At 70.3% G+C, this 44,321-nt stretch carries 35 protein-coding genes and 1 pseudogene; 22 read left to right on the top strand and 14 right to left on the bottom strand.

Annotation, left to right across the window (positions count from 1 at the left end; all coding sequences use genetic code 11):
• Positions 1–269: pseudogene (locus ACFWSK_RS29990) on the bottom strand (DNA primase); the annotation flags it as partial.
• 540 nt (positions 270–809) lie between these two features.
• Positions 810–1,727: a ScbA/BarX family gamma-butyrolactone biosynthesis protein gene (locus ACFWSK_RS29985; protein ID WP_383792882.1), complete on the bottom strand. Its 918-nt coding sequence runs from the start codon at positions 1,725–1,727 to the stop codon at positions 810–812.
• Positions 1,728–1,871: 144 nt separating this feature from the next.
• Here ACFWSK_RS29985 and ACFWSK_RS29980 point away from each other — a divergent pair, with 144 nt between their 5' ends.
• Complete coding sequence (locus tag ACFWSK_RS29980) at positions 1,872–2,537, top strand: ScbR family autoregulator-binding transcription factor (RefSeq protein WP_383792879.1); 666 nt, start codon at positions 1,872–1,874, stop codon at positions 2,535–2,537.
• A 140-nt stretch (positions 2,538–2,677) separates the two neighbouring features.
• Entirely contained in the window at positions 2,678–3,448 is a 771-nt protein-coding gene (locus ACFWSK_RS29975; RefSeq protein ID WP_383792876.1) for an SDR family NAD(P)-dependent oxidoreductase, read from the top strand.
• A gap of 82 nt (positions 3,449–3,530) precedes the next feature.
• On the opposite strand, the gene ACFWSK_RS29970 is transcribed toward ACFWSK_RS29975, so the two are convergent.
• Complete coding sequence (locus tag ACFWSK_RS29970) at positions 3,531–4,133, bottom strand: TetR family transcriptional regulator (RefSeq protein ID WP_383792873.1); 603 nt, start codon at positions 4,131–4,133, stop codon at positions 3,531–3,533.
• A 319-nt stretch (positions 4,134–4,452) separates the two neighbouring features.
• Here ACFWSK_RS29970 and ACFWSK_RS29965 point away from each other — a divergent pair, with 319 nt between their 5' ends.
• A complete protein-coding gene (locus ACFWSK_RS29965; RefSeq protein WP_383792870.1) occupies positions 4,453–5,646 on the top strand; it encodes an IS701 family transposase in 1,194 nt (397 codons plus the stop codon).
• A gap of 70 nt (positions 5,647–5,716) precedes the next feature.
• Here ACFWSK_RS29965 and ACFWSK_RS29960 read toward each other — a convergent pair whose 3' ends face one another.
• Together ACFWSK_RS29960 and ACFWSK_RS29955 are read right to left on the bottom strand one after the other, a co-directional pair.
• Complete coding sequence (locus ACFWSK_RS29960) at positions 5,717–6,178, bottom strand: hypothetical protein (RefSeq protein ID WP_383792867.1); 462 nt, start codon at positions 6,176–6,178, stop codon at positions 5,717–5,719.
• A 5-nt stretch (positions 6,179–6,183) separates the two neighbouring features.
• Positions 6,184–6,747: a hypothetical protein gene (locus tag ACFWSK_RS29955; RefSeq protein WP_383792864.1), complete on the bottom strand. Its 564-nt coding sequence runs from the start codon at positions 6,745–6,747 to the stop codon at positions 6,184–6,186.
• Positions 6,748–6,895: 148 nt separating this feature from the next.
• Here ACFWSK_RS29955 and ACFWSK_RS29950 point away from each other — a divergent pair, with 148 nt between their 5' ends.
• From ACFWSK_RS29950 to ACFWSK_RS29915, 8 genes are all read left to right on the top strand, one after another.
• Positions 6,896–7,339, top strand: a complete 444-nt coding sequence (locus tag ACFWSK_RS29950; RefSeq protein WP_383792861.1) for a winged helix-turn-helix transcriptional regulator — start codon at positions 6,896–6,898, stop codon at positions 7,337–7,339.
• A 181-nt stretch (positions 7,340–7,520) separates the two neighbouring features.
• Complete coding sequence (locus ACFWSK_RS29945) at positions 7,521–8,501, top strand: DUF1702 family protein (protein ID WP_383792857.1); 981 nt, start codon at positions 7,521–7,523, stop codon at positions 8,499–8,501.
• Between the two features lie 104 nt (positions 8,502–8,605).
• Positions 8,606–9,586 (top strand): DUF1702 family protein, encoded by a 981-nt coding sequence (locus ACFWSK_RS29940; RefSeq protein WP_383792891.1) that lies wholly within the window; start codon positions 8,606–8,608, stop codon positions 9,584–9,586.
• On the top strand, positions 9,583–11,511 hold the full coding sequence (locus tag ACFWSK_RS29935) for a CRTAC1 family protein (protein ID WP_383792854.1): 1,929 nt from the start codon (positions 9,583–9,585) through the stop codon (positions 11,509–11,511). The genes ACFWSK_RS29940 and ACFWSK_RS29935 overlap by 4 nt, the downstream gene beginning before the upstream one ends.
• A gap of 2 nt (positions 11,512–11,513) precedes the next feature.
• Positions 11,514–12,641: an enediyne biosynthesis protein gene (locus tag ACFWSK_RS29930; RefSeq protein ID WP_383792851.1), complete on the top strand. Its 1,128-nt coding sequence runs from the start codon at positions 11,514–11,516 to the stop codon at positions 12,639–12,641.
• The gene (locus ACFWSK_RS29925; protein ID WP_383792849.1) at positions 12,638–18,457 is read left to right on the top strand and encodes an SDR family NAD(P)-dependent oxidoreductase; all 5,820 of its coding nucleotides are present in this window, start codon (positions 12,638–12,640) and stop codon (positions 18,455–18,457) included. Before ACFWSK_RS29930 ends, ACFWSK_RS29925 begins: the two co-directional genes overlap by 4 nt.
• Before the next feature lie 211 nt (positions 18,458–18,668).
• Positions 18,669–19,217: an NADH-dependent FAD reductase SgcE6 gene (sgcE6, locus tag ACFWSK_RS29920; RefSeq protein WP_383792846.1), complete on the top strand. Its 549-nt coding sequence runs from the start codon at positions 18,669–18,671 to the stop codon at positions 19,215–19,217.
• Complete coding sequence (locus ACFWSK_RS29915) at positions 19,214–20,563, top strand: cytochrome P450 (protein ID WP_383792843.1); 1,350 nt, start codon at positions 19,214–19,216, stop codon at positions 20,561–20,563. Before sgcE6 ends, ACFWSK_RS29915 begins: the two co-directional genes overlap by 4 nt.
• Before the next feature lie 46 nt (positions 20,564–20,609).
• Here ACFWSK_RS29915 and ACFWSK_RS29910 read toward each other — a convergent pair whose 3' ends face one another.
• Positions 20,610–21,374 (bottom strand): helix-turn-helix domain-containing protein, encoded by a 765-nt coding sequence (locus ACFWSK_RS29910; protein ID WP_383792840.1) that lies wholly within the window; start codon positions 21,372–21,374, stop codon positions 20,610–20,612.
• Positions 21,375–21,399: 25 nt separating this feature from the next.
• Positions 21,400–22,458: a ParB/RepB/Spo0J family partition protein gene (locus ACFWSK_RS29905; RefSeq protein ID WP_383792837.1), complete on the bottom strand. Its 1,059-nt coding sequence runs from the start codon at positions 22,456–22,458 to the stop codon at positions 21,400–21,402.
• Positions 22,459–22,806: 348 nt separating this feature from the next.
• On the opposite strand from ACFWSK_RS29905, the gene ACFWSK_RS29900 reads away from it, so the two are divergent.
• The 4 genes from ACFWSK_RS29900 (at position 22,807) to ACFWSK_RS29885 (ending at position 26,505) form a co-directional block, all read left to right on the top strand.
• Complete coding sequence (locus ACFWSK_RS29900; RefSeq protein ID WP_383792888.1) at positions 22,807–23,337, top strand: DUF5987 family protein; 531 nt, start codon at positions 22,807–22,809, stop codon at positions 23,335–23,337.
• Complete coding sequence (locus ACFWSK_RS29895) at positions 23,334–24,989, top strand: FAD-dependent oxidoreductase (protein WP_383792835.1); 1,656 nt, start codon at positions 23,334–23,336, stop codon at positions 24,987–24,989. The genes ACFWSK_RS29900 and ACFWSK_RS29895 overlap by 4 nt, the downstream gene beginning before the upstream one ends.
• Before the next feature lie 154 nt (positions 24,990–25,143).
• The gene (locus ACFWSK_RS29890; protein WP_383792832.1) at positions 25,144–25,614 is read left to right on the top strand and encodes an acyl-CoA thioesterase; all 471 of its coding nucleotides are present in this window, start codon (positions 25,144–25,146) and stop codon (positions 25,612–25,614) included.
• Between the two features lie 87 nt (positions 25,615–25,701).
• Positions 25,702–26,505, top strand: a complete 804-nt coding sequence (locus ACFWSK_RS29885) for a TIGR03084 family metal-binding protein (protein ID WP_383792829.1) — start codon at positions 25,702–25,704, stop codon at positions 26,503–26,505.
• Between the two features lie 51 nt (positions 26,506–26,556).
• On the opposite strand, the gene ACFWSK_RS29880 is transcribed toward ACFWSK_RS29885, so the two are convergent.
• Entirely contained in the window at positions 26,557–27,540 is a 984-nt protein-coding gene (locus ACFWSK_RS29880; RefSeq protein ID WP_383792826.1) for a hypothetical protein, read from the bottom strand.
• Positions 27,541–28,070: 530 nt separating this feature from the next.
• Positions 28,071–29,306, bottom strand: a complete 1,236-nt coding sequence (locus tag ACFWSK_RS29875) for a helix-turn-helix domain-containing protein (protein ID WP_383792823.1) — start codon at positions 29,304–29,306, stop codon at positions 28,071–28,073.
• Positions 29,307–29,586: 280 nt separating this feature from the next.
• Between ACFWSK_RS29875 and ACFWSK_RS29870 the strand changes: the two genes are divergently transcribed.
• The 4 genes from ACFWSK_RS29870 (at position 29,587) to ACFWSK_RS29855 (ending at position 32,023) form a co-directional block, all read left to right on the top strand.
• The gene (locus ACFWSK_RS29870) at positions 29,587–30,204 is read left to right on the top strand and encodes a phosphopantetheine-binding protein (protein WP_383792821.1); all 618 of its coding nucleotides are present in this window, start codon (positions 29,587–29,589) and stop codon (positions 30,202–30,204) included.
• Positions 30,205–30,323: 119 nt separating this feature from the next.
• On the top strand, positions 30,324–30,485 hold the full coding sequence (locus ACFWSK_RS29865) for a hypothetical protein (protein WP_383792819.1): 162 nt from the start codon (positions 30,324–30,326) through the stop codon (positions 30,483–30,485).
• A 38-nt stretch (positions 30,486–30,523) separates the two neighbouring features.
• A complete protein-coding gene (locus ACFWSK_RS29860; protein WP_383792816.1) occupies positions 30,524–31,075 on the top strand; it encodes a carboxymuconolactone decarboxylase family protein in 552 nt (183 codons plus the stop codon).
• Between the two features lie 27 nt (positions 31,076–31,102).
• Positions 31,103–32,023: an oxidoreductase gene (locus tag ACFWSK_RS29855; RefSeq protein ID WP_383792813.1), complete on the top strand. Its 921-nt coding sequence runs from the start codon at positions 31,103–31,105 to the stop codon at positions 32,021–32,023.
• A gap of 27 nt (positions 32,024–32,050) precedes the next feature.
• On the opposite strand, the gene ACFWSK_RS29850 is transcribed toward ACFWSK_RS29855, so the two are convergent.
• Both ACFWSK_RS29850 and ACFWSK_RS29845 read right to left on the bottom strand, forming a co-directional pair.
• Positions 32,051–33,091, bottom strand: coding sequence for an alkylhydroperoxidase (locus ACFWSK_RS29850; RefSeq protein WP_383792811.1), 1,041 nt, complete (start codon positions 33,089–33,091; stop codon positions 32,051–32,053).
• A complete protein-coding gene (locus tag ACFWSK_RS29845; protein WP_383792808.1) occupies positions 33,088–33,444 on the bottom strand; it encodes a hypothetical protein in 357 nt (118 codons plus the stop codon). Before ACFWSK_RS29845 ends, ACFWSK_RS29850 begins: the two co-directional genes overlap by 4 nt.
• Before the next feature lie 299 nt (positions 33,445–33,743).
• Here ACFWSK_RS29845 and ACFWSK_RS29840 point away from each other — a divergent pair, with 299 nt between their 5' ends.
• Positions 33,744–34,925, top strand: coding sequence for an acyl-CoA dehydrogenase family protein (locus ACFWSK_RS29840; protein WP_383792806.1), 1,182 nt, complete (start codon positions 33,744–33,746; stop codon positions 34,923–34,925).
• A 202-nt stretch (positions 34,926–35,127) separates the two neighbouring features.
• Here the strand turns inward: ACFWSK_RS29840 and ACFWSK_RS29835 are convergent, their stop codons facing one another.
• From ACFWSK_RS29835 to ACFWSK_RS29825, 3 genes are all read right to left on the bottom strand, one after another.
• Entirely contained in the window at positions 35,128–36,381 is a 1,254-nt protein-coding gene (locus ACFWSK_RS29835) for a cytochrome P450 (RefSeq protein ID WP_383792803.1), read from the bottom strand.
• A gap of 55 nt (positions 36,382–36,436) precedes the next feature.
• Complete coding sequence (locus ACFWSK_RS29830; protein ID WP_383792885.1) at positions 36,437–37,438, bottom strand: methyltransferase; 1,002 nt, start codon at positions 37,436–37,438, stop codon at positions 36,437–36,439.
• A 136-nt stretch (positions 37,439–37,574) separates the two neighbouring features.
• Positions 37,575–39,689 (bottom strand): MMPL family transporter, encoded by a 2,115-nt coding sequence (locus tag ACFWSK_RS29825; protein WP_383792800.1) that lies wholly within the window; start codon positions 39,687–39,689, stop codon positions 37,575–37,577.
• A 249-nt stretch (positions 39,690–39,938) separates the two neighbouring features.
• Between ACFWSK_RS29825 and ACFWSK_RS29820 the strand changes: the two genes are divergently transcribed.
• Both ACFWSK_RS29820 and cmdF read left to right on the top strand, forming a co-directional pair.
• Complete coding sequence (locus tag ACFWSK_RS29820) at positions 39,939–42,566, top strand: amino acid adenylation domain-containing protein (protein ID WP_383792797.1); 2,628 nt, start codon at positions 39,939–39,941, stop codon at positions 42,564–42,566.
• A gap of 66 nt (positions 42,567–42,632) precedes the next feature.
• Entirely contained in the window at positions 42,633–44,252 is a 1,620-nt protein-coding gene (gene cmdF / locus ACFWSK_RS29815; protein ID WP_383792793.1) for a tyrosine 2,3-aminomutase, read from the top strand.
• Positions 44,253–44,321: the final 69 nt, after the last annotated feature.

Here is a 44,321-nt window from a genome sequence, read left to right as displayed (position 1 = left end):
CGGTGCTTACGCAGAGCCGCGTCCGAATACATCCCCCGCGGATCGGTCGTGGCGATACTCTCCGCCATCTCCCCCGCCGCCCACAACACCGTGTCATCCTCATCACTCTGCCACCGCGTGCTGTCCCACCGGTACCACCCCAGCCCCGTCACATGCCGGTAGTCCCGCGCATACAACCTCACGAACAACTTCGCATTCCCCCGATCCGTCAACGAATCAGGTAACAGCTCGGCTGTGCTGCCCGGTTCCGGTGTCGCGAGGTTGTGGATGCGCCGTGCGGACTGGCGTACGGCGGAGTGCGGGCGGCCGATCGGGGCGCTCGGGATGCTGTGCACGATCTGGAGGAGTCTGCTCTCGCGCACCGGGTCGGCACCGGTGGTCCTCCGGCCGGGGGTTCTGGGCGGTCCGGGACCGTCGGACGGCACGTCGGCGCGAGGTCCGGTTGTGCCGGCCGTCATGGTGGACGTTGTGTTCGAGGGGGGGTGACCTGCGGGGTCAAGCGCGGGTCTGGCTCCCTCAGCCACGGATTCTCCTGATCGTCGGTGAAATCGGAAGTTCTGCCGCGTTCCGGCCTACGCGCGTCGACTTCCCGCTTGCGGGTGTCCGCGAGGAATGCGCGTGGGCCTTGTTGAGGCTCGGCCGCCTGGGGCGGAGGCATGGAAGGACGTCCGCGGCGGCGCGGCGCACGGCGGGGGAGCGGAGGCAGGACAGCGAGCGGATTGCGTCCCCCGCCGTACGCGGGCCAGGGTGCGGTGGTGGGCCGGACGGGGTGACGGTCAGTGCGGGCACCCCGTCGCGCCTGCCGCCTTTCAGGCCGGTGCGGTCGTGACCAGCGCGGATACGGCCACGACGTCCCCTTGGGTGGCGATGAGTTGGATGCCGGAGGCGTCGAGTCTCTCTCCCTCGATCAGGCAGGGCTGGTCGAGTTCCACGTAGCGTTTGAAGACCGCGTCGAGGGAGAGGGTTCGGGTCGCTTTCGGTGCGCACAGGGCCGTGGCCGCCTGGTTGAAGGCCTCCAGGAGCACCATGCCCGGGACGTGGTCGTGCGGGTGGTCGAAGAGCACGGGGTGGGTGAGGTCGGGGCGCAGGAACCACAGGTTGTCCCGGGTCGTCGGGCTCAGGACGACGTCGCCGGCGTTCTCTCGGCCGACGAGGGCGGGGGAGAGGGGGCGGCCGGGGAGGAACGCCCGTGCACAGGCCTCGGCCGCGTCGGCGTAGGGGCCGCGCAACCTGCGGTAGAGAGCCTCGGGATAGGAGGTGTACCTGATCTGGGCGGTGCCCACGCGTACCCCGTCGCGTACGGCCTCGACCTCCGCCGACAGCCGGGCGCAGCCCAGGCGGCGCCGGCTCACCGAGGTGTGGGAGACGTGCAGTTCGACGGCTGCCGGTTCCGCGGTGGTCCGCAGGCCCTCGGGAGTGGCGGAGCAGCTGATGTAATCCCAGCCGAGACGGTGGTCGAGGGGTATGTGGAACTCCGTGTGGGACAGCAGAGTCAGGGCCTGTCTGATGCTCTCCGTGAGGAGCAGAGGTCTGTGCGCCTCCGGTTCCGGGGTGTAGAACGGATGGGAGAAAGGCCATTCGGCGCTGACGACGTGCTGGTTCTCCGAGACACCGCGCCACGCGGTGATGAGCACTTCCGAGGGATTCGTCTTGCGGACCAGACGGTTGGCTACGGTGGGCCGTTGCGGGTGCAGGCCGGTCGGGGCCTTGTTTTCGGCTGAACTCATCACGTGTGCACTCCCCCTGGATCATCGAAAGCTGACCGTGCTTGGGTGCCTGAACGTGCTACGGCGCCCCGTCTCGAAGTCCAGTCGGGGAGCCTTCGCTGTATCATAAGAGTTATTCTTTTTTTGTCTACCAAGACGGGATATATGACCGAGTTGCCCGAAAAGCGCCCACTGGTGCAGGAGCGCGCACGGCGGACGCGGGCCAAGCTCATCCGTGCTGCCGCTGAGGTGTTCGCCGAAAGCGGTTTCGCGGGTGCAAGCGTCTCCCGGATCACGGACCGGGCCGGCGTGACGCTCGGGTCCATGTATTTCCACTTCAAGAACAAGGAAGCGCTGGCCCGGGAGATAGTTCGCAGCCAGCCGGATATCGTCTCGCCGCCGCTTGCCGCCAAGGGCCTGCAGAGATTGATCGACATCACTCTGACCTGGGCCTATCAGATGCTCGACGAGCCGCTTCTGCTGGCCGGGGCCCGACTGGTGACGGATCAGGAACTGTTCATCTCCGCCGAGGAGAACTCGCATCAGCAGTGGACCGAGGTAGCCACGCTGGCGTTGACGGAAGCGAAGGACATGGGTCAGCTCCGCGACGGTGTGGACATCCCGGCCTTCGCACGCATGGTGGTGAGCGCCTGTACCGGAGCGCAGATGCACGCCCAGATGGAATCCGGCCGACGCGATCTGCCCCAGCGCGTCGAAGAGATCTGGCACTGCGTGCTTCCCGCGATCGCCGGCCCGGGCACGGCCGAACTGATGGTCTTCGGCGAGACGCGCGGCAGGCCGGCGGCCCGCCTGAAGGAGCGGAAGCCGTAGGGCCCAGGCTGACCCGGCGCCCCAGATTTCTGCCGATAGGCCCTGGGCGTTCACCCGGCGCCCGCTAAGGTCGTGCCAGGGGAACACAGTGATCGGCGTCACGTCCCTGTCCTCGGCGGGGGCGTGTGGGGGAGGGGTACATGAACACAGGCTCGGGCGGATTACTGCGGAACAAGAGAATCATGATCACGGGTGCCTCCAGCGGGATCGGGGCCGCCGCGGCCCGTCTCTTCGCCGCCGAAGGCGCCTCGGTCATCCTGATGGCAAGGCGCGAGAAACTCCTGTACGACCTGGTGGAGGAGATCCGCGCCGACGCGGGGCGGGCCGTCGCGGTCATTGGTGACGTCACCAGTCCCGCTGACGTCGAGCAGGTCATCTCGGTGGCGGTGGAGCGTTTCGGAGGACTGGACGCAGCCTTCAACAACGCGGGGTGGGGTTCGCGGGGAACCGATCTGCACGAGACAGAGGACTCCGCCTACGACCAGATCATGGACGTCAACGTACGCGGGGTGTGGAACTGCCTGCGCCACCAGATACCGCTCATGCTGGACCAGCGCACCGGCGGAACGATCGTGAACACCTCCAGCACCGCAGGTCTCTTCGCCACCGGAGCGCTGGCTCCTTATGTGGCCGCCAAGCACGCGGTGCTCGGGCTGACCAAGGCCGCGGCCGCCGAGTACGGGTCCAGGGGAATCAGGGTCAACGCCCTGGTGGTGGGCAGCACCCGCACCGAGTTGACGGAGGGAAGCGCCCGCAGCGGGACGAGACGGCCCGTGGCCGCGCGCGCCATCCAGCACCGCATGGCAGACCCGCTTGAAATCGCCGAGGCGGCGGCCTGGTTGTGCAGCGACCGTTCCTCCTTCGTGACCGGTGGCGCCGTGCCCGTGGACGGGGGCTGCAGTGCGGTCTGACCCACTTCCCCGACGCTGCCGTGACGGTGCACGCCGTGGCGCGCACCGTCACGGCAGGACCCCGCGGCCGAGGGCGCGGGCCTCATCCGGGGGCCGGCTCGTTTGCCGCCCCCGTCATGACCAGCTGCCAGATACGGCTCAGCAACTCAACCGAACTGTCCGGGGTCGGCAAGCCGGCGGCACGATGGCGGCGGAAGACGATCTCGGCACCGGCCACCAGGTGCACGATCAGCGCTGCCATGATCTCGGGGTGCGCCGAAGGCAGCAGATCCCCGTCCTCATAGGCCCGTTGCAGCAGTTCGTCGGCGGTGGGCAGCCAGATCTCCGTCCATGCCGAGCTGCCCGGACGCTCCCTCTCCAGTCGTAGCAGGGCTCGGACCGCGTCCTTCTGCTCGATGAGGCGGGCGAGTTCCAGAGTCAGATCGGCCAGGTGCCGCAAGGGCGCGTCGGAGAGGTCTTCGATCCGCTCGATGGCGGCCCTGACCGTGGCCCGCCCCTCGGCCTCGACGGCCTCGGCGAGGTCAGCCTTGGAGGAGAAGTGGAAGGTGACCGCACCCAGCGAGATGCCGGCCGCCTTGCTGATCTTGGCCAGCGAGGCACCCGCGTACCCGTCGAGGTCGAACTGCGCCGCGGCGGACCGCAGGAGGGTTCTTCGTGTGCGTGCCGCCCGTTCCTGTTTCACCATGTCCTCTCCGACAATCTTCGGCCGTAGGGCGCACGCTGCGCGGCACCTCGATGCCGATAGGGGGTTGCGGTGTTTCCCTCGGGCGGTCGGCGACGCCCCAGCTTGGGCGGGACCGCGACGGAGGAGCAACCACGAGTGGCTCAAGTAGGTAAAAGGCTTGGTCAAGCGAGGGTTGGAGCGTCCTTGATCTTCGCTTTCGACCAGGTTCGGCGCTCGTTCCCAACCGACGGGAGCGCTCCCCCGTCCTGTTGGAAAAAAAGATAACGTTCGCTATTCTATCGGAGCGCTCGATGGGATGCCCAGTAGAAGGGAACGAGCTATGGCGGCACACGACGTGAGCCACGCGCACTTGCCGGTCTCCGTGCTTGCCGAGCAGGTCTTCGGGCATCTGCCGAGGGCCGATCAGCGGGCCTGGGCCCAGGCGTACCTGGCAGGGCTGCTGACCACCGAGGGCAAGAAATCAGTACGTCGGATGGCCGCCACCGTCTCCGGTTCGCCCACTGCCTCCCAGTCGATGCACCAGTTCCTCAACGCCAGTCCCTGGGACTGGGCCCCGGCACGGGCCGAGCTGATGCGGTGGGTCGAGCAGCGGCTGTCCCCGCACGCCTGGGTCCTCTCGGCGGCGGTGCTCCGCAAGCGGGGCGACCACTCCTGCGGTGTGCACCGGCGCTTCGTCCCCGCCACCGGACGCTCCGTCAACTGCCAGTTGGCCGTGGGCGCGTTCCTCACCACCGGGACGGAGGCCATTCCCATGCACTGGGGGCTGCTGCTGCCCGGTTCCTGGGCCGACGACCAGACACGTCGCGCACGGGCCCGCATCCCCGACGACGCCGACCACCGCACCATCGAGCAGCACGCGCTCGACCTCGTCGACCTGCTGTGCGCAAGCACCCAGCTCAGCGCTCGGCCGGTGGTGGCCGATCTCAGCCACCACACGGGGGTGGCCTCGCTGGTGCGCGGACTCAGCCGCCGCGGCCGCGAGTTCATCGTCTCCCTGCCCGGCCGCACACCGGTGGTCCCCGTCGTCGGCGGCACGACCGCGCGCGGTGCGTACGCCTCGAAGCTCCCCGCGGCCGTGGAAGCACAGCGCCTGTTCAGCCTCAAACAGAGCGCCCAGTTCAGACCCAACGCCCATGAAGGGCTCGGCGGCGGTGCGGACCGCACCGCGGTGATGACCACACTGGTGCGGCTGCCGCAGGTACGGCTCGCCCGTCAGGCACCGCACCCCACCTACCGGGTCTTCGGTGTCCGTTCCTGCGCGGGGCCCCGCTCCCCCCGGATCTGGCTCACCAACATGACACAGCGGCGTACCGACGAGCTGATCGCGCTGGCCAGACTCCAGCACCGGGCGGGCGCCACGGTGCAGTCGCTGGAGGACGATTTCGGACTGCTCGACTTCGAGGGGCGGTCCTACCCCGGCTGGCACCATCACATGACGCTGGTCTCGGCCGCCTTCGCGTACAGCCGGCTGGAGCCGACCGGCGCCCGGCCCGCCGACCTGGCGACGGGCTGAGCGAGACGCCCCCTGTGATGCCGCACGAAGGGGAAGCCGGCACATCCGAGGGGTCCGAGTGGTACGACGCTCACGCCGTCGACGGGGCGTTTCGCCGAGGCGGCGGGGGAGGCATGAGGTGCCGGCGGGCCACGGCCGCGAGCAGGCCGTAGGCGACGACCACCAGCACGACCGTGATGATCCAGGTACGCGACCCGGTCGGATCGTAAACCCGCCCCGCGTTGCCCACGTCCACGGCCGGCGCGGTCCGTCCGGCCTCAAAGGTCTCCCGGTCGCTGCCGTACAGCTTGACGTTCCCGAGCTCCACAGTGCCGTCGACGGACCGGAACGTTCCCGACCACTCGCACGTGGTGTGCCCGGCGTGTCCGGCGCACACGAGACGGGCCGCGGTGAAGATGCCCCGCGGCCCGTCCGCGGTGGCGGCCCTGGCCGCGTTGCCCAGGTCCGGCACCGTCAGCCAGAACAGCAGGACTCCGGCCAGCAGGAGCAGCAGGGACACGAACCCGGAGGGCTTTCTGCCGCTCGTCGCCATGGGATTCAGTCCTTCGGCGCGCAGGTACACCGCGCAGCGGCGTTGTCCGGCCGGTTCGCACGGGTGTGCAGATATATCGCCACCACCATGGGCACCGTCACCAGGGCGTTGTAGAACAGGTGCAGCTCCACGCGGGGCGCGATCAGCTGGATCAGGCTCGTCGGAGCGGCCTTGCCCAGCAGGTGGGCGCCGGCGAGCACCTGCACCAGGAGCAGCAGGTGCTCCAGGTGGTGCCACACCTGGATACCGAGGGAGGTCTTCCACCAGGTGGCCGAACGGCCGGTGAAGCCCGGCCGCAGGAGGAACAGGCAGACCATCATCACCAAGGCATATCCGTAGTGCATCCACTCCGAGGTGACCAGCCACGGGAACGGAACCCCGAGCACGCCGCGGGCCTCCGGGATCGGCCAGCCCATGACGTAGATCTGGTAAGCCTGGACCAGGTGCTCCGCCCAGTGCGCGACGACGATGAACATGAACACGCGCAGGCCGAGTTGATGGTGACGGCTGTTGAGAGAGTCGATCCCGCCTCGCAGCGTGGACGGTGACACTCCGGTACTGATGGCCATGCTTGGACCTCCAGGGTCGGGGAACGAGGAGAACGGTGGCCCATCTCACCAGGCCCGCGCGCGCGCGGGCTTCTTCCGCCGTGCTCTCTTTTCGCCCCTGCGGCCGCTTCCCCGGTCCTGTGATGCAACCCGGGCGGTACCGTCGGGCATGCTGCCACGGACGTACGAAGGACAGGACTGCTCGCTGGCCCGTTCCCTGGAAGTCATCGGGGAGCGCTGGAACCTGCTGATCGTCCGCTCCGCCCTGCTGGGTGTAGGGCGGTACGACGAATTCCTCCGTCAGATGCCGATCTCGCGCAATGTGCTCGCCGACCGGCTCGGCCGTCTCGTCGAGCTGGGTGTCATGAGGCGGGTCGTGTACCAGGAGAAGCCGGTACGCCACGAATACCCGCTCACGCCCATGGGCCGCGAGCTCACCGTCGCCGTGGTCGCACTGATGCAGTGGGGTGACCGGAATCTTCCCGCCGAACTGGGGCCGCCGAGGCAGGCGCGGCACGTCGGGTGCGACGGCGACGTGCGAGTTCGCCTGGGCTGTTCCTCCTGCGGACGCGACATCCACGACGAGGAGGTGGCAGTGCGTCGGGCGCGCTGATTTCCGGCCTGCCCCACCCGGTCCGAGCACCGCAAGCGATGAGTTGCGGACGCGTTCATTTACTATCAAACCCCTTGTGCCACAAGGGTGTTGCGCATTTGCGAAGATGCCCTGATCTTTGCAGCGAGCCGACCATGAGGCCCTTCGCCACCCCCCTGGTGGCCGGTCGAAGGAGGCACGCGTGGCATCGGCGATGGGATCCCTGCGCAGACTTCTGATGGCTCCGTCCCTCCGTGACGTGAGCTTCGCGGGCCGCGGCTTTCCGGTCACCGAGACCGCCGCGACCCGGCAGCTGGAGGCCATCCCCCAGACGGTGGTGACCGGTTTCGAGTGGGGTATCGAGTCGAAGAGTCTCTGGGAGACCGAACGCAGGCTCTCCCTGGTGGACCTGGAACTGCGGGGCTTCGCCTACGAGGGCGCGACCATGGCCTCGGTGATCCGGGACTCGATGCCGGGCCGTGGCGGTCGCACCGCGCAGCTGCTCCAGGGCGCCGGGCGCCGGCACATCTTCCTCAACTACATCGGCATCGGTTTCGCGATGGCCAAGCTGCCCAGGCCGCTGTGGAAGAAGGTCATGCCCGAGCTGGACGGCGAGGACTTCTATCCGCCGATGACCTGGCTCGCGGTCGACGGCTACGGCTTCGACCGCGCCTACTTCGACCCCGCACGCTGGGTCGACGACCAGCGCCTGGACACTCCGTATGCCTGGGACGGCCACCCGGACTACTTCCAGCGGGCGGTGGACCAGGGCATCGGGCGCGCCCTGTGGTTCATCCACGGCGCGCGGGTGGAGGACGTCTGCGCCGCCGTCCGCAGGTTCGCCTCCGAGCGCCGGCCGGACCTGTGGGCGGGCGTCGGGCTCGCCGCCACGTTCGCCGGCTGTTCCACAGCGGCCGAGCTGGGCGCGCTGCGCGCCCGGTCCGGCGAACTGAGCGGGCATGTCGCCCAAGGCTCCGTCTTCGCCGCGAAGGCGCGCCACTTCTCCGGGATCGTTCCCGAGCACACCCGGACCGCGCTGCACGCGCTGGCCGGAATCACGGTCGAGTCGGCTGCCGCACTCGCCGACGACGCCGCGCCGCCGGCAGGCGCGGCCGACGGTGTCCCCACCTATGAGATCTGGCGCCGGTCGGTGCGCGAAAAGCTGCAGGTGAATTCCCTCTAAGCATTTCTGAAGTAGACATTCGGTAACCCTAATTGAATAGGTTCGGATTCAAAGAAAAGGAATCGCAGGCAAAAAGGAATCGAGGGGCGGTCTTCTAGGTGTCCATGTTGCGTGCGCTGAGGCGCCGAGTTCTCACTCCCAACGTCCGGGAAACGCTGTTGGAAACACGGGGATTCCACGTCAAGAATGCGGAGGCCAAACACCAGTTGGAGACGGTCGGGACGAGCTTCCTCCAGGGGTACGCCTACGCGGTCGAGGCGCGTACGGCGGACCAGGCCGTCGACTGGCTGGAGACCGTTCCCCGGGCCTTTCGCGGCTTCGCCTACGAGGGCGCCGGCATGGGCGCGGTCATGCTCGACTGCCTCACCGGGGGCAGCAGGAGGCTGACCGGGATCCTGGAGGGCGAGGGCCGGCGCCACAACTACATGATCTACGTCGGCATCGGCTGGGCGATGGCACGACTGCCCAGGTTCCTGTGGCCCGACGTGACCGCGACCGACCCTGTGCTTCGCTGGCTGATCCTGGACGGATACGGCTTCCACCAGGCGTACTTCAAGACCGGATCCTACGTCCGTGACCCCGCAGCCGAGCACCCTTTCACCTGGAAGGGCGGCCCGGACGCCTACAGCGCCCGCGCCATCGACCAGGGCATCGGGCGGGCCATGTGGTTCGTCGGGGGCACCGACCCCGACGTCGTGGCCGACCTCATCGGCACGTTCCCCGAGCACCGCCATGGCGACCTGTACGCCGGTGCCGGACTCGCCTGCACCTACGCGGGAAGCGCCGACGAGGACGAGCTGCGGCGCTTCGCCAAGCACGCGGGCGACCACCTGCCCAACCTCGTGCAGGGTTCCGCGTTCGCCTGCGAGGCCCGGGAACGGGCCGGCACGACGATCGCCCACACGCACCTGGCGGCCCGCGTCCTGTGCGGCGGCCGGACCCCCGCGGAAGCCTCGCAGGTGTGCATCGACGCGCGGCCCGCCACCTGCGACGGCGGGGAGATCCCGGCCTTCGAGGCATGGAGGCAGCACATCGCCACCACCATCAGTTCCGTTCCGCACGCGCAGAAGGGCGCCGTCGCATGACACATCCAATTTCCTGGCTGCGGAAACAGGCACCCGGGGTCATCGCGCTCGTTCTCATGGTCGGCACCTTTTACGCGGTGAAACCGGCGGAGTCCAGTGCGTCCGAAAAAGCGGAGATGGCGGAGAGTTTCAATTTGAAGCCGATGGCGATATCCATGCCGGGCGGATACCAGAAACAGAGCGTCCGCAAGGTGAACAAGGCCTACAAGCACATCGAGGCGTGGATCTCCTCGGTCGGCGCGGGCGTCGCCATGAACGACATCGACGGTGACGGCCTGCCCAACGACCTGTGCGTCACCGATCCGCAGATCGACCAGGCCGTCGTCACCCCCGCCCCGGTGCCCGGACGCGAGAGCACCTCGTACGCCCCGTTCGTCCTCGACCCGGCGCCGCTGCCCAAGAGCGACATCATGGCCCCGATCGGCTGTGTCCCCGGCGACTTCAACGAAGACGGGGCGATGGACCTGCTCGTCTACTACTGGGGCCGCACCCCGGTGATCTTCCAGGCGAAGAAGGAGCCCGGGAAGGACACGACGACCATGGACCCGAAGTGCTTCGAGCCCATCGAACTCGTCCCCGGCAACGGCACCGCCGCCTACACCGGCCCGCTGTGGAACTCCAACGCCGCGGCCGTCGCCGACTTCGACGGCGACGGGCACAACGACATCTACATCGGCAACTACTTCCCCGACAGCCCCGTCCTGGACGACACCGTGCACGGCGGCGTGACGATGAACGACTCGCTGTCCCACGCTCAGAACGGCGGCGGAGGCCACTTCTTCCGCTGGACACCCTCCGGCTACGAGCAGGTCAGGAACGTCCTGCCGAAGAGCATCGACCAGGGCTGGACGCTGGCCGTCTCGGCCACCGACCTGGACGGCGACCAGCGCCCCGAGATGTACCTCGCGCACGACTTCGGGACCTCGGCCCTCCTGTACAACAGGTCGACCCCCGGCAAGTTCAAGTTCAGCGAGGTCAAGGCAAAGCACACCGCGACCACGCCGAAGTCCAAGGAGATCGGCCGCAGCTCCTTCAAGGGCATGGGCGTCGACTTCGGCGACCTGGACAACGACGGCCTGTACGACGCCTTCGTCTCCAACATCACGACGTCCTTCGGCATCCAGGAGTCGAACTTCGCCTTCATCGGAACGGCCCGTGACAAGGCCGACCTGCGGGCCGAGTTCCGCGACGGCGTCGCCCCCTACAAGGACGAGAGCGCACCGCTCAACCTCGCCTGGTCCGGATGGGGCTGGGACGTGAAGATGGGCGACTTCGACAACGACGGGATCCAGGAGATCACCCAGGCAGTCGGCTTCGTCAAGGGCAAGCGCAACCGCTGGGCGCAGCTCCAGGAACTCGCCACAGCCAACGACGCGCTGGTCAAGCACCCCCGCTTCTGGCCCCGCGTGGAGGAGGGCGATGACCTCGCCGGCGACCAGCACCTGCGCTTCTTCGTCCAGGACGAGGACGGCGAGGCCTACAGCGACCTGTCCAAGCAGCTCGGTCTGGCCGTACCCGTGCCCAGCCGGGGCATCGCCACCGGTGACGCCGACGGCGACGGGCGCCTCGACATGGTCGTGGCACGTCAGTGGGAGGACCCCATCTTCTACTGCAACATGAGCCAGGACACCGGCGGTTACCTCAACCTCAGTCTCACGGACGAGGCCGGTTCGCCCGTGATCGGCGCGCAGGTCACCGTGACCCTGTCCGACGGCAGTACCCGCCTGGGGCGTGTCGACGGCGGCAGCGGCCACTCCGGCAAGCGCAGCCAGGACGTGCACATCGGCCTCGGCCAGGAGGCCGAGGGCCCCATGCGGACCCGCCTGACATGGCGTGACCGTACCGGGCAGGTGCGCAGCAAGGACCTCCAGCTGGCCCCCGGCCGGCACTCGCTGGAACTCGGCGCCGACGTGAAGGAGAAGTGACCGTGCCCGAAACCAAGACACTCACGGCCGCGCCCCGGCACGACGTGAAGGTCACCACAGCCCTCCGCCGGTTCGCGATCTCGATCTCGGTCCTCAACATCGCCGGGTACACCTTCCTCGGCTTCGAGCAGCCCTGGCTGTGGCCGTTCATCGCGGTCCTCACCGCCTACGTGGTGGAGATCACGCTGGAGGCCGTCAGCGCCCGCGGCGAGAAGCGGGCCCCCCGCTACGCCGGCGGTGGGTTCAAGGGAATGGCCGAGTTCCTCTTCCCCGCGCACATCACCGGTCTCGCCGTGAACATGTTGACCTACGTCAACGACCGCGTCTGGGTGATGATCTTCGGCGTCATCGTGGCCGTCGGCACCAAGTGGGTCCTGCGGGCCCCGCTCAAGGGGCGCATGCGGCACTACATGAACCCGTCGAACTTCGGCATCGCGGTGATCCTGCTCCTCTTCCCCTGGGCCAGCATCGCACCGCCCTACCACTTCACCGAGTACCTGTACGGGCCCGCCGACTGGGTCCTCCCGGCGATCATCCTGACCCTGGGCACCATGCTGAACGCGAAGCTGACCGGCCGTATGTGGCTGATCATGGCCTGGCTCGCCGGCTTCGTCGTGCAGGCCGTCGTCCGGGGCCTGGTCATGGGGACCTCGATCCCCGCGGCGCTCGGCATGATGACCGGGGTGGCCTTCGTCCTCTTCACCAACTACATGGTCACCGACCCCGGCACCTCGCCCTCCAAGCGTTCCTCCCAGATCGCCTTCGGCGCCGGCGTCGCCGCGATGTACGGGGTGCTGACCGCTCTGGGCATCGCGTACGGCATCTTCTTCGCCACCGCCCTGGTGTGCCTGATCCGCGGCGGCTACCTGTGGGGCCTGCACTTTCTCTCCAAGCAGACCGTGGCACGGCAGGCGCTCCCGGTGGCCGCGTCCCCGGAGTACCGGAACGCTCCGGTCGAACAGTTCGCTCCAGCCCCGGAGTCGCCCGCCCCCGCGCCCATACCGGCGGACGCCGCGTCGCGACCGGCGGCGGTCGTGCTCTCGGGCGATCCCTGCAAGGACGGCACCTGCTTCCACGGCAAGTGCGCAGCCGAACGAGCGGCGAAGAAAAAGGCGGCGGTGCCCGTATGAGTCGAATAGCCATCGTCGGGCTCGCGTGCACGTACCCCGACGCCGCCACGCCCCGCGAACTGTGGGAGAACGCGGTCGCCGGGCGGCGCGCCTTCCGCCGACTGCCCGACGTCCGGATGCGACTGGACGACTACTGGAACCCGGACCCCACGGTGCCCGACACCTTCTACGCCCGCAACGCCGCGGTCCTGGAGGGATGGGAGTTCGACCGTGTCGCCCACCGGATCGCCGGCAGCACCTACCGTTCCACGGATCTGACTCACTGGCTCGCCCTGGACACGGCGACCCGGGCACTGGCGGACGCGGGCTTCCCCGACGGCCAGGGCCTGCCCGGGGAGCGCACCGGAGTCGTCATCGGCAACACCCTGACCGGCGAGTTCTCGCGCGCCAACGGGATGCGCCTGCGATGGCCCTACGTACGCCGGGTGCTCGCCGACGCGCTCAAGGGGCAGGACTGGGACGACGACCGCATCGGCACCTTCCTCCAGGGGGTGGAGGGCGCCTACAAGAAGCCGTTTCCCGCCGTCGACGAGGACACCCTCGCGGGTGGCCTGTCCAACACCATCGCCGGGCGAATCTGCAACCACTTCGACCTGAACGGCGGGGGCTACACCGTCGACGGGGCGTGCTCCTCCTCGCTGCTGTCGATCACCACCGCGGCCACCTCGCTGCAGGGCGGCGACCTCGATGTCGCCGTCGCCGGCGGCGTCGACCTGTCCATCGACCCCTTCGAGATCATCGGCTTCGCCAAGACCGGTGCGCTCGCCCGGAAGGAGATGCGGCTCTACGACCGCGGCTCCAACGGCTTCTGGCCGGGCGAGGGCTGCGGCATGGTCGTGCTGATGCGCGAGGAGGACGCGATCGCCGCAGGGCACCGCGTCTACGCCTCCATCGCAGGCTGGGGCATCTCCTCCGACGGGCAGGGCGGCATCACCCGACCCGAGGTGAGCGGGTATCAGCTCGCGCTGTCCCGTGCCTACGAGCGGGCGGGCTTCGGCATCGAGACCGTGCCGCTCTTCGAGGGCCACGGCACAGGCACCGCGGTCGGTGACGCCACCGAGCTCCAGGCCATCATGGGCGCCCGCGCCCAGGCCGACCCGCAGGCTCCCAGTGCCGTCATCAGCTCCGTCAAGGGCATGATCGGCCACACCAAGGCGGCGGCGGGGGTGGCCGGACTGATCAAGGCGGTGATGGCCCTGGACTCCGCGGTGCTGCCACCCGCCATCGGTTGCGTGGACCCTCACGAACTGCTCACCGGCGAGTCCGCCAACCTGCGGGTGCTGCGCAAGGCGGAGCGGTGGCCGAAGAACGCCCCGCTCCGTGCCGGGATCACCGCCATGGGATTCGGCGGGATCAACACCCATGTCGTTCTCGACAGGTCGGCCGCCTCCGGGCGCCGCCCGGGCGTCAGCCGTCGGACCACTCTGCTGGCCAACTCCCTCCAGGACTCCGAACTGCTGCTCCTCGACGGGGAATCGCCCGGGGCGCTGGCCCAGCGGCTGACCCAGGTGGCCGACTTCGCCGCACAGGTCTCCTACGCACAGCTCGCCGACCTGGCCGTGACCCTCCAACGGGAACTGCGCGAGCTGCCCTACCGGGCCGCCGTCGTCGTCACCTCGCCCGAGGACGCGGAGCTCAGGCTGCGCAGTGTCGCCCGTACCGCCGAGACCCACACGCCCGACGACGGCCCGGTCTTCTCCTCGGACGGCCGTACCTTCCTCGGCAGGGCCGTCGAGGCGGCCCGCATCGGCTTCCTCTTCCCGGGCCAGGGTTCCGGCACGTCCACCGCCGGAGGCGCGCTCGCCCGCCGCTTCACCGAGGCCGCCGACGTGTACGCGCGCGCCGGCCTGCCCACCGCCGGGGACATGGTCGCCACCGACGTGGCCCAGCCGCGCATCGTCACCGGTTCGACGGCGGGTCTGCGCGTGCTGGACGCGCTGGGCGTCGAGGCCGACATCGCGCTCGGCCACAGCCTCGGCGAGCTCTCCGCCCTCCACTGGGCGGGCGCGATGGACTCCAGCACCCTGCTGGAGGCCGCACGCACCCGCGGGGCAGCCATGGCCGAGCACAGTGCCTCGGGCACGATGGCCTCGCTGACCGCCACCCCCGAGGAGGCCGGGGCCCTCGTCGAAGGGCTCCCCGTGGTGATCTCCGGGTACAACGGCCCCCGGCAGACGGTGATCGCCGGAACCGTCGAGGCCGTCGAGAGCGTGACCGAGCGGGCAGCGGCCGCGGGCATCGCCTGCACCCGCCTCGCCGTGTCCCACGCCTTCCACTCGCCCCTCGTCGCTCCGGCCGCCGACTCCTTCGGCGACTGGCTCGCGGGAGCGCGACTGGGCGAGATGGAGCGCCGCGTCGTCTCCACCGTCACCGGCGCGGAACTGGAGAGCGACACCGACCTCGCCAAGCTCCTGCGACAGCAGATCACCGACCCGGTGCTGTTCACCCAGGCGGTCCGAGCGGCGGCGGCCGAGGTCGACCTGTTCGTCGAGGTCGGTCCCGGCCGTGTCCTCAGCACCCTGGCGGCGGGCGCCACCGAGAAACCCGCCGTCGCGCTGAACACCGACGACGAGTCCCTGCGTGGTCTGCTCCAGGTCGTAGGAGCCGCCTACGTGATGGGTGCCCCGATCGTCCACGAGCGGCTCTTCAACGACCGGCTGACGCGGCCGCTGGAGGTGGGGGCCGAGTTCCATTTCCTGGCCAGCCCCTGCGAGCAGGCACCCGAGCTGACGCTTCCCGCCGCCGCCCGGGGCCCGCTCGTCCAGGAGTCCGACGGCGACACCGCCGACGCCGGCAGCTCGGCGGGGGAGTCGGCGTTCGACGTACTGCGCGCCCTGGTCGCCGAACGCGCGGAGCTCCCGCTCGAGCTGATCGACGAGACCAAAAGTCTCCTCGACGACCTGCACATGAGTTCGATCACGGTCGGCCAGATCGTCAACCAGGCCGCCCTCCAGCTCGGTCTCGCCGCCTCTCACATCCCGACCAACTTCGCCACGGCGACCGTGGCCGAACTGGCCGCGGCTCTCACCACCCTGGTCGAAACCGGCGGGGACACCGCTGCTGCGGCACCCCTCGTCACGGGCGCCGCACCCTGGGCCCGGCCCTTCTCCGTCGACCTCGACGAACTGCCCCTCCCCGCCGCCGTGGCGGACACGAAGGGCGGAACCTGGGAGCTGTTCACCACTGACGGCCACCCCTTCGCCCACGACGTGCACCGCGCCCTGAAGAACGCCGCGGTGGGCTCCGGGGTACTGGTCTGCCTGCCGCCCGCCTGCTCCCCGGAGCAGCTCGAACTCGCTCTGGACGGGGCGAAGTCCGCTCTCACGGGCGAGCCGGAACGCCGTTTCGTCCTGGTGCAGCACGACCGGGGGACGGCCGCGCTGGCCAAGACCCTGCACCTGGAGGCGCCCCACCTGCGTACCACCGTCGTCCACACACCGGTGGTCGACGGGGCCGCTGACAGGGTCGCCGAGGAGGTCGCCGCGACGACCCGCTTCAGCGAGGTACACCTCGCCGAGGACGGCAGCCGCCGGGTGCCCGTTCTCCGTGCTCTGCCCTTCGCACCGGAGCGCACCGACCACGTGCTGGGCTCCGACGACGTCCTGCTCGTGACCGGCGGCGGCAAGGGCATCACCGCCGAATGCGCCCTGGCCATCGCCGAGCGAACTGGAGCGGCTCTGGCCCTGATGGGCCGCTCCGAACCCGACCAGGACCAGGACCTCGCCGCGAATCTGCAGCGGATGAGGGACAGCGGCGTACGGGTCGGCTACGCGGCCGCCGACGTCACCGACCCGGTGCGCGTCGCCGAGGCGGTCGCCGAGCTGACCGGGGCTCTCGGCTCCGTGACCGCCGTTCTGCACGGAGCGGGCCGCAACGAGCCGGCCGCGCTCACCGGGCTGGACATGGCCGCCGTCCACAGCACGCTCGCTCCCAAGGTCGACGGGCTGCGCAATGTGCTGGCCGTGGTCGGTGAGGAGAACCTGAAACTCCTCGTCACCTTCGGCAGCATCATCGGCCGGGCAGGACTGCGGGGAGAGGCGCACTACGCCACCGCCAACGAGTGGCTGGCCGGTCTCACCGAGGACATCGCCCGCCGCAACGCGGGCTGCCGCGCACTGTGCATGGAGTGGTCCGTGTGGTCCGGCGTCGGCATGGGCGAGAAGCTGTCCGTCGTGGAGTCGCTCTCCCGCGAGGGCATCGTGCCCGTCTCGCCCGACCAGGGCATCGAGATCCTGCTCCGTCTGATCGCCGACCCTGACGCCCCCGTGGTGACGGTGATCAGCGGCCGCACGGAGGGCATCGGGACCGTGCGGCGCGAGCAGCCGCCACTTCCGCTGCTGCGCTTCACCGGCGAGCCACTGGTGCGCTACCACGGCGTTGAGCTCGTCACCGAAGCCGAGCTCAACGCCGGGACGGACCTCTATCTCGCCGACCACCTTCTGGACGGCAACCTGCTGCTGCCCGCGGTGATCGGTATGGAGGCCATGGTCCAGGTCGCCTTCGCGGTCACCGGGCGAGAAGGTGTGCCGGTCCTGGAGGACGCGCGGTTCCTCCGCCCGATCGTCGTACCGCCCACCGGAACGACCCGCATCCGGATCGCGGCCACCGTCACCGGCTCCGACACCGTTGACGTGGCCGTCCACGCGCAGGACACCGGTTTCGTGGCCGAACACTTCCGGGCCCGGCTGGTCTACAACGGTGGGGCGATCCCCGACGGTCCCCCCGGCCAGGCGGACCCGAACGTTCCGGACGTCCCGCTGGACCCCGCGACCGACCTGTACGGCGGCGTGCTCTTCCAGGGCGAGCGCTTCCAGAGGCTGCGCCGCTTCCACCGGGCCGCCGCACGGCACGTCGACGCCGATGTGGCGATCGACGCGCCGTCCGGCTGGTTCGCCGGCTTCCTGCCGGGCACGCTCCTGCTCGCGGACCCGGGGATGCGCGACGCCCTGATGCACGGCAACCAGGTGTGCGTCCCCGACGCGACCCTGCTGCCCTCCGGCATCGAGCGGCTGTATCCGATGGCCGCCGGCGAGGACCTGCCGGAGCTGGTCCGCTACTGCGCGACCGAGCGCCACCGGGACGGCGACACCTATGTGTACGACATCGCCGTACGCACTCCGGACGGCACCGTCGTCGAGCGGTGGGAGGGACTCACCCTGCACGCCGTACGCAAGTCGGACGGCTCAGGACCGTGGGTCGCGCCGCTGCTCGGCCCCTACTTGGAGCGGACTCTGGAGGAAGTGCTCGGCACCCGTCTCGACGTCGCCGTCGAACCGGACCCGGCCGACGCCGAGGACTCCAGGACCGGTCGCCGAGCGGCCACCGCCCGGGCCGTCCAGCGGGCACTGGGTGAGAGCGTGAAGGTGCGCTACCGGCCCGACGGCCGGCCCGAACTCGACGGCACGCGGCGTCTGTCGGCGGCCCACGGCCCGGGGATGACCCTCGGCGTCGTCGCCTCGACGACCGTGGCATGCGACATCGAGCCGGTCACCGCCCGTGACCCGGCGGTGTGGGAGGGGCTGCTCGGTGAGCACGGGGACCTGTCCGCCCTGGTGGCCAAGGAAACGGGTGAGAGCCCGGACACCTCGGCGACCCGCGTGTGGACCGCCGTCGAGTGCCTGAGGAAGGCCGGTCTGCTGGCCGGGGCGCCCCTCACCCTGGCCCCGCAGACCAGGCCCGGATGGGTCGTCCTGACGGCGGGCGGGCTGCGCATCGCCACGTTCGTCACCACACTGCGCCACGTCGGGGAACCGGTGGTCTTCGCCTTCCTCACCGACGGCGTGGACGCCCCGGACCCGGGAGGGTCCCGGACATGACCGGCGCCGCAGAGCGGGTGCGGGGAGCGTTGCGCTCCCCGCACCCGGTCACCTCCACCCCAGGCACCACCCACCGGGCCGACGGTCCGGACGACCGGCCGGCCGCCGTGACGAACCGTGCGGCGACCGCCTCGGTCCTCGATTCCCCACCGATCCCCGACACGTCGGCACAGCACCGAGCCGGGACCCGGCCGCCGGCAGGGAGGCAGAAATGAGTCCGATCACCGTTCCGCCCGCGGAGCCCGTCGATCTGAACGACCGAGCGCAGCTGCGGGGCGTGTTCGGGACGTTTCCCACCGGGGTCACCGTGGTGACCGTCGGCGGGAGCGAGCCCCGGGGCATGACGGCCAACTCGTTCACGTCCGTCTCACTCTCGCCGCCCCTGGTGCTCATCTGCGTCGGCAAGGACGCCGTCATGCACCAGCGTCTGACCGCCATGCCCACATTCGCCGTGTCGGTGCTGGAGGCCGGGCAGGAGAAAGCGGCCCGGCACTTCGCGGACAGCTCGCGTCCCCCGGGCGCCGACCAGTTCGACTCCGTGGACTGGCTGCTCGGCGAGAAGTCCGGCGCACGCCTGATCGCCGGTGCGGTGGCGCATCTGGAGTGCGAGAAGCGGCAGGTCTACCAGGGCGGTGACCACACGATCTTCCTCGGCGAAGTGCTCACGGCCACGCGCCGGCCGCTGCACGAGGGAATGCTGTTCTCGGGTGGCCGCTTCCGCCATTTCGCGCAGGACCGGAGCGAAGGCAGGGCGGCATGAGGATCGATCCGCCCGGCCCGCCGCTGCGGGCGCTGCCGGGACTGCTGAGGAAACTGGCGGTGGACCGCCTCGGCATGATGAAGGACGCGGCCGGCCTGGGGGATGCCGTCCGCGTCTCCATGGGGCCCAAGAAGCTGTACATCTTCAACCGTCCCGACTACGCCAAGCACGTCCTGGCCGACAACAGCGACAACTACCACAAGGGCATCGGCCTGGTGCAGTCGCGACGGGTGCTGGGTGACGGGCTGCTCACCAGTGACGGCGAGACGTGGCGCGAACAGCGCCAGGTGGTGCAGCCCGCGTTCAAACCGGGCCGCATCAACCAGCAGGCGTCCGCCGTGGCCGAGGAGGCCGCCAAGCTGGTCGCCCTGCTCCGCGGCTACGAGGGGGGCGGGCCCGTGGACGTCCTCCAGGAGATCACCGGCCTCACCCTTGGCGTACTGGGCCGGACCCTGCTCGAATCGGACCTCACCGCGCACGAGTCGCTCGCGCACTCCTTCGAGGAGGTCCAGGACCAGGCCATGCTGGAGATGGTCAGTCAGGGCATGGTGCCCAGCTGGCTCCCGCTGCCACCGCAGGCGCGTTTCCGGCGCGCCCGCCGGGAGCTGTACCGGGTGGCCGATCTGCTGGTGGCCGACCGCCGCGCCGCAATGGCAGGCGGCGAGCCGGGCGACGACGCGCTGTCCCGGATCATCAGCGCGGCCGGCCGGCGGCACGAGGGACCCGAGCAGGCCCGCAAGCGGCTGCGCGAGGAGCTGGTCACCCTGCTGCTCGCGGGCCACGAGACCACGGCCAGCACCCTCGGCTGGACCCTGCACCTGATCGAGAGGCACCCCGAGGTACGTGCCCGGGTCCGTGAGGAGGCCCGTGCCGCCCTCGGCGACGGCGTCCCCGGACTGCAGGACCTTCATCGGCTGACGTACACGACCATGGTGGTGCAGGAGGCGATGCGGCTGTTCCCGCCGGTGTGGATCCTGCCCAGGGTCGCCCAGCAGCGCGACGTGGTCGGCGGCTACACGGTGGCCGCCAAGTCGGACGTGCTGATCTGCCCGTACATCATGCATCGCCATCCGGGCCTGTGGGACGCCCCCGAGCGCTTCGATCCGGAGCGGTTCGGACCCCGGCAGGTCGCCGACCGGCCTCGGTACGCGTACATCCCGTTCGGTGCGGGACCGCGCTTCTGCGTCGGCAGCAACCTCGGGATGATGGAGGCGGTGTTCGTCACGGCCCTGATCACCCGCGACCTCGACCTGCGCACCGTCGCCGGCCACCGGGCGGTGGCCGAGCCCATGCTCTCGCTGCGGATGCGCGGGGGGCTGCCGATGACGGTCCACCCGGTGAGCTGACCGTGCGGCATCGGCGCGGCGCCCCCGCGGTCAGGGCGACGGTGTGTCAGCGGGGCGCGTGCGGCCCCGACTGCTCATCGGAGGCGAAGCGGGCCAGCAGGACGGGCGGATCGAGCGCGTTCACCAGGCGCAGGAGGATGTCCACCGGTCGCAACAGCGCGCCGGGGTGCACGACCTGCGGTCCGCTCTGTCCGAGGAGGAGTTGTTCGGAACCGACGGAGTGCGGCTCATGGGTGTCGGGGACGGAGTGGGCCAAGATGTGCCAAGTGCCCACAGGCACGTCCCGGAGCTCGAAGGTTCCGGGACCCTCCAGAGTGACCCAGCGCACCGGCCTGCCCTGGCGTAAACGGCCGGGAAACAGGCCTACGAAGACCTTTTCCGGTTTCTCGTCGGGAGCGGAATGAACACGTCCGCGCAGCGAGAGGTTCTGGGCGATGGGAGTATTGCGACTCGCGGTGGAGGGGAACCCGGGCTGCACGCCGCCGAAGTCCCGGTAGGCACTCGGCGAAAGGCCCACACAGGCCTTGAACCGCGAACTGAAAGTGCCGACACTGCTGTAGCCGACCTGACTGCTGATATCGGCCACACTATGTGTAGTGTGCACCAGAAGTCGTTTCGCTTCCTGCATCCGTAAGGCGGAGAGGAAGCGTCCGGGCGATGTTCCGGTGACCTCGCGGAAAATGCGGGTGAAATGGAACTTGCTGAACATCGCCGTACGTGCCATGTCGTCGATCGTGAGGTTCTGACCGAGGTTGACATGCATGTATTCGACCACCCGGCGAACCGCATTCTCGATGGTGTTCGTGGTCACCGTATCTCCCTGTCGAAGTAAGCTGTCAACGGCGAGTTGGCTGAGTCGCACGGATCTCCGCGACATCCGCCGCGGAGGTGTGCCGACGCCGGACCATCTCCTCGGCGAACCGGCGCCAGGCGTCGGAGCAGTGCTGCGCCAGCTCCGCCATCGAGTCGACGCAGTGGGCGGGGACCGCGTCCGCGCGCCGGCGCCATGCCTCGTCGACGAGGAACCGGTTGTGGAGCCAGCGCATGAGCTCGCGTCCCTGGTCCGAGTGGCGCAGGGAGGGGTCGTGGGAGAGCTTGCGCAGCGCCTCCATCGGAGCCCGGGACCGGGGGGATACCGGCGGCTTGCCGGCCACGGCGGACGGCGCCGGCCGGCCCGGGCGGATACCGGGCGCGACCGGTGCTCCGGCCGCCCGTGTCTTCTGCATGGCAGGCCCGGCGTCCAGCATCGCGCTCGCGCTCTGCCGGCTCTGCGGAACCGGGTCCTCACCGCGCAGCAGCCGGCGGCGGACGTCGTGCGCCGTGCCCAGCGACAGCCCGGTCTGCTCGACGACGGAACGCAGCGAGAGAGCCGGGTCCTGGGTCAGCAGCGCTGCGGCGTGCAGGCGTTCGGCGGTACGGTCGAGAGGGTGGATACGGCCGTCGGCTCCGGTGCGTACGTTCAGCAGCGGAGAACCCGCGGCTGAACACGTCCGCACACCCGCCACGGTCTTGGCGTCGAGCCCCACGTGCGCGGCGACGGCGCGGTCGGAGAGGGTCGGGTGCGAGGCCAGGATGCGTGCCGCGGCGGTCTTGCGGTCGGCCACGGACAAGGGCAGCCCGTTGGTGATGTTCGCGGCGACGGACCGCAGGAACACCTGGTCCTCGGCGCCGTCGAAGAACGTGACCTCGACGGTCTCCAGCCCCTTCAGCAGGGCGGCGCTGATGCGGTGCATGCCGTCGACGACCCGCATGGTCGGCCGGTGGACGAGCACCGGGGGCAGGGACGCGTAGACGGTCGCGAGGCGCTGTACATGGGCCCGGTCGATTCCGTTCAGACGCGGTGAATCGGCAGGAATGAGTTCATCGATCCGTACGACACGCGGTGAGCGTTCCACGGCGCGTTGGGCAGAGTCACTTTTCACGTTTCCCCCAAGACATGAGGCCAGGGCTCACTTCCGCATGCGGTCCTCGTGCAGAAGCATTTCCACGTGCAGGTGATGAATGAAGACATCCGTTCGATGAGACTAGTGAGCAGCTCGCTCGCGCGCGTAATCCAGTAGCCGCTTCGCGCCAACTCCGTGGAGTCTGTTTCAAGGTCGCCTCTACTTTGGCTAGTTGCTTGAACCAGCCGAACGACCCTAGTTTTCTTCACGCCGCAAGGCATCCCACTCCGGACCGTGAGAAAGGAGAGCGAGTTGCGCGACGACAATGAGCGAGGGGCGCCGGACAGCGACATCCGGACCATGACGCTGGAGGCCTACGCCGACACGATCGTCCCGGGAGAGAAGCGCTCCGCAGACGACCGCGCCATCGCTGGTGTGTCCACCGGCGGCGGCGCCGTCCAGGCGGGGGCCCTGGAGCTTCTGCAATGGGACGCGACAGGAATCCATGACGGCCTGGACGACCTGGTGCGCCTGGTCAACGAGCACGCACAGGCCTACGCCGCGGAGCGGGGCCTCACCCTGGACCCGGCCGTGCCGCCCTTCGTGGCACTGGAGTACCCGGACCGGGCCGCCCTGATCCAGCTGCTGACGAAACCCGGCCACCCGGAGAAGGAGTTCTGGGTGCTGCTCTCCCTCTTCTGCAACATGGCCTTCGACTCGGCAGCGCACCTCAACACGGCACAGGCGATGGCCGACGGACATCCGGGGCTGAAGGCCATGGGCCTGACGCAGCCGGACGCCGACGGCCTGTGGCGGTTCGAGGACTACAGCTACGGCCGCGAGTTCGCCCGCCTCCACCCCGACACCACGTCCACCGGGAGTCCCGCATGAGCACCACTGCCGAGCGCACGGACGTTCTGGTCATCGGCAGCGGCTTCGGCGGCGCCATCGCCGCGTATCACCTGGCGGCAGGAGGCGCCGACGTCACCGTCCTGGAGCGCGGGCCGTGGCTGGAGAGCAAGGAGTTCGAGCACGACTACAAGCTCGGCTCCTCCTACACCCGGGTGTTCGACTTCACGGTCGGGGACGGCATGAGCATCCTCGGCGGGAACTGCGTGGGCGGCGGCAGTGTCGTCTACTTCGCCGCGATGCCCCGCGCACCCCGCTTCGTCTTCGACCGGCAGGGGTCCATCGGGCGCCGGATGTGGCCGGGAGCGGTGAGCCGCGACACACTGGACCCCTGGTACGACCGTGTCGAGGAGTCTCTCTCCATCACCCCGCAGAGCTGGAACGACGTCAGTTACGCCGGTGGCCTGTGGGCCGCGGCCTGCAACCACTCCGGTCGCACCGCCAACCCGCTCGCCGTCGCCATAGACAACACCAAGTGCGTGAACTGCAACTGGATGATGGCCGGCTGCCGCTTCGAGGCCAAGCAGTCCCTGCTGGTCAACTATCTGCCTGCCGCCATCGCCCACGGTGCCCGCATCAGGCCCCTGCACGAGGTGCAGCACCTCTCGCGCACGCCCGACGGCTCCTACCGGGTGCACTACAACGTCGTGCACGACGACGATTACCGCCTCCAGGCCGGCAGCGGCGTCATCGAGGCGAAGATCGTGGTCATGGCGGCCGGCGCGGGTGCGACACCGGTCATCCTTCAGCGCAGCGAGGCGCACCTGGGCACGATGCCCCGGGCGGTCGGCCGCTACTTCTCCGGCAACGGCGAGCGGCTCAACACCGCCGTCATCGACGAGGCGAAGGCGGCCGAGCTGTTCGGCCTGGAGCGCGGCGAAGGACTGGCCTACGCCGCCAACCAGATCGGCAAGGGTCCCACCGTGGCCAGCTGGGACAAGCTGGACGGCTCGCTGCCCGAATACTCCCGCTACTCCCTGGAGCAGCTCTACTTCCCGCCGGGCCTCGGCACGATCCTGGCACAGGTGCCCGGTACCACCGGACCGTCCTGGTTCGGCAAGGAGAAGAAGGAGATTCTGAAGCAGTGGGCGTCCTGGCTCACGATCTTCACGATGATCGAGGACGACAACGAAGGGGTCTTCGGCCCGCCGCCGGCGACGGGCAACGCCCACCGCATCTCCCAGCAGATGCTCGGTCGGGGCAACCTCCGGTACGAGCCGACAAAGAACACCCTGGGTGCCTGGGCCGCCTCGGACGCCGAGGTCAAGGAGATCCTGGAGAAGGACGGCCTGGCCAAGGTCATGCCGTGGACCAACGACCTGGTCGGCGCCTACACCGTCCACCCGCTCTCCTCCTGCCGGATGGGCGACGACCCGCACACCTCGGCTCTGGACGACCGCAACGAGCTCCGCGACCATCCGGGAATCTTCGTCACGGACGGATCCGCCGTCCCTGGCGCGCTGACGGTCAACCCAGCGATGACCATCGCCGCGCTCGCCGAGCGCGCGGTGCCGGGGATCGTGCAGGCCGCGCAGCGCCGGGGGATCTCCGTCACCTACGGCGCGCCGGCCCCTGACGGCTCGGCGAGCGGCCGCAAGAACGTCCTGCCGCTGCTGCCGTCGGCCCGCGGCTGATCACGCGCGCCCAGTCCGGCGCGCCCGCGTCCGCGCTTCCCTCCCGAGCCGAGCGGCCGCCCCGGAGGCGCCCGCGACCAGTGGGTTGTTTCACGCAACCCAGTGCGCAGACCGGCCCCGACAACCTACGGACGACAATGGAGGGCACAGACCGATGACCGCGACGACCTCTGACTACTTCGAGTACAGCCACACCGTCGGCTTCGAGGAGACCAACCTCGTCGGCAACGTCTACTACGTGAACTACCTGCGGTGGCAGGGGCGTTGCCGGGAGCTCTTCCTCAAGGAGAAGGCGCCCTCCGTCCTCGCCGAGGTGCAGGACGACCTCAAGCTCTTCACCCTCAAGGTGGACTGCGAGTTCTTCGCCGAGATCACCGCCTTCGACGAGCTGTCGATCCGGATGAGGCTCTCGGAACTGCGCCAGACCCAGCTGGAGTTCACCTTCGACTACATACAGGTGACCGAAGACGGCGGCGAGACACTGGTGGCGCGCGGGCGGCAGCGGATCGCCTGCATGCGCGGCCCCAACACCGCGACCGTTCCGACCCTGATCCCCGAGGCCCTGGCCGAGGCGCTCGCGCCGTACGCGGCCCGGGGCGGCTCCCACGTGGCCCGCGCCGCGTAGCGAACCCCGCGCACGGCAGCCCGTCGGCCGGCGGGTCGTATCACGACAGTTCTTACCCGACTCCGGAACACCTCGAAGGAGAGAGAAATGAACACGCTCGAAGACGTTCTCAAGCACCTGGCCACCGACATCGATGAGCTCGCGCAGTTGGTCGAGAAGATCGATGACGACGCCTGGAGCACCGCGACCCCCGCGCCCGGCTGGACCATCGCCGACCAGATCGCACACCTCACCTTCGTCTTCCATCTGGCCAGGACCGCCGCCGCCGCACCGGAGGAGTTCAAGGCCGTCACCGAGGCCGCGGCCGGGAACTTCGACGGGGCTGTGAACGCGGCCCTCAAGCAGTTCAACAGCTTCCCGCCCCAGCAGCTGCTCGCCCGCTTCCGGGCCCTGGGCGAGGCATCTGTCGAGGCGCTGGCCGCGGTGCCCGCCGGCCAGGTCGTCCCGTGGCTCGTCAACCCGCTGCCGCCCGTTGTCCTGAGCTGCGCGGGGATCATGGAGGTGTTCGCCCACGGCCAGGACATCGCCGATGCCCTGGGGGTTCGCCGGGGGCCCACCGAGCGGCTGCGCAACATCGTCGACTTCGCCTGGCTGACCCGGGACTTCGGCTACGAGTCCCACGGTCTGACCCCGCCGCCCGAGCCGTTCCGCTTCGAGCTCACCGCACCCTCCGGCGAGCTGTGGACGGTCGGCCCCGAGGACGCCACCGAGACGATCAGCGGTCCCGCGCACGACTTCTGCCTGCTGGTGACCCGGCGCCGCCACCGTGACGATCTCGCCCTCGCCGCGTCGGGGCAGGAGGCGGACCGCTGGCTGGACATCGCACAGGCTTACCGCGGACCGGCGGGCCAGGGCCGTACGCCCGGCCAGTTCGCGGCCACCGGGAACTGAGCCGCGGACCGGGGCCGGTACCCAGGACCGGGGTCGCGGCCCCTCGTCCGCTCAGTACAGCTGGTGGGCGGGGGCCCCGGCCGGCCCGCGGTCCCGGCCGATGTCGGCCAGGGCACTGAGCACCATCGGCGGGTTGTCGGCCAGCCGCCGCATCAAGGGGAGCCACCAGTTCATGCCGTAGGTCGCGTGGATACGGCAGGGACGGCCCGCCGCGCGGTGGCGGCGCAGCGTTTCGGGCTGGACGCCGTACAGCATCTCGATGTCCTGGACGTGTTCCAGCAGCCCGCGCTCCTGCGCCGCGGCGAGGACCTCCGCGTCCTGAGTGGCCAGGCTCAACTGGACTCCTCTGTCCAGGAGGAGCTCCGCGAGGTCGAGGTAGCGGTCGTCGAGTGCCGGGCCCCGCGCCAGAGCGATGCCGGACGATTCGTAGGACGTGCCCTTCACCAGGCGTACGGTGCGGCCCGGCCCCGCCACCGCCAAGGCGTCGTCCTCGGTGCGGTGCAGGTGCGCCTGAAGGGTGATGCCCAGGTTGTCGTACCGGCCGCCCAGCGCGTCGAGGACGGCCAGGACGGTATCGACGTCGCCGGGGCCGTCCGTGTCCAGTACGACCTCGCTTCCCCGGAGCGCTCCGGCTGCCGCGATCCGGCCGGTGTTGCGCAGGGCGGCTTCCGCCGAGTGGGCGAGGCCGATCCGGGAAAGATCCAGTCCGATCCGGTCGGGGGCCGGTTCGTGGGCGAGCAGCCCCAGGTACTCCTCGACAACGCCTTCGGCACGGGCGGCGTCGGCGACTCCCTGGTCGGGGCCGGCGAACTCTGCGCTCACCCGGTAGCCCTTGGCACGCAGCCGTGCGGACTGTTCGAAGAATCCGGCCCTGTCGGAGGCAAGCACGTAGCGCCGGGCGGCAGGGGAGAGCATGTCCCGCAGTACCGAGGAGGGGGCGGCGAAGGCGGTCTGGCACCGCGCGTCGTCGGCAAGCCGGCGCAGTCCCTCGGCGGCTGCCTCCACCAGGGCTCGCTGGGACATCTCGTGGTTCACGGCAGAGCCTCGGCTTTCTTCTCGACGGGACCTGCTGAGGCCGGGGCCGGCGTGCCGGTCAGCGGGTGCGAGCGCCCTCGCATCCGCTGACCGCCCCGCAGGCGCCGGGAGGCGTTCGTGGCGAGGCGGTTCGTGGTCTGCTCACGCCTCCGTTCGGTTTCACCCCGGGAGCGGACAAGAGGCACTTCCCGCACCACGGGATCTGTTGGCAATTTATTGCCATAAGGATGTCGGCTCATCATCCCGGCATCGCGCGAGCATCGACAGACGTTCTCGCCGATCAGCCCAATGATCCCCATGATGGCCGCCTGAAGTCGGAGGAGGGGTGTCCAGCTTGCATATCAGCATGTTTCCTACAGGCAGGCAAGTCATTGCCACGTCATTCGACAAGTTAGGCAATTAAGTGCCTAGCGTGAGAGGTACGCGTGTACAAGCAGTCGCAGGACCGTAGGCAGGCAACCATGACGGTGCCGAGGAGGCACGCACGTCAGCACCGCGCGAAGGGGACGGTGCCGGAACCGGAAACAGCGTCAGTCCTTGGCGTCGTCCCGCGCTTTCCCGCGCGCCCGCATGAGGCACTCCGCCGCGAGCCGCCAGATCTCCGCGGCGAGGTTGATGTTGGAGTTCTCCTGCGCCTGCTCGGCCAGGCGCTGGAGCCCCGCCAGGCCCTCGTCCTCCTCGCCGCCCAGGATGCTCAGCTGATGGCCGAGGACCTCCAGGCGGATCCGGCTCTGGTAGGGCAGCCGGAGCTCGGTCCGGCCGAGCCTCTCCAGCAACGCGCGAGCGTCGGTCAAGCGGCCTTCGTGGAAGGCGAGGCGAGCCCGCAGCGCGGTGAGGGACTGCTCCAGAGCGGGTGTGCTGGCGAACGGGAGGGCCGCTTCGGCCGCCTCGATGCAGCGCTGCGCGGCGTCGGGCTCGGGTGGCAGCTTCTGCAGGTGGAGTTCGGCCATCGCGATGCGCAGCCGCAGCCAGATCGTGAGGTTCTCACGGCTGTCGAAGCCGTCCAGTGCCTCCTGGAAGAGGACCTGCGCCGCGGCGAACTCGCCCAGGCGCACCTTCAGCGCGCCTGCGGTCCACAGCGCTTCGGCCCACAGGGTGTCGGACCTGCCTTTGACCAGGACCGTCAGTTCGTCGGCGTGGCGCCGGGCATCGGGCATCCGGCCCGCCTCGGCCTCCACCGACACCAGGACCAGCAGGGTCGCGGCCCTGTCCTGGCTGGACAGCGACTGGTCCACCGTCAGCCGGTGGGCGGTACCGGCTGCCTCCACCGCCGGGACGATCTCGCCCAGTACGCGCAGGGACCGGGCGAACTGCGTCAGGGCTCGCGCTCTCAGCTCGGCCAGGCCGATCTCCTCGCTCAGCGTCACCAGCTGCTCGAGGTAGTCGCGCTCGCCGGCCGAATCGCCGTGCCGGCGTTTCCACTGCCCGAGGAGCCACAAAGCCTGCCAACGGAGCATCGGGTCCTGGCCGTGCGCGGACCGTACCGCGTCTGCGAGCAGCTCACTGGTCTCGTCGGACTCCAGGGACGTGGCGAGGGAGAGGATCTGGGCGAGCGACGTGGCCCGGGACACCTCGAACTCGGAGGGGCTGATCCCCAGTTGTCCGGCCAGATGGGCCACGGCGCGTTTCGTGGGCTGCCGCGCGCCCGACTCCAGGCGCGAGAGGTAACCGGTGGACATGCCGTCCCCCGCGAGCACGGCCTGGGACAAGCCCCGCTCGGTCCTCAGCTGCCTCAGACGACGGCCGAAAGATGGCTGCTCCAACACGTGCACGCCCCAACGAATGGATGGATGACGAAGATTCCGGGACTGATCCTGCCCCCGTGGCCTGCCACGCTATTCGTTCCAGTTGTGCCAGAGAGTATGCCGGGCGCGCGCAGCTTGGCAAACCCGTCGACCTCGGGGACCTGCGCATCTCGCCCCTCGCTCTGGAGTTGCTGGCAAGTCGCCTTGCCTGAGCGTTGGAAAATTATTGCCACGCGGCATGTGCTCCCGTACCGTGACAAGCGTCCGATGCAGCCGAAACTCACTCACGGAGGTGGCGACCATGGCCAGTGACCGCTCTGCCGTCACCGGCGGGAACCGGCATGCGGGGCCCGGCGCGGCGGGGAGCGGCGAGGGCGACGAGGGCCGGCCCGGCGACGTACGGGAGTTCATGATCGGGGTGTGGAGCGAGCTCCTCGGCCGCTCGGACCTGACCGAGCATTCGGACTTCTTCGCGCGCGGCGGGGATGCTCTGCTGATCACCCGGCTGGTGCGCAAGATCGCCGAGAGGTTCGGTGTCGCGGTGTCACTGCGCGAGCTGTCGCGGCGCAACCTTGGCGACCAGGTGGCGCTGGTGCACGCCTCGCGGCTGCGCTCGGCCCGGCGTGCCGCCCCTCGGCCCGCCGTCACCGCTGGTGACATCCGCAAGGTGCTGGTACGGGAATGGGGCGACCTGCTCGGCTTCCCGGACCCTTCGGAGGGCGCCGACTTCTTCGAGCACGGCGGGGACTCCCTGCTGATCACCCGGCTGGTGCGCAGGATCGACAGGGAGTTCGGCGTCGCGCTTCCCGTGCGCGACATGCTGGCCGCCCCGACCCTCGCGGAACAGACGTTGCTGCTCAGCGGCTTGATCGCGGGAGCCGACCGCTCCGTCTCCACACTCCGCCGACAGTCCGGCTGATACCCAGGCAAGTTGCCAAAGTCTGGCATATCGTTGCCACTGCGAGTGCGATTCACTAGCTTCCCAGCATCACGAGGTCTCATCGTCCCGCGGCCACGCCGCCCTCGCTAGGAGCTCGCATGGGTACCGCACTTCACGTTGCCCGACCGTCCCTCCTCATCTGCACGTTCGGACTCGTCACCCTCTTCCCCACGGCCTCCGCCCATGCCGCGACGGAGGGAGAGGACGTGGAATGGCCCTTCACCCGCATCTGCGCCGTCAACGACGTCGAATGGCCCTGACCCGCCGTCCCGTTCTCGCCTTCCCGGAAGGAAGAGCCGTGCCTCACATCGCACTCGACAACGATCTCCCCGGTATCAGCGGCCTGATGGCTCACCGTCCCGATACCGCCGCACCGCTGGGCGACCTCGCGAACGCTCTGCTGCGGGCACCCTCCTCGCTCAGCCCGGGGGAGCGCGAGCTCATCGCAGCGTACGTCTCCCAGCTCAACTCCACCGAGTTCTGCTCCGCCTCCCACGGGGCCTTCGCCGCCGCGCAGCTGCCCGGGGGGCAGGGCCTGGTCGAGGCCGTCCTGGCCGACCCCGCCACCGCGCCGGTCGACGGCCGGCTGCGCGCGCTGCTGGCCGTCGCCGCCGAGGTCCAGAACGCCGCGCGCCCGGTCTCCGACGAGGCGGTCGCCGCGGCCCGCGCCGAGGGCGCGGACGACACCGCCCTGCACGACACCGTTCTGATCGCCGCGGCGTTCTGCATGTACAACCGCTACGTCAGCGGCCTCGCCACCGAGCTGCCCAAGGACGGTGAGTACTACGAGCACGCCGCCCGGCGGATCGTCGCCGACGGCTACCGCGGCGCGTCGGCCCAGACCGACTGACGCGACGCACCCGGAAAGGGGCGACCGATGAGCACCCGGCGAACGTGGAGCACGGCCGATATCCCGGACCGGAACGGCACCACTGCGGTGGTCACCGGCGCGAACTCCGGCATCGGACTGCAAACGGCGGAGGAACTCGCCCGGCGAGGCGCCCACGTGGTGCTGGCCGTGCGCGATCCGGACCGCGGGGACGCTGCCGCGGCCGGCATCCGGGCCCGCGTGCCCGCAGCGGCCCTGACGGTCCAGCAACTGGACCTCGCCAGTCTCGCCTCGGTGCGGGCCGGAGCCGAGCAACTGCGCCGGCAGTTCTCCCGTATCGATCTGCTGGTCAACAACGCGGGAGTGATGTGGGCCGACCGGGCCCACACCCCGGACGGACACGAACTCCAGTTCGCCACGAACCACCTGGGTCACTTCGCCCTCACCGGTCTGCTCCTGGACTCCTTGCGGGCCGCACCCGGCGCGCGCGTGGTGACGATCAGCAGTTACCTTCACAGGCTGGGGCGCGCCGACTTCCGCGAGCTGGACGGCGGACGCCGCTACAACCGGTACCGGGCCTACAACCAGTCCAAGCTGGCCAACCTCATGTTCGCGCTCGAACTCCACCGCAGACTGGTGGAGTCGGGTGCGGACATGATCTCGCTCGCCGCCCACCCAGGACTGGCCGCGACGGGCCTGGGCCGCCACCTCCCGGCTCCCGTGCGCAGGTTGGGCTCCGTATTCGCTCCGCTGTTCCTGCAGAGCGCCGCCATGGGGATGCTGCCCGGCTTGCGGGCCGCGACCGACCCCGGCGCGCGGGGCGGCGAGTACTACGGACCGCTCGGCGTGACCGAGACACGGGGCGCGCCCGGGGTCGTGCGTCCAGGTCGGGCAGCCCGCGACCCGGAAGCCGGTCGTCGCCTGTGGGAGAAGTCCGAACGCCTTACCGGCGTCCGCCACCCCTTGTGACCCCACGATCCCCTGCCGGCGGGCCGTTCACACCGGCCCGGCGGCACGGGGCACGGTGATCCGGCCGCCGATACGCACAGCGGTGGTCAGGGCGGCCCAGGACGTGAGCTCGATGAGTTCACGGTCGGTGGGGAACCGGCTCCTGAACGCCTCGACATCCGTTGGGAGCGTCATGTACGGCGCGAAGGCGGTCAGCAACGCGAGGCGGGCGGCGGGCACGTCCTCGGACGGCAGCCCCGACACGGCCTCCTCCAGCCAGCTCCGGCCGGGCCCGGGGGCCGTTCCGTCCCACAGGTCGAGGCGCGAGCGCAGCCGCTCCACGATTGGTTCGGGCACCCAGCGTGCCCCCTGCTCCACAGCGGCGAAGGCACGCCCCAGGGCGTCGGCCACGAAAGGACTGGCCTCGGCCCACTCCAGCCCCGGGGGCAGCGGGGCCGGCGGCAGCAGGCCGAGCGACTCGCCCGGTGTCAGCGGCCCCGGCGCGACGGGGCGCATGGCCAGTGCGGTGGTGCGCATGATGGGTCCGCGCAGGGGTGTCGGCGTCCGGGCGGGCATGGGGGAGTCGGCCAGGAAGAGCGACACCATGCGGTTGATGTAGTGAAACGTCACCACGATGCCGCAGAGCTCGGGCGCTTGTCCGGCCGTGAGCAGGAACGAGCCCTCCCTGCCGGGGGCGTCGCCCTGGGCACGCCGTCCGGTCGTCCGGGCCCACTCGATGAGCCCGGAGTCGATCCCCTGCGGCGGCAGCGTTCCGAGGACCGCCTGGTGCACATGAACGCAGTACGGGCAATCGTTGGCCCGCGACACCTCGGTGGCGACCGTCTCCTTCACCGAACGGCTCACCCGCCCGTCGACCAGCAGGGTCTCCCGGAGCATCAGCCACGTCGCGGCCAGCGACGCGGCGGCCGGTGAGTGGAGAGCCAAGGGCGGTGCGAGCACCCCGAACTCTCCCTCCGTCTCCCGGTACACCTGCGCGACCAGGCCCCGGGCACGGCGCGGGGCGATCACATGTACGTACCGCACCTGCCGCAGGGAACCCCGCAGCACAGCCCGCACGAGCGGCCTCACCGCAGCCTCTCCTTCTCGTGATTCACACGGGATCCCCTCTCAGGAGCTGGCTCCTGCGGTATGTCCTCCGCGGCCCGCGACACGAGGTCCTGCCCGTCGTCGGCGCTCCGCGCCCCCGTTCCCGGAGCTTCGACGCGGTCCCTCGGCGCGACGTAGCCAGGACCGAACACCATCTGTTCCATCAGCAGGCGCACCAGCGCGGTCGCCGCTCCCTGAGCGGTGGCCGCGCTGTACTCGGCGGACGAGGCCGCCGCCGTGCCGAGGACCGTGCCGGCCGACGGCGTCGTCGTGGTGGTGGTGGTGGTGCGTGCCGCTCCGGTCGTCGCCCGGGACGGGCGGTCGCTGTCGCTCATGGGCTACCTCCCTGACAGGGCCGGCGTCCGGCGTGACCGACGACGGACGCCGGCGCCGGCCGCGACTCAGGCCGAGAAGCACATTCTCGACCCGTCGGCCGGGTCCGGGCTTCTCGTGGGATGCCCTCTCGCACGGGCTCGCGGGAAAGGGCGGGACCGCTGGCAATCGAGGAGATGCGGCGCTCCCGCGACTCGGTGAACGATGCGGGAGCAGGGCAACGCCGTCCTGACCGATGCGCGCAGACCCCCTCGCTTCCGCATGCCGCGGACAGGGCGTCTCCTGATTCCTGGAGGATCGAGTGGACCTCACGTCTACGCCCGCCCGCACCGAACTGGTGGAACGAGCCTCGAAGCTGAGGCCGCTGCTCCAGTCGCACGCGGCATGGACCGAGGAGAACCGGCGGCTGCACGAGGAGTCGGTCGAGGCGATGGCCGAGGCCGGCATCTTCCGTATGCGCGTACCGGCCCGCTACGGCGGCTACGAGTCCGACGCCCGAACTCTGGTGGACGTGGCCGCCGAACTGGCCCGCGGCGACGGATCGGCCGCGTGGACGGCGTCGGTGTGGTGGATACCCACCTGGATGGCGGGCCTCTTCCCGGACCACGTCCAGGACGAGGTGTTCTCCCGGCCGGACGTCAGGGTGTCCGGCACCCTCAGCCCCGGGGGCATGGCGGCTCCGGCCGACGGCGGCGTCGTGGTGAACGGCAAGTGGGGCTTCATCAGTGGCGCCTGGCACAGCCACTGGCAGGTGCTGATCGCGGTCTCGCCCACGCCCGACGGCGGCATGCAGCCCGTGATGGCCCTGGTGCCGACGGACCAGCTGCAGATCGTCGACGACTGGTACACCTCGGGCCTGCGCGGCTCCGGGAGCGTCACCACCATCGCCTCGGACGTCTTCGTCCCCCAGGAGCGGGTCCTTCCGCTGGGTGCGGTGCTCCAGCAGCAGTACGCCTCCGAACTCAACGCCGGCTCCCCGATGTTCCGGGCGCCGATGCTGGCCGTGGCCTCCGCCTCGTCGGTAGGCACCATGACCGGTCTGGCCGCGGCCGCCCAGGACGCCTTCCGCAGCCGGCTGGCCGGCCGGAAGATCACCTACACCGACTACGAGGAACAGAGCGCGGCTCCGATCACCCACCTCCAGCTCGGCGAGGCGACCCTGCTGGCCGACGAGGCACGGTTCCAGGCCCACCGGCTGGCCGGCCTGGTCGACTCCAAGGGAGCCTCGGGGGAGGCGTGGACGCTGGAGGAGCGTGCACTGTGCCGCGGCCTGCTGGGCCGGGCCTGCCGGCTGGGCAAGGAGTCGGTGGACATCCTCGCGTCGGCGAGCGGCGGCTCCTCGATCTACAACGACGTCCCGATCCAGCGCGTGCAGCGCGATGCGCAGAGCATCACGCTGCACGCGCTCATGAATCCGGGTACGAACCTGGAGCTGTACGGCCGGGTCCTGTGCGGCCAGGGTCCCAACACCCTGTACGTCTGAGCCGTCACGCCGCCGGCCCGGCAGTGCCGCTGTCCCGGGCCGGCGGCGTGAGGGGGCGGGCGGAGGCGGAGGAGTGCCGGGGCGGGGGTCCTGCCGCGGGCGCGCCGGCGGTCGTAGGAGGTGCGTGGAGCCGGGGCGGGAGGTGTTGACGGCGCCGGCCTCGGCGCGGGTGCCGTGCGCGCGTCCACGTCTTGCAGCGGGGTCAGGGCTCGACGGTGACGGGAAAGGTCTCGAAACCGCGGACGACCCAGCGATCGCGGTAGACGGGTGGCTCGGACACGGTCAGCCGCGGGAACCGGCGCAGCAGCCGCGGCAGCGCGATCCGCGCTTCCAGGCGGGCCAGCGGGGCGCCGAGACAGAAGTGGGCGCCCGCGCCGAAACTCAGTGGCCTGACCTGCGAGCCGTCCCGCCCGGGGTCGAAGCGCCCGGGGTCGAAGCGGCCGGGATCGGGGTAGCGGCCGGGGTCCCGGTTCGCGGCGGCCAGGATCAGGATGAGCTTGGAGCCCGCCGGAACGGGTACGCCCAGCAGGTCGAAGTCCTGCGCCGCCCAGCGGCTGGTGACGTGGACCGGCGGCTCGAATCGCAGGATCTCCTCGACGTAGCCGTCGGCGAAGTCCGGCTCGGCGCGCAGCCGGGCGGCGTACGCCGAGTGCTCCAGGGCGAGCATCGCCCCGTGGCCGATCAGGAAACTCGTGGTCTCGAACCCCGCCGTCAGCAGCACCATCATGGTGCCCGTCAACTCGTCGTGACTCAGGCGCTCCGGGGTGCTGTCGTGGACGTGGGCGAGCTGTGTGACCAGGTCGTCGGCCGGGGCGCGACGGCGGCGGTCCAGGAGAGCGGCGAAATAGGCGTTCATCTCGTCCATCGCCGCGTCGGCCCCCGCGAGCGCGTTCGGATCGGTGAAGCCGTCCGTGGCCACGGCGACCCGGGAGGCCATGTCGCGGAACCACACCTGGTCCTTCTCCGGGAAGCCGAGCATCTCGCTGATCACCGCGACGGGCAGCCGGGCCGCGAACTCGGAGATGAGGTCCACCGGGGAGCCTGCCGAGCCGAGCCCGGCCATCCGTTCGAGCAGCCGGTCGGTCATCTCCTCGATCACCCCGTGCATGCGGCGCACGTTGGGCGGGGTGAACGCGAAACTCGCCACCTGGCGCAGCCGGGCGTGATCGGGCGGGTTGCTGTAGAGCATGGAGCTCGTGAATCCCCGGACCGAGGAGTGTGAGCGCCAGGACGGGAAGACGACGTCGTAGCTCCTGCCGTCCTGGACGCGCAGCGCCGGCTCCCGCAGCGCGCGGTCGCACGCGTCGTGGCCGACCACGACGAAGCGGCCGGGCTTGGTGGGCACCACCTGCCCGTGCGCGCGGATCGCCTCGTACAGGGGGTAGGGGTCCTGCCGCCCTTGCACCGTGCCCAGCGCGTCGAGCGCCTCGACCGGCGACATGACCGTGCCGGTCATATGCTGTCTCCTTGTCTGCCGTGCTCGGCGTCGCGCGCGGGTGGGGAGAAGTGCCTCAGACCGCGGACATCCGGATGATCGCGGAAGGGCCTGCGGGGTGTACGGCCACGACCCGGAGCCCGGCCTCAGCGGCGAGCGCGGAGAACGCGTCGACGCCCCGCTCCTTGGCTCCGTAGACGCACAGCATCCGCAGATCCATGCCGGTGCGCGGGGTGTCGCCCGCCGAGCCGATCGACTCGATCACGAACACCGAGCCCGTCGTTCCCGCCGCCTGGGCGCAGCGCCGCAGGATCGCGACGCACGACTGGTCGTCCCAGTCGTGCAGGACCAGGGAGAGTACGTAGGCGCCGGCGCCGGGCGGAAGCGGTTCGAAGAAGCTGCCGGGGACCGCGTTCGCCCGGCCGTCCAGACCGGACGCCGCGAACGACTCCTTCGCGCGCTGCACCGCGTCGGGCAGGTCCAGGACCGTACCGCGCAGTGTGGGGTACGCGGTCAGCAGCGCGGTCAGCAGGGAACCGTCGCCGCCTCCGACGTCGACCACACTTCCGGCCGACGCCCAGTCGAAGCCGGCGACGACGGCCGGCGCACGGGTGGCGACGTCCTCGCCGAGGAGCCGGTTGAAGGACTCGGCGCGGTCGGGTTCGGCCGCCAGGTCCTCCCAGAAGGAGCGGCCGTAGCGGAGCGGGAAGGCGGCCTTCCCGGTCCGTACGCTGTGCAGCAGATCGACGAAGGACAGCTCGCCCCGGCCCGCCCCCTCCATGTCGAACCAAGCCCGCACACCCGCGGGGTGGTCCTCACACAGCGGTCGGCCCAGCGGGGTCAGGGTGTAGCGGCCGGACCCGTCACGCTCCAGCAGGCCCCGGACCGTGAGGTAGCGCAGCAGCCGGTCGAGCGCGTCCTCATGGGCGTCGACCGCTTCGGCGAGCTCCCGGGCCGTGTGCGTTCCGGCCACGATGTGGTCGGCGATGCGCAGCGTCGCGGCGACGCGCACGGCCATCGGAGTGCCCAGGTTCGCCATCGACCACAGTTCGGCGGCCTTGCCGTCCTCATCGCCCAACACGGCATTTCCTTCCAGGGTCGACCTGCGGCTGGCTGATCACCATCGTGACTCCAAGTCGTCGGCTTCCCATCTTCCGGATTGCGCAGTCGCACGGCGGGCGGCCCGGGGGAACCGGCCGCCCGCCGTACGGGTCTCAGCCCACGGGCTCCGACGCGCGGCCCTCGTGGGCGGGGGCCGGGCCCCGGGCCCCGGGCGCTTTCGACAGGGCGCCCGGCCACCAGAACCTGGTCCCCAGGTCGAGCGCCAGGGCCGGGAGGAGGATCGTGCGTACGAGGAAGGTGTCCAGCAGGATGCCGAGACCGACCACGACGCCCATCTGCGCCATCGGGACCAGGGGCAGCGAGGCGATGACGGCGAACGTCGCGGCGAGGACCACACCGGCGCTGGTGATGACACCGCCGGTGGTGGTCAGACCGGTGAGTACGCCCTTGGCGTGGCCGTGCAGGGTCACTTCCTCCTTCACGCGGTGCATGAGGAAGATGTTGTAGTCGATGCCGAGGGCGACCAGGTACACGAACCCGAGGAGTGGCACCGACCAGTCGACGCCGGCGTGCCCCATCACGTTCTCGAAGAGCAGGTTGGAAGCACCCAGCGCCGCGAAGAACGACACGACCACGGTGCCGAGCATGATCAACGGGCCGACGACCGAGCGCAGCAGCCAGACCAGGACGAGCAGGACGACAAGCAGGACCGCGGGGACGATGATCCACAGATCGCGGACGGAAGCGCGCTGGGTATCCAGGCTCTGGGCAGTCGTCCCGCCCACGAGAGCGTCCGTGTTCTCACGCAGGGCGTCCACGGTGTCCTTGGCCCCGGCGCTGTCGGGGACGTCCTCCAGCACCACGGACAGAAGGGTCAGCTCGCCATCGGGGGTGGCGGGGCCGTCCTGGACGGACACCACGCCCTCGGTCCCATCGGCGGCCCGTCGCACCTCGGCCACGTCCGCGGTGGGCGCCACGACGGTGGCGGGGTCGGAGGATCCGGACGGATAGTGCGCGGAGATCCGCTCCTGGGCGACGACGGACTCGGGCTTCGTCTGCAGCAGTTCGCTCTGGGTGAGTCCCATGTCCAGGCCGAGAGAACTGAGGGCGAGGAGACCCGTCGCGGCGAGAGACAGCACCCAGGCGCGGCGCGGCCGGGCGGCCGTCGCGGAACCGATGCGCTCCCAGCGGCTGCGGGACGCCGGTGCCTCGGTCTCGGCGGCGGCCTCAGGCGTCCAACGGGGCACGAAGGGCCAGAAGACCCAGCGGCCCGTGATGACCAGCAGCGCGGGCAGGATCGTGACCATGGCGAGGAAGGCGCAGACCACGCCGATCGCGCCGACCAGACCCATGGAGCGCGAGGAGTTGACGTCCGCGAGGACCAGGCACACGAGGCCGATGGCGATGGTGCCGGCGGAGGCCATGATCGCGGGGCCCGACCGCCGCAGAGCGGTCTTCATGGCGACGTGCCGGTCCTCCTCACGGCGCAGTTCCTCGCGGTAGCGGGCGATGAGCAGCAGGGCGTAGTCGGTGCCGACGCCGAAGACGAGGACCATCAGGACGCCGGAGCTCTGCGGGTCGACCGGGAGGCCGGCGTACTTGGCGAGCACGTAGGTGCCGACCTGGGTCAGCACGGAGGCGAAGCCGACGGCCAGCAGCGGCAGGAGCCACAGGATGGGGGAGCGGTAGGTGATCAGCAGCAGGATCGCGACCACCAGACCGGTCACCATCATCAGCATGGAATCGAGCGACTCGAAGGCGCCCGCGGCATCGGTCGTCGAACCCGCCGGTCCACCGACCTCGACGGCTACGCCCGGAGGGGCGTTGGCGTCCGCGACGTCACGGACCTTCTTCGTCGTGGCGACGATGTCGGCGTCGCTGATCAACGGAACGACGACCATGAGCGCCCGGCCGTCCTTCGACTCCAGGGGCGCGTCGACGCGCTCCCCTTCGGCGGCCAGCGCCTGGAAGGCGGCGACGTCCTTCTCCGCCTTGGCCCGCCCCTCGGCGGACAGCGAACCGTCGGCGCTGTAGATCACCACGGCCGGCATCAGCTCGTCGGCGCGGAACTTCTCCAGCTCCTTGTTCAGCTTCGCCGACTCCGAACTCCGCGGGAGGAAGGCGTTGGCACTGGAGTCCTGGACGTCGGCCAGTTTCCCTGCCAGCGGGCCGAGCGCCATCGCAATGATGAACCAGGCCGCCAGGACCAGCCATTTTCCGCGTCTGTCACCGGGCACATCACTGGTGCGCTTGAACCAGGCTTGCAAGGGGGCTCCTTCGGGCACGTCGCAGTTTCCGCGATGGCCGGAGTGCCGGGGGCCGCTCTGCGCGACCATTCCGACGCGGCCGACGGGGGCCTCCATGATCCCCAACTCCCCCTGTGCGAAGTCAACTTCCAGATTGCGGAGTTGGTTCGCGGAGGTTTGCGAGCCGCCCGGCGGGGCTCGGCAAGTACCGCACGCAAGGAGAAGCGCCCTGTAGGCCACCGCCCCAAGATTGTCGATGTGGCGAATGACATGACTGTGACCGATCCGGACCGGGGCCTTCGACAAGCCCCCGGATCTGCGGCGTTGCACCGGTACGCGGCCTACCGCGTGACCGGCGGTCTCGACCTGGACGCCCTGCGGACCGCCTGGCGGGCGACTGCCGGAAACGACGCACCGGTGGAGCAGATGACACCGGGCCCGCCCGCCGCCGACGCGGAGCTCGGGGACGAGGAGCTGTGCTCCCGGTGGGCGGCCCTGCCCTTCGCCGGAGGCGACGCGCCCGCCCGGCTCCACATCGCCCGCAGGAGCCCGCGCGAGCATCTGCTGCTGCTGGTGGCCCCCCGCGCCGGGGCCTGGGAGCGGCCATCCGGAGCACTGCCGGCCGCCCTGTCCGACGCGTACCGCACCATCGTGGCGGGCGACCGGGCTCCCGCTCCCTCACGCCGAGGGGCGCACGGCACGCACCGGGGCGAGGAGTCCCCGGCCCCTGCTGTGACCGCTTCCGGGCCGCTGGTCCTGCCGGCCGACCGGAAGCACCCGCACCTGCCCCCGCACGCGGGGAGCACCGTCGCCTTCGACTGGGGCCCCGATCTCGGCCGCCGTACGGCACAGCTCGCCGAAGCGGAGCAGACCACTCCGGCCGCAGTGCTGCTGGCCGGATTCCGGGCTCTCGTCCGCCGCTACGCCGGGCGCGACGACGGCACGCTGTCCGCCACCTTCCGGGAGCTGCTGCACGACACGCCGGAGCCCGCGTCGACGCCCTGCGAGGTCGAAGGGCCCGACGCCTTGTTCGTCCACCGGGGCCAGTCGCACACGGCACTGCGGCTGCCGGGCACCGAGGTGCGCCCGATGCCCGTGCACAACGGGACGGCCGCCGCCGACCTGACCCTGGTCCTCCAGAGCACCGCCCCCTCCGTCACCGGCTCCCTGGAGTACCGCACCACCCTGTTCGAATCCACCTCGGCCCAACGGATCCTGGAACAACTGGACACCCTCCTGGCCGCCGCGACCGCCGCTCCCGGCACGCCCGTCGGCGAACTGCCGATGGACGGCGAGCGGCGCCGGGAGCTCGCGCTGCGCGCGTCGGACGGCCGGACAGCGGCGGGGTACGGGAAGGGAGCGGTCCACACCTCGGTACGCCGCCACGCCGAACAGGACGGTGCCGCCGTTTCGTTCGGCGGCGCGCGCACCGGGTACGGCGAACTGACCGCGCACGCCGCCCGGGTCGCCGCGGCTCTCACCGGGGCCGGGGTCCGGCCCGGCTCGCCGGTGGCGGTGCGGATGGAGCCGGGCGCGCACCGGATCGCCGTGCTGCTGGGAGTCCTGGAGGCGGGTGGCCACCTGGCCTGGTTCGCCCCGGGCGGTGGGGGCGAGAGGCACAAGGCGATGCTGCGTGATCTGCGCCCCGCCTGCATGGTGCTCGACGGCGGTCCGCAGGACGACGAGCTGGCCCGGTGGTACGCCGACGAACCGGGCGGGTGCCTCCTGGACGCCTCCCGCGTGCTCGGCTCCCGTTCCAGCGCTCCCGGCGGCGGTGCCGCAGCGTCCGGTGCGCCACCGGATCCCTCCGACCCCGCCTACGTTGCGTTCACTTCCGGTTCGACGGGTCGCCCCAAGGGGATCGCGCAGTCGCACGCCGCACTGGCGCAGTTCGTGGGCTGGATGGGCGAGAGATTCTCGATGGGACCGGGTGCGCGGGTGGCGCAGTGGGTCTCCCCGGAGCACGATCCGGCGCTGGCCGAGGTCTTCGCGACCCTCGTGGCCGGCGGGACGCTGTTCCCGGTGCCGGAGCGTGTCAGGGTCAATCCGGACAAGCTGGTGCCGTGGCTCGTCCAAGAGGGGATCACCCATCTGCAGACCGTGCCCAGCTTCGCCCGGGACCTCCTGGGAGTGATCACCGACTCCGGTGCGGAACACCGGCCCGACGCACTGAGCCACCTGCTCCTGATGGGCGAGGCGCTGACCGGCGAACTGGTGGACGAGCTCCGCACGGCCCTGCCCCGGACCCGGCTGATCAACCTCTACGGACCCACAGAGACCATCGCCGCGACCTGGCACGAGATCACCGGGCCGAGCGCGGGACCGGTCCCGATCGGGCACCCTCTCCCCGGCCGCCAGGTCCTCGTCGTGGACGAGCACGACCGGTTGTGTCCCGCCGGAGTCACCGGCGAACTGGTGGTGCGCTCCCCGTATGTGACGCCGGGCTACCTCGCCGTCCCCGGCGGCCCGGACCACAGCGCGCTGTTCAGGCCCGTAGCGGGATTCGCCCCCGACGGCGACCGGTGGTACCGGACCGGGGACCTGGCGCGGCTGCGCTTCGACGGCGCCCTGGAGTTCCGGGGCCGCAGCGACTTCCAGGTCAAGTTGTTCGGGAACCGGGTGGAGCTCACCGAGATAGAGGCCGCGCTGAACCGTGACCCCTCGGTCCTGGAATGCGCGGTCCTCCCCCACCTCAACGAACAGGGCCTGGTGACCCGCCTCGGCGTGTACGTGGTGCCGCGGGGCGAGGGGGACGCGCGCGAGGAGGTCCGGGCCTGGCGGGCCCATCTGCGCCGCCAGTTCGGACCTCTCGCGCTCCCCGCCGTCTTCACCCGCCTGACCTCCCGCCTGCCCCGCAACGCCGCGGGAAAGGTGGACCGTTCCCAGCTCACCCGATGAGCCGCACCCGCGAGCCCTGCCCTTCCGCCCTGTCGTACACCGGCCTCGGCCGCTACCAATGGAGTGATGGCATTGACCCAAGTCGAGACCGAGACCGTCCCGGTTTCCTTCGACGGCGAGACCCTGACCATCGACGCCGTACGCCGCGTCGCGGAAGAAGGCGCGACGGTCGACGTACCGGCCGAATCCGTCGCGAAGGCTCGCAAGAGCCGGGAGATCTTCGAGGGGATCGCCGAACAGAACATCCCCATCTACGGCGTGACCACCGGTTACGGCGAGATGATCTACATGCAGGTCGACAAGTCGAAGGAAGTCGAGCTCCAGACCAACCTGGTACGCAGCCACAGTGCCGGCGTCGGCCCGCTCTTCGCGGAGGACGAGGCACGGGCCATCGTCGCCGCCCGTCTGAACACCCTGGCCAAGGGATACTCCGCGGTACGCCCCGTGATCCTGGAGCGCCTCGCGCAGTATCTGAACGAGGGCATCACCCCGGCGATACCCGAGATCGGGTCGCTGGGCGCGAGCGGTGACCTGGCCCCGCTCTCCCACGTAGCGAGCACCCTCATCGGCGAGGGCTACGTCCTTCGCGACGGAAAGCCGGTCCCGACCGCCCGGGTGCTGGCCGAACGAGGCATCGAGCCGCTCGAACTCCGCTTCAAGGAGGGCCTCGCGCTGATCAACGGCACCTCCGGGATGACCGGCCTGGGCTCCCTGGTAGTCGGGCGCGCGCTGGAACAGGCCCAGCAGGCCGAGATCGTCACCGCGCTGCTCATCGAGACCGTACGCGGTTCCACCAGCCCCTTCCTCCCCGAGGGGCACGACATCGCCCGTCCGCACGAGGGGCAGATCGACACGGCAGCCAACATGCGGACCCTGATGCGGGGCAGTCAGCTGACGGTCGAGCACGCCGACCTGCGCCGCGAACTGCAGAAGGACAAGGAAGCCGGCAAGGACGTCCAGCGCTCGGAGATCTACCTGCAGAAGGCCTACTCCCTGCGGGCCATTCCGCAGGTGGTCGGCGCGGTGCGCGACACCCTCTACCACGCACGCCACAAGCTGCACATCGAGCTCAACTCGGCGAACGACAACCCGCTCTTCTTCGAAGGGAAGGAGATCTTCCACGGCGCGAACTTCCACGGCCAGCCGATCGCGTTCGCCATGGACTTCGTGACGATCGCGCTGACCCAACTCGGCGTACTGGCGGAGCGGCAGCTCAACCGGATCCTCAACCGCCACCTCAGCTACGGCCTGCCTGAGTTCCTCGTCTCCGGGGACCCGGGCCTGCACAGCGGGTTCGCCGGTGCCCAGTACCCGGCCACCGCCCTGGTCGCCGAGAACCGCACGATCGGCCCGGCCAGCACCCAGAGCGTCCCGTCCAACGGCGACAACCAGGACGTGGTGAGCATGGGCCTGATCGCGGCCCGCAACGCCCGCCGGGTCCTGTCGAACAACAACAAGATCCTCGCGGTGGAGTTCCTGGCCGCCGCCCAGGCGGTCGACGTCTCCGGCCGGTACGACGGTCTGAGCCCGGCCTCGAAGGCCACGTACGAGGCGGTACGCGCCCTGGTTCCGACCCTGGGCGTTGACCGCTACATGGCCGACGACATCGAGCTGGTGGCCGCCGCACTGTCCCGCGGCGAGTTCCTCAGGGCCATCGCCCGGCAGACGGACATCCAGCTGCGCTGACCCTCCCCGCAGACACCCGGCACGACACGGCTGAGGCGGTTCACCCACATCGGGTGAACCGCCTCAGCC

It is taken from the genome of Streptomyces sp. NPDC058620 (genome assembly GCF_042717135.1).
GTDB lineage: Bacteria > Actinomycetota > Actinomycetes > Streptomycetales > Streptomycetaceae > Streptomyces.
The sequence above is the reverse complement of the archived record's forward strand: the minus strand, read 5'-3'. Positions and strand labels throughout refer to the sequence as shown.

Excerpts from the sequence above, each read along its gene's own strand:
- ACFWSK_RS29865 (WP_383792819.1), top strand. The coding sequence starts at position 30,324 with ATGGGTACCGCACTTCACGTTGCCCGACCGTCCCTCCTCATCTGCACG.
- ACFWSK_RS29970 (WP_383792873.1), bottom strand. The coding sequence starts at position 4,133 with ATGGTGAAACAGGAACGGGCGGCACGCACACGAAGAACCCTCCTGCGG.
- ACFWSK_RS29870 (WP_383792821.1), top strand. The coding sequence starts at position 29,587 with ATGGCCAGTGACCGCTCTGCCGTCACCGGCGGGAACCGGCATGCGGGG.
- ACFWSK_RS29975 (WP_383792876.1), top strand. The coding sequence starts at position 2,678 with ATGAACACAGGCTCGGGCGGATTACTGCGGAACAAGAGAATCATGATC.
- cmdF (WP_383792793.1), top strand. The coding sequence starts at position 42,633 with ATGGCATTGACCCAAGTCGAGACCGAGACCGTCCCGGTTTCCTTCGAC.
- ACFWSK_RS29835 (WP_383792803.1), bottom strand. The coding sequence starts at position 36,381 with ATGACCGGCACGGTCATGTCGCCGGTCGAGGCGCTCGACGCGCTGGGC.
- ACFWSK_RS29845 (WP_383792808.1), bottom strand. The coding sequence starts at position 33,444 with ATGAGCGACAGCGACCGCCCGTCCCGGGCGACGACCGGAGCGGCACGC.
- ACFWSK_RS29890 (WP_383792832.1), top strand. The coding sequence starts at position 25,144 with ATGACCGCGACGACCTCTGACTACTTCGAGTACAGCCACACCGTCGGC.
- ACFWSK_RS29985 (WP_383792882.1), bottom strand. The coding sequence starts at position 1,727 with ATGAGTTCAGCCGAAAACAAGGCCCCGACCGGCCTGCACCCGCAACGG.
- ACFWSK_RS29900 (WP_383792888.1), top strand. The coding sequence starts at position 22,807 with ATGACGCTGGAGGCCTACGCCGACACGATCGTCCCGGGAGAGAAGCGC.
- ACFWSK_RS29955 (WP_383792864.1), bottom strand. The coding sequence starts at position 6,747 with ATGGCCATCAGTACCGGAGTGTCACCGTCCACGCTGCGAGGCGGGATC.
- ACFWSK_RS29950 (WP_383792861.1), top strand. The coding sequence starts at position 6,896 with ATGCTGCCACGGACGTACGAAGGACAGGACTGCTCGCTGGCCCGTTCC.
- ACFWSK_RS29980 (WP_383792879.1), top strand. The coding sequence starts at position 1,872 with ATGACCGAGTTGCCCGAAAAGCGCCCACTGGTGCAGGAGCGCGCACGG.
- ACFWSK_RS29960 (WP_383792867.1), bottom strand. The coding sequence starts at position 6,178 with ATGGCGACGAGCGGCAGAAAGCCCTCCGGGTTCGTGTCCCTGCTGCTC.
- ACFWSK_RS29820 (WP_383792797.1), top strand. The coding sequence starts at position 39,939 with ATGACTGTGACCGATCCGGACCGGGGCCTTCGACAAGCCCCCGGATCT.
- ACFWSK_RS29935 (WP_383792854.1), top strand. The coding sequence starts at position 9,583 with ATGACACATCCAATTTCCTGGCTGCGGAAACAGGCACCCGGGGTCATC.
- sgcE6 (WP_383792846.1), top strand. The coding sequence starts at position 18,669 with ATGAGTCCGATCACCGTTCCGCCCGCGGAGCCCGTCGATCTGAACGAC.
- ACFWSK_RS29965 (WP_383792870.1), top strand. The coding sequence starts at position 4,453 with ATGGCGGCACACGACGTGAGCCACGCGCACTTGCCGGTCTCCGTGCTT.
- ACFWSK_RS29915 (WP_383792843.1), top strand. The coding sequence starts at position 19,214 with ATGAGGATCGATCCGCCCGGCCCGCCGCTGCGGGCGCTGCCGGGACTG.
- ACFWSK_RS29940 (WP_383792891.1), top strand. The coding sequence starts at position 8,606 with ATGTTGCGTGCGCTGAGGCGCCGAGTTCTCACTCCCAACGTCCGGGAA.
- ACFWSK_RS29895 (WP_383792835.1), top strand. The coding sequence starts at position 23,334 with ATGAGCACCACTGCCGAGCGCACGGACGTTCTGGTCATCGGCAGCGGC.
- ACFWSK_RS29885 (WP_383792829.1), top strand. The coding sequence starts at position 25,702 with ATGAACACGCTCGAAGACGTTCTCAAGCACCTGGCCACCGACATCGAT.
- ACFWSK_RS29925 (WP_383792849.1), top strand. The coding sequence starts at position 12,638 with ATGAGTCGAATAGCCATCGTCGGGCTCGCGTGCACGTACCCCGACGCC.
- ACFWSK_RS29855 (WP_383792813.1), top strand. The coding sequence starts at position 31,103 with ATGAGCACCCGGCGAACGTGGAGCACGGCCGATATCCCGGACCGGAAC.